Source organism: Salinisphaera sp. S4-8 (assembly GCF_040361235.1).
Taxonomy (GTDB): Bacteria; Pseudomonadota; Gammaproteobacteria; order Nevskiales; family Salinisphaeraceae; genus Salinisphaera.
This window is the reverse complement of record NZ_APNF01000002.1, coordinates 345675-402909: the sequence shown is the minus strand read 5'-3', so window position 1 is coordinate 402909 and position 57235 is coordinate 345675. Positions and strand designations below refer to the sequence as shown.

Genomic DNA, 57235 nt, shown 5'->3' with positions numbered 1-57235 from the left:
GGAAAGTACGCCCAACGGCATTACCCGGGCCCAGTTTCAGGCCGGCATGCAAGCCGCGGCTTCGGGCTCGGGTAGCGTAGGCCCGGCGGCCTCCGGCGGCGAAACCTACACCATCATGCGCGACGGCAGCCGTCAGCTGAAGCAGGGCGCGTCGAACGCGGCGTCCAAGGCCGCTGGCGGGGTGCAGGGCGCAGCCTCTGCGGTCACCGGTCAGGTCGGCCAGACGGCCAATCAGGCCGGCGCCGAAGTGCGCAGTCAGCAGCAGCGTGCGCAACGTCAGTCGCAGTCACTGCAAAACCGCGCCCAGAAGGGGGTCGGTCGGGCCCAGCAGGGTGCAGCACAAATGGGCCAGCGTGCGCGCACTGGGGCCAGTCAGGCTGCTCAGGGCGCGAGCGTTCAGGGTTCGGTGAATTCCAATACGTCGGTCGAGAGCAGGCAAGGCGCGGGCGTCAACGCGCAGAGCGAAACCCGTATCGAAGCCGACTGAGCCGTTCGACCGGTTGCGAAAATACCCGCCATGTCGGGTGATTGTTGACCCGCTCAAGGGGTCGCCCTCGTACCTTCGGGTACGGGGGCTTTTTATGGGCGTCGCGATGACGGACGTTGTGCACGGGCCAACATGCGCGACTCGGGCCGGCAAGCGCCCGTGCAACACGCCGCGTGTGTATCGTGAACAAGCGCTTGTGGCGCCCGCGCGCCGCACGCGTGTTCACCGTCATAGCCGCGGGTTCGCATTGGGCGCTCATTGACGTTGATGCGCGGCCCGTGTCGTTATAAATAGATCTGCGCGGTCTGCTACGCCGCGCGAGCGTGCGATCAGGGCGATCAGCGCGACAGGGCTGCCAGCAGACATAAAAAAGCCCGGCGCGTGGCCGGGCTCTACGGTTACCGGATAACGGCGTGGTTTTAGCCGTTGCCGCCTGCGGCTGCTGCCGGCATCTGCTGACGCAGTTTGCCACGCAGCTGATCCATGTCGTCGAGCAGCTGCTCGGTCTGGCTATCCTGTTTTTTCATGGCGGCCAGAGTATCTTCCTGAAGCTTTTCGCCGGCCGAGCGGATTTCCGGCTTCTGCAGCGCGGCATCGCGCGCCTGCACCATCTGCTGGCGTTCAGCCTGGAAATCCTTCATCACGGCCTTGCGCTCTTCGTCGCTCAGGTCGCCGGACTGGAGCTTCTGCGCCATTTCCTGGACGCGCTCCTGGCCCTTGTCGACGTCGTAGCCCTGATCTTCGACCGCGTCGCGCACCTTTTCTTCGAAGTTTTCCTGCTGCTTGGCCAGATCCGGGTTGGCCTGAATGGTTTCCTGGTGGATCTGTTGAAGCTTGGACGCTTTCTGGCGGTACTGCTGCATGAGCTGTTGAGCCTGCTGCTGATCCGCGGTGGCGCCATTGCTTTGCGCGGTCGCCAGACCGGGCACGGTGCCGAAGGTCAATGCGGCCAGGGCCAGTGCCGTGATGGTGGTTGCGCGTTTGATCATAGGGTTAATCCGTTGTGCGAATGTCGTTGAACTGTCTGTGACCGCGGCCAAGCCTATCAGTGCCGTAGAAAGGCCTCAAAATCTGCAATCGGGTATCGAAACGGACCCGAATCACCGATTCGAGGCGAGCTTGTCGGCAACACGCGTGGTCTCGGGCAGTCGATAGCGTGTGAGTGCGCTCATCGTGTACGACAGCGCGCTCGTCAGGCCGATACGATGCCCGGACGAGATGAAGATCGGCTTAACGCCCGCCCGTGAACGCAATACCGCGCCGATGGTTTCGCCACGATCGGTAAGTTCGACCCAGGCGCCGCGCTCATCGGGTACGTCGATATGGCGACCGGTCAGGCGCTTTTTGGCCACGCCGATGGTGGGAAGGCCGGTCACCAGTCCCAGGTGGGTGGCGACGCCCAGCCGGCGCGGGTGCGCAATACCGTGGCCATCGACCAGAACGAGATCGGGCAGGGTGGTGAGTTGTTCGAGCGCGGCCAGCGCGCCTGGGATTTCGCGAAACGACAATAGTCCGGGGATATACGGCATGCGGGTCGGCACGCGCGCCAAGGCCGTGTCAATGACTTCCAGTGTCTGTGCATCGAGCACGACGGCTGCCGCGCGGGTGGTGTTGCCGCCGTCCTCGAAGCCGATATCGACACCGCCGAGCCGTGTAACGGCAGGCAGGTCGTCGACGGTATTCACATGTGTGGTGAGCGTTTGCTGTAGGGCGCGACAGCGGCGCGCATCCTGAGGCCAGTCGTGTTCGATGACACGATGACCGTAAGGGCCGGCTTCGATTACACGGACGTCGGCGTCGTTTTCAGGCATCGGTGGCGCTATCGTTTCGATCGACAAAAGCCCGCATGATATCGATGGTTTCGGCGCTCACGTGATGCTCCACACCTTCGGCATCCTTGCGTGCGGTGTCTTCGGAGACACCGAGGGCGCGCAGAAAACGCAGCACCACGATATGCCGGTCGCGCGATTCGGCGGCGACCTGCTTGCCGTAGTCGGTCAGAAAGATCGATCGATACGGTTCGCTGGTCACCAGCCCCGCGTCGGTCATGCGCCGGATCATCTTTCCGACCGTAGCCTGGGTCACGCCCATGCGCTGGGCGAGTTCGACCGCGCGCGCTTCGCCCTTGGCGTCGATCAGGTCGGCGATGAGCTCGACATAGTCTTCGACCAGCTCGGTTTCATGTGCCTTGCGCACATGACTGTACTGGCGTGCGTGTTCCTCGGGGTGGAGCAGTTCGCCCGAGGTATCGCCGCGCAGGACGTGGTCGAGATGTTGAAGCGGTTCGTGTGCGCTCATAACGGCGTGATTATAACGGTTATGGGGTCCGCGGGTCGCCGGACTGACGCAGGGCGGCAATGACCTCGACCGTGCTCGGACGCACGCCGCGCCAGAGCGCGAACGATTCCGCGGCCTGTTCGACGAGCATGCCGAGCCCGTCGCAGCGTCGTGCCACGCCCTGCGCGGCCACCCAGCGCAAAAATGGCGTGGGCACGTTGGCATAGAGCATGTCGTAGGCACCGCGTGCCCGGGCGACAATCGCCGGCGACAGATCCGGCATTTCGCCGCCGAGCCCGGCAGAGATCGCGTTGATGACGAGGTCCCAGCCGTCTTCCTCAGTGTTTAGCGGGCAGGCGCGTACCGTGCCCATATCGGCGAAATCGTGCGCGATCGTCTCGGCCTTGGCGACGGTTCGATTGGCGACACAGATCTCGGCTGCGCCCTGTTCGAGCAGCACCGGTACGACGCCGCGTACCGCACCGCCTGCGCCCAGGATGAGAATCCGCGCCCCGGCGATGGCCGTATCCAGGCCGCGCTCCAGATCGCGCGCCAGGCCGATACCGTCAGTGTTGTCGCCCAGCAGCGTGCCGTCGTCGCGACGAGCCAGCGTATTCACTGCACCGGCGCGTTGGGCTCGATCGGTCAAGCGATCGGCATAGGCAGCGGCTTCGGTCTTGAATGGCAGGGTCACATTCAGCCCCGCGCCGCCATCGGCGAAGAAGGTGGCGACGGTCGCAGCGAAGGCGTCGGGTTCGGCGGGCAGGCGCTCGTAGGTCAGATGTTGGCCGGTCTGGCGCGCGAAGGCCGTATGAATCGCCGGCGATTTGCTGTGTTCGATCGGATGGCCGATGACGGCGTAGCGATCTGGCGGTGCATTCATATCGATGGTTCGGATTCGCAAGAAACAATGGGCTCCACAGCCGGCGCAGCGGCGCTGCCACCGGCATGATGTAGCGAGGCGATATCGCGTGCATCCGGGTCCAGACAGGCGCGCAGGACGTCGTGAACCGGAATATCGCGCATGCAGGCATTGTGGCCGAGCGGACAATGGCGCTCACGACAGGGCGCACAGGCCAGATCGAGCCAGAAACGGGCTTCGGCCGGCGCCAGCGGCGGCGCATAGTCGGGGTGCGTCGAGCCGTAAATAGCGAGCACGCGCGGTGCGGCAGCCGCAGCCAGATGCGTTACGCCGGTATCGTTGCCGACGAATGCGTTGGTCAACGAGGCGATATCGGCGATATCGACCAGCGAGGTGCGTTCGCACAGGTTCACGCCATGACGGGGCGCTGCTGCGGCCAGCTCCGCAGCCAGCGTTCGGTCGGCGGCGCTGCCGAAAATCCAGGTGGCGATGCCGCGTCGGTCGAGCTCTGCCGCCAGCCGCGCGAAATGCGTGGCCGGCCACTGCTTGGCGCCGCCATAGGCCGCGCCCGGAGCGAAGCCGATCGCCGGGCGCGTCCGGTCCAGACCAAGTTGTGTGATCAGGTCCGTGCGCCGATCGGAATCGATTTGCAGCTTTGGCCGATCGAGTTCGCCCAATTCATCGCCTTCGGCGGCCAGGCCCAGCAGCGCATAGTGTTCGACCTTGCGCGGATAGAGCGAGGTGTCGAGCGTGCGCACATCATTGATCAGGCCGTAGCGCATTTCGCCGAGATAGCCCGTACGCCGGTTAATGCCCGCGAGCCAGGGTACGAGCGCCGCCTTGGCGCTGCGCTGGAGCACAATCGCCTGGTCGTAGCCGCGCGCGCCGAGCTCGCGTGCCGTGCGCCGGCGCGCGCCGAGTGCGATTTCGCGATGGCCGATTTCCATGCGGACCGCGTGATCCACCTCGGGCATGCGCTCAAGCAGATTGGCGGTTACCGAGGGGGCGAGTACGTCGATACGCGCGTCAGGCAAACGCGCGCGCAGCAGCATGAACAGGCTCTGGGCCATGACCATATCGCCGATCCAGCTCGGGCCGACGATCAGGATTCTCGGCTGGTTTTCGACGGTCGCGGTCACGATTGGGCTTGTACGGCGTCTGTGTCGGCGCGCCGATATTGTCGACGACAGCTAACCAGCGTGTAGTAGCCGGCAAACACGGGGAATATCCACAGCCAGGAACTGATGGTCTTGCTGTGTTCGTGCCGATACACGCTGGGTGCGTATACCGCGATCCAGTAGGCGACCACGATAAACAGGATGCAGTAGGCACGCGCGAGCCGATCGCCATGCGCATGTCGTAACAGCACAGCGGCCCCGGCGCAGGCAACGCCCGCAGTTGAACAGAACAGGCCAAACTTACGCAACGCTTCGTATGTGTCGCTGTCCGGCAGATGCAGAAAGGAGTTCCCGGTCGCGATGGCCGCGACCGCAATTGCGGCGAGCGTCATGAATCGAATCCGGCCGGTGGATATCGCACGCGTATCCAGACTGACGGCAGCGGCGGTCGCGAACAAAAGCCAGCCGGACAGTTCCAGCGGCTCTTCGAGCACGCCGAATATGTTGGCCCATGTTGCGAGAATGCTATCGGAGATTGGTAACCCGAATACGTTTTTGAACTGGATATGGGTTGTGTGATCGCCCAGCTGGCCTAGAGCTGGCACGACAACGCCCATCACAAGCAGCGCGATTGCTGCGAACGAACGTGCAAGGACAAGCTCGACGGTCATCCAGATCAGCAGAACCAGAAGAAACTGCGGCCGAATATCGTCCCGCATCAAATTGTTTTCGCTAATAAGCGAGATGGTAAAGAACAGGATGAACAGCGCAGCCAGTCGAACCCGTCGGGGCTCGCCGTCTACGTAGGCGTTATAGGCAATAAGCAGCCCGATCAGGCAGGCGACGAGCGATACGACTTCGGTGAGCATGAATTCGCCCGTATCGTTTATAAACGGCGCGATCGTGGCCCGCCCGCTGGCGCAAAAGCCGGCTTCCCAGCCGATACGACAGCCTGCTGAGAGTATGAAGGTCACGGCCGCGACAGCCGCGATTGCTATAATCCATCCTGTCTTAGTCATTGATTGGTTTGCGTTGGTTCTCGAGGGGCTAATTCGGGTGCATTGCATCGATGCACGCCGTGGGACCGAGCGCAAATGGCAAATCACTTGGGCGATCTGCGTGCGCGGTCGGCCCGAGAGAATCTATCAGAGATCAGTTTATGGGGCGCGATAAGGGCCGTCAGGGGCTGCGCTTGACGCATTATGTGAGTTTGAGCGGCTTCGGTGGGGTGGAGCAGCAGTTCGTGACTTTTGCCGCGCGTGCAGCGCGCCGGCATGGGGTCGAACAGTCCGTGGTGGTCTGCAGTACCAAGATCCATGCCCACCATCGCGCACTGCTGCCCAATTTCGAGGACTGGCGCTACGAAAAGAAGCTGTTCGGCTTCAAGCTCGGTCAGCATCCAGCCGCGCTGCGGCGTACGCGTTACCGCTGGCTCGGGCGTCGTTTCAAGCCGGATGTCGCCTTGCTCTGGAATCGACTGGATCAGCACACACGCGTGATCGATGCGCTGGGTGTGCGCCGCTGTCTGTACTGGGAGCACGGCTCGGCCTGGCTTGCTGGCGACGATCGTGCCCGTGCCGATGTACTCGCACGCCTGCCTGCGGTTCTATGCAATTCCCAGGCGGCCAAACGCATGCTCGAATTGCGGTGGGGCTATGAAGGTGTGGTGCGCGTTTGCCCCAATGGCATGCGTAACCGGCATACGGTGAAAGAGTTCAAACAGCTGCCGCGGGATCAAAGCCTGCATATCGGCGTGGCCAGTCGCCTGGTGCCGGTCAAGGCCACGTGTCTGGCCTTGCATGCATTGGCAGCACTGCGAGCCCGCGGCATCAATGCCAACATGTCGATTGCCGGAGATGGGCCGCTACGCGCCGAACTCGAACAATTGGCACAATCCCTGAATATCGCCACCCATGTGCGTTTTCTCGGCGTGGTCAAGGACATGGCGTTGTTCTTTTCGCAGATTGATGTGTTGCTGCATCCAGCGCTACGCGAACCGTTTGGTGTGGTCGCGGCCGAGGCCGGGGCGATGGGCTGCCCGGTGGTCTGTACCGCCGTCGACGGATTGCCGGAAGTCGTGGCCCACGAACAGACCGGCCTATGTGTTGCGCCGACCGCGGATCTGGTGCGGTATCGCGAACTCGGCGGCGTGACCGATGATCTGCCGCCCGCCGTTTATATACCGGGCCGGGATTCGATCGAGGCGCCGACGATCTGCGAACCAGCGGCGCTTGCCGATGCGGTGATCGAGATCACCCGCGATGCAGAGCGGTTCGCGGCGATGAGCGATGCCGCCATGCGGCGTATCGCAGAGCGCTTCGATTTCGATCGCCATGTCGATGACGTGATGGCCGCTGTGAACGAATACCATGCCACCGGAACGCTCGAGCCGCGCGCATGAGTCTTGAGCGTGTTTTGCACTATGTCAGCCTCGACGGCGCGGGCGGCGTCGAACAGCAGTTCGTGGAATTCGTACAGACTGCTCGCCGGCTGCAAGACGTTGAACATGCCGTGGTCGCGTGTGGGCGTCGTATTCACCCGCTGATCGAAAAACGGCTCGACCAACGCACACCCGTGTTGTTCGAAAAATATGCAAAGGGTTTGAAGCTGCCGAAATGGCCACAGGTCATCCGCCGCCAGCGCCAACGTCATATCATGACGGCGACTCGTCCGGACGCGGTGGTGATCTGGAATCGCCTGCGCGATAGTCTGGATACGCTGGCTGCCGCGGGTGCGAAACGGTGTATCTACTGGGAGCGTGGCGCGAGCTGGTTCGCGGGCGATACCGTGGCCAAGCGGGATTTTCTTGCGGCCGTTCCGGCGGTTATCTGTAATTCCTATGCCGCCCAACGCATGCTCGAGCTGCGTTGGAACTATAGCGGGGAAATCCGCGTCATCCACAACGCGTTACGGCCATCGTTGTTGCCGGCGATCGCCCCCGAACCGCGGACATGTCCAGACAAGGACAGACTCACCCTGGGCGTGGTCGCACGTCTGGAATCGATCAAGGGTGTGGCGGTTGCACTGCACGCGCTCGCGCATTTGCGCAAGCATGGCTACCGCGCAACGCTGCGTATTGCCGGCGATGGGCCAGAGCGCGCGCGTTTGCAGCAGCTGGCCAAAACGCTGAATATCGCCGATTACGTGGTATTTGAAGGGTTGGTGGCCGATATGGCCGCGTTCTATGCGGATATCGATCTGCTCGTGCACGCCGCGCTGCGTGAACCGTTCGGTCAGATCGCGGTCGAAGCGGGCGCGTATGGTGTGCCGGCCGTGGTTAGCGCAGTGGATGGGTTGGTTGAGGTCATCGAGCACGAACGTACGGGTCTGTGCATCGAGCCGACACTGAGCGTGGCCGATTATCGCGCGCTCGGCGCTGGCGACGACGATTTGCCGCCGCAGGTCTACGATCCGGCGCAGGATGCGATCGTCGCCCCGCGCGCACTCGATCCGCAGACGCTATGCCGGGCTATTATGGATATCTGTAGCGATGGCGCGCGCTATGCGCGCATGAGCGAAGCGGGTGTGGACGCGGCGCGGCAGCGCTTTGTATTCGACGATCACGTGCGTGCTGCGCTGGGCGCAATCGCGTCGTTCGTGGACACTGGGCGGCTAGCCCCGGCGGCGCGTTCATGAGCACGACCAGCAAGCGCATTGCCATCGCCTTTCGCGGAATCGGCGATATTGGCGGCACGAACAACACCATCACCGATCATGCCCGCTATTTTTGCAAGCTCGGTCACCAGGTCGATCTGATCGGCGGCAAAGTGCACAAGGGCGGTGTCACACCGGATATGGGGCGCGCCGTACGCATTCAGCGCCTGCCGGTGCTCAGCCGCTACAAGTGGCGCTGGTTTGCCGCGCGCGCCCAGCAGTATATCGATCAGCAGAACTACGATTTCGTGGCCGGGCACGGGCATCATTATCGGCAGGATGTGTTGTCGATGCACAATTGTCTGCATCTGGCGCATGAGCTGTTGCACGGCGATGCCCTCGACGCCCGCGGTACGCTGGCCGAAATCCACGACCGGATTTTCGCGGAGGACGGTTTTAAGCTGTGTATCTGCAATTCCAGGCTCATGCGAGACGACCTGTCGCAACGCTACGGTGTGGACCCTGAGCGACTGCCAGTTATCTATCCCGGTTATCGCCCGGCCCAATTCAACCGCGGCGACCGGCAGCGCTACCGCGACGCGGTGCGCGAAGAGCTGGGCTGCGACGAACACACCACACTGATCGGCCTGATCACCTCGGGCGATTACCAGAAGCGCGGGCTGGATATTCTGTTGCATGCCTATGCGACGCTGGAGGACGGCCTTCGCCAATCGAGTATGCTGCTCGTGCTGGGCAAGCAGGCGAGTTCTTCGTTTTTCATGGCCGAAGCACGCGCGCTCGGCATCGCCGATCGCATGCGCTTCGTGCCGCACACGCTCAGCCCGCAGCGTTACTTCCATGCCCTGGACATCTGTGCGCATCCGGCCCGTATCGAAGAGTTCGGTCAGGTCGTGCAAGAAGCCTTTGCTTGTGGCGTGCCCGTGGTGACCAGCAAGCGCGTGGGCGCGACGGAACTGCTGCCGAAGAATCTGTACGACGCGCTACCGGAGGCGCCGAGCGCCGCCAACATCAGTGCCCAGCTCGAGCGACTCATTCGCAACGAGCCCGAGCGCCGGGCGATCGCCGAACAGATGATCGAGCAGGTGCGCTGCAATACGGCCGAAGCGAATTTCAATGCAACGCTGGCGGTGTATCGCAGGGCGGGGCTGGACATCGAACTGCCGGCAACGGCCGGCTGAAATACCGTAGGGAGTGCCTGAAGACCCTTCAGGGATGTGGGCGATGCGGTGTAACGCCCGCTAATGCAGGCGATCAGGTTTTTTTGACCTGGATCGATGCGCGTAGCAGTACCGCCAGCCCGTTCGCTGTTCTGGTGCAGGATTACCGGAGTGTGGCCCCCAGTGCCCGGGCTTTGGGCCAGCGTTCCAGTTGCATGCGCAGGCGCTGGTCGAAATAGCGCCACTCCTCGGCATGTACGTCATTGCGGGCCGTGCGCTCAAGCATCTGGCGCATGTGGAGAAAGCCCTTCTCCAGTTTCGCTGGCGTATTGGCGAATCGGATGTCGTTATCGATCCAGATCAGCTGATCGCCCGAACCCCAGCCAATATTGCCGAAGTGCCCGTCCTTATGGATCAGGCCGTGGCCGTGTAGCCGGGCCATATCGGCTGCCAGGTCGTCGAAAAAAAGTCGTCGATCCGCTGCGTTCTCCGATTCGCGGATGAAGCGCAGCGACGTCTTGAAACCTTCGATTTCCTCCATGAACAGAATCGATTCATAGGGGGCGAAAGGTGAAATCGACACCGCCCAGCCGTGCACGCGTGGGGCTTCCAGTCCAGCATCTTGCAGCCGAAAAGCGCTTCGCCACTCGCGTCTGGCCTGGGCGTTCACATATTTTCGTAGCGTATCGCGGGGTTGGCTGCGAGGACGAATAACCTTGGCCAGTATCGGCTTCGAGGTCGGTGCACGGAAAAGCTCGGAATGTGGCCCCTTGGTAAACGGTTGCCAGCCGCTGATCCCGGGCAGCGAAAATCGCGCGGGCGCATGCATGCGCCAGATCCCAGGCACAGGGCCGGCAGAACTAACCCAACGTGTGCAATATCTCATGTGCGCGATCTGCGGCCGGCCGCGTCAATCGGCCAGCCAGCGTGCCGCGTCCTTGGCGAAATAGGTCAGAATGCCGTCGCAACCCGCCCGTTTGAAGCTGCCCAGGCACTCGAGTACAGCCGCGCGTTCGTCCAGCCAGCCGTTGTCGATCGCGGCCTTGAGCATGGCGTATTCACCGGACACCTGGTAGGCGAAGGTCGGCACGCCGAAGGTCTGCTTCACCCGATGAATGATGTCGAGATAGGGCAGACCGGGCTTGACCATGACCATGTCCGCGCCTTCCTTGAGATCGAGCGCGACCTCGCGCAGGGCTTCGTCGGTATTGGCCGGGTCGACCTGATAGGTGCGCTTATCGGCCTTGCCGAGATTGGCCGCCGAGCCAACCGCTTCGCGAAAGGGGTTGTACAGGCTGGAGGCGAACTTGGCCGCATAGGACATGACCAGCGTATTTACGTGGCCCTTGTCTTCCAGCGCGTTGCGCATGGCCTGGATACGCCCGTCCATCATGTCCGAGGGCGACACGATATCCGCGCCGGCATCGGCATGGGCCAGGGTCTGGCGCACGAGAATATCGATGGTCGGATCGTTGAGCACATAGCCGTTGTCGTCGATCACGCCGTCCTGGCCATGGCTGGTATAAGGGTCGAGCGCGACATCGGTCATGACACCGAGCTGCGGGAATTCACGTTTGATTGCGCGAATCGCCTGCGGTACCAGCCCATCCGGGTTGGCGGCTTCTTCTGCGTCCGGCGTCTTCTTACTGGCATCGATCACGGGAAACAGCACGACCGCCGGAATGCCGAGCGCGACCACATCGGTCATTTCACGCAACAGCCCCTCGAGGGTATGTCGCTGTACGCCGGGCATGGCGGCGACATCGACCGGCTCGCCTTCGGTCACGAAAACCGGGTAGATCAGATCGTCGACCGACAGCCGGGTTTCGCGCGACAAACGCCGAGCGAAGTCGCTTGCGCGACCGCGGCGCATGCGGGTAGCAGGATAGTGACCGGGAAACGTGTGGGGCATGATAAACCTGCGCTCAATCAATCGGGTGCTTCACGATATGCGTATGCCTTATGCAGCTTTCAACTCCTGCTAACATTGTGCACAACCTAATCAAGCGCGAGGCGGTGCCATGCGCCCGATGACAACAAGCGCGGCCACGACCGATTTCCCGCCGATCCGGCGGGATCGACTGCATACATTGCAGATGAATTTGGGTTATCTGTGCAACCTGGCCTGTACGCATTGTCATGTCGAGGCCGGGCCCAAGCGAACCGAGCTCATGGACGCGGCGACCATGGATACGGCCCTCGAATTCATCGCGGCTCAGAATATTCAGACCCTGGATGTCACCGGTGGCTCGCCGGAAATGCATCTGCGTTTTCGTGAGTTCATGCGTGACGCCAAGGCGCTTGGCGTGCATCTGATGGATCGCTGCAACCCCACGATTATCGAGGAGCCCGATTATGAATGGGTGCCGGCGTTTCTTGCCGAGCACGAAGTCGAAGTGATCGCCTCGCTGCCCTGCTATACCGCCGACAATGTCGATGCCCAGCGCGGCAAGGGCGTATTCGACGACAGTATCGCCGCGCTGCAAAAGCTCAATGCGCTGGGCTACGGCCAGCCCGATAGCGGGCTGACGCTCAACCTTGTCTACAACCCGGGTTCGCCGTCGCTGCCGCCGCCGCAGGATACGCTCGAGCAGGATTACAAGCGGTTTCTGGCCGATCGTTTTGGCATTGTGTTCGATCACCTGTTCACACTCGCCAACATGCCGATCAAGCGCTATGCGCATATGTTGCTGCGCGAACAGCGCATGGGCGAATACATGCAACTGCTGCGCAGCGCGCATCGCCCGGATAACCTTGCCAGCGTCATGTGTCGCGGGCTGATCAGTGTGGACTGGCAGGGCTATGTCTACGACTGCGATTTCAACCAGATGCTGAGCATGCCACTGGCCGGCGGCGGGGCGACCCACCTGCGTGAACTGGTCGATTACGACTTCGCGGGTCGTGCGATCGCCGTGGGCGATCACTGCTACGGCTGTACCGCCGGCCAGGGCAGTAGCTGTGGCGGCGCGCTCAACTAGCGCATGCCGTTATCCGGATTGTGCGGCAATTGAGCCGCGCCCATTTTCCCGCCAGACTAGGCGGATCGACTAATAGTGAGTCCATGCATGACTAGCGCAAGCGTTTTTGCGTGTCGTTTCGACGTAGCGTCTGTCGTCGTTCAGGCGCGCGTCGACGCATTGGCGCCGGTGGCCGAAGATGGGTGCGCCCATGGCTGAACGCGACCAGCTCACCGAATGGCTCGCCGCCACCGCCCGCGGCGACGAACAGGCCTTTCAGCATCTGTATGCGGCGACGTCGTCGCAACTCTATGCATTGCTATTGCGTATTCTGCGTAATCCCGAACGCGCGCAGGATGCGCTCCAGGATGCCTATGTGCGCGTTTGGCAGAAGGCCGATACCTACACGCCCGAACGCGGCGCGCCGTTGACCTGGCTGTTGTCGATCGCGCGTTATCGTGCGCTGGACGTACTCCGGCGCAAACGCCCGGAAGTGGCCATGCCCGAGGAACCCGACATGGTGGCGACGCTGCTCGAAGACGAGCAGTCCCTCTCGCCGCTTGAGGAAAACGAAAACCAGCAGTCGCTGGATGCGATCAACGTCTGTTTGCAAACCCTGCAACCCCAGCAACGCGATAGCGTGCTGCTGGCCTACTACGAAGGCCTGACGCACCAGGAGCTTTCCGAGCGCCTCGATGCGCCGCTGGGCACGGTCAAGAGCTGGATACGCCGCGGCCTTCTACGGCTGCGCGAATGTCTCGCGGAGCGTGCGTAATGGCCGAGTCCGAACACGAGCAACGTATATTGGAGGCGGCGCAGTACGTACTCGGCACGCTCGATAGGCGTGAGCGCAGCCGTTTTGAAACCCGGCTCATGCATGATGCCGGCGCGCGCCGTGAGTTGGCCTACTGGGAGACACGGCTGGGCGCACTGGCGCTTGCCTTACGCCCCGCGGAGCCACCGGCGGCGGTCTGGGATCGGATCACCCAAGAACTCGGCCTGAAAACCGCAACGCCGACGGCGACACGTTCGGCAGTGCCCGTTGCCGCGCGACAGCCCGCGGCCAACGATCGCAGCGTGGGGCTGTGGCGTGGTCTGGCCCTGGTGGCATCGACCGCGGCGCTGGTGATGGCCGGGTTGCTGTTTACCGGTTCCACCGAGCGTGGCGACGAACCCGGGGCCGCCGCGGCGCCCGCGTATGCCAGCATGGTCTACGACGAGTCGACCGGGATGAGCTGGCTGGTCACTGCGCATGCCAATAGTCACAAGATGAGCGTGGTCGCCATGGGCGATTACGATGTGCCCGAAGGCAAGGTGCTGCGCGCCTGGCTCAAGCCGAAGAACGGCGAACCGGTGCTGCTCGGCAAGTGGCCGAATACGCATGGCGACCATGAAATGGTGGTCTCGGATAGCGCGGCCAGGCACATGGACGAGCCGGCCCAGCTCATGGTGTCGATGGAAGATGCGACAACCAAGGCGCAGGCCGCAGCGCCCAGCGGCAAACTCATGTGGACCTCGCCGATTGCCCGGCGTACCGGTTGATCAGGCGATTGCGCGGCCACGCGTTTGCGCTGGTCAGGGGGCGGGGCGGCGTAGGGGTTTATTCGTCGGCTTCGATCGCGGCTTCGTCGTTAAGCGCCCAGTCGTAGGCATAGCCGTCGATGGTTTGGCGCATATCCAGGCGTAGCGAGCGCTGTGGGCCGGCAAAGCGGCGTAGATAGCTGATGATTGCCCGGTCGCTGTCGCCGAAATCCGACCCGTACCAGTCAAAGATTTTCGACACGATCAGCTCGTCGTCATCCGTAAAGCGTACGCCCGCGGGGCTGTTGACATAGTCGCGTGCGTTCTCGCGTAACAGGGTGTAGACGTTTTTGCCGGTATAGGCGCGCGTAGCGAGGTCCGGACAGCTCAAGGAGGCGCAGTTGACGCCGTAGTGGGTCAGACCGTCGTGCCAGATCGGGCGCAGGATGCGGTGTTCGATATCGTTCAGGCTGACTTTTTCGCCGTCGATACGTAGCCGTTTTTTCTTCCAGGGCCCGGAGGACAACACGCTGCCGCCGATATCGCGGATGGAATCGACCGGATAGGCATCGAGCACCAGATCCAGCGTGAGCGCGTTGTAGAGGTTGATCCAGTAGGCGCGCTGGACGTCGCGGTTGTAGCCATCGATATCGATTTGCTGCATGGCCTGGAGATAGCGTTCGAGGCGTTGATGGTCGGCATCGCTGACCTGGCCATAGCGCACGCCATTGGGCGCGTGTTCGTGCGCGACGACGTAAGTACGCAGGAAATCATCGAACGCCCTGTGGTCGATCGTCGCGGTCGAATTCTCGTCGTGCGCCTGCCATCGCGGCCACAGTTTCGCTGCCGGCGCGGCCAGCACTGCGGTACTCCACAGACATAGCACGATCAGTGCCACGACACTACGACGCATCGACGGACTCCTCGAATGGGGTGCGGGTATGCGCTGGCGCATGCGGTATACGCGCATCGAGCCAGCGGCGAATATCGGCGATTACGGTATCGGCGTGTTGGTCGTGGAGCAACTCGTGGCGGCGCGAATCGTAGAGCCGCAGTTCGAGATCGCGTTGGCCATCCGCTGCCCAGGCCCGTGCCATGCGCTGCGGGCCCCGCCCGAAATTGCCCATCGGATCGTCGCGCCCGGCGATGACCAACAGCCCCAGTGCCATGGGCACACGCCGCAGGCCGTAGGCACTGGCACTACGCGCGATGCCGCACAGAACCGTATGCCAGGCGCCGGCACACAGCGCAAACCCGCAGTCCGGGTCGGCCTCGTAGGCATCCACGGCCGAATCGTCGGTGGATAGCCAGGCATTGCTGCGCAGGGTGCCGTAATAGCGCGCCAGACGGCGATCGTAGGCGCCGATGATCAACCGCTGTAATGCCTGGCTTCGCGTGTGGGCACCGATGCGTGCACATTCAATTCGTGCCAGTACCGCCGCCGCGCGACCGGCCAGCGGGTTGGGTCGATCGCTGCCGCTGAGAATCGCGCCGGCATAGGCCTCGCCATACTGGGCAAGTACGGCCAGCGCGATGAACGAACCCAGGCTGTGGCCGAACAGAAAGATCGGTACGCGCGGCGTGCGCGCTGCGGCGCGCTGGCGAATACGCTCGACATCCTCGATCAGCGTTTGCCAGTCGCAACGTTCGCCCAGATCGCCGTGATCCACGGCGGCGGTGGTCGCCCCGTGGCCACGCAGATCGAACGCATGGACTTCGATGCCGGCGGCGGCCAGGTCCTCCGCCAGGTGCGCATAGCGGCGGGCATGTTCGGCCATGCCATGCACGATGATCAGACAGGCGCGTGTGGGTTGCTGTGCGGGCCAACGATAGGCCACCAGCCGGGTGGGGCTGTCGGTGCTGACCTGCTCGGATTCGTACGTCAACGGTTGACCTGTATGGCATGCAGCGCGTAAAGCTGCATCCTTCCATAGAAACAAGCCCGCGATCCAGTGGTGTATAGGCCTTTTGTTTCCGGGCGCGTAGGACCCGGCCGGGTTCGCAGGCCCGTGCGATTGCCTATGCCGTGTGTCGTAAAGGAGAGTCGTCCATGAACGATGTCTGGGGCGTTTGCCCATGAGCCGCGCTGACCATCTGCTTGCCATCGACCAGGGCACGACCAGCAGTCGTGCCATCGTGTTCGACAGTCAGGGCCATATCCGTGGGCGCGCCCAGCGCGAGTTCCAGCAGTATTTTCCACAGGAAGCCTGGGTCGAGCACGATGCGAATACGATTCGCGCCGACGTGATCGCCGTATGCCGCGAGGCTATCGACGATGCCGGGCTTGAAGCCAGCGATATCGCTGCCTGCGGTATTACCAATCAGCGGGAAACGACGGTCATCTGGGATCGCGCCACCGGCGAGCCGATTGCCCGCGCGATCGTCTGGCAGGATCGGCGCACGGCCGATCGCTGTCGCGAGCTGGCCGACGCCCAAACCGAACAGTGGCTGCAGGACAAGACCGGCCTGTTGTTCGATCCGTATTTCTCGGCCACCAAGATCGCCTGGCTGCTCGATAACGTCGACGGTGCCCGCGAGCGCGCCGAGGCCGGCGAGCTGGCCTTTGGCACCATCGACAGTTGGCTACTGTGGCACCTGACCGGCGGCGCGGTCCACGCGACCGATGCGACCAACGCCTCGCGCACGTTGTTGTTCAATATCCGTGATCAGGCCTGGGACGACGAACTGCTGACGTTTTTTGATATCCCGCGTGCGTTATTGCCTGAGGTGCGCGATACCGCGGCCGATTTCGGCACCATCGACCCGGAGTTGTTCGGCTCGCCCATCCCCATCGCGGCCATGGTCGGCGACCAGCAGGCCGCACTCGTCGGCCAGGCCTGTTTCAAGCCCGGCATGGCGAAATCGACCTATGGCACCGGCTGTTTTCTCATGCTCAATGTCGGCGAACAGGCTGTCGCCTCGCGCCATCGGCTGTTGACGACCGTCGCCTATCGCCTCGGCGGGCGTACCACCTATGCCCTGGAAGGCTCTATCTTCGTCGCTGGTGCCGCCATTCAATGGCTGCGCGATGCGCTGCACATGTTCGAAGAGGCCGAGCAAACCCAGGCGCTGGCGTCCTCGGTCGACCATACCGGTGGCGTTTATCTTGTGCCGGCCTTCACCGGCCTGGGCGCACCCTACTGGGACCCGGAAGCCCGCGGTGCGATTCTGGGGCTCACCCGTGATACCGGCATCGAGCAGATCGTACGCGCCGCACTCGAATCCACCTGTTATCAGACCCGCGATCTGGTTCATGCGATCGGTGACGACGCCGAGCCGCCGCGCGAGCTGCGCGTGGATGGCGGCATGGTCGCCAACGATCTGGTCTGCAGCTGTCTGGCCGATATCCTGCAAACGCCGGTCGAACGCCCCGAAGTGATCGAAACCACGGCACTGGGCGCGGCTTATATGGCGGGCTTGCAGGTCGGGCTCTACGATTCGCTCGACGCGATCGCCGAGCTTTGGCGTGCCGAACAGCATTTTGACGTCGAAAAAAGCGCGGCGGAAGTCGATGCGCTGTATGAGGGCTGGTGCGAAGCCGTGGCCCGGGTGCGCGGATAATCACCGGATCACCGGGACATCAGCGCGCGGCCTGGCAGCGCGGGCCCGACGCACCGATAATAGGCGTATCCGATACGCTGCTCGCAATCACGTGCGCACGCTGCGGCCCGGCTGATCGAATGGTCGGTTGGATGTCTTACTGACGATAGAACGAGCCAGAAAGCCAGCCATGGATGTATCCATTCTTTTCGCCACGCGCAATCGCGCTGCCCAGCTCGAGCGCACGCTCGAATGCTACCGGGCGCTTGATACGCAAGGACTGGACTGGGAACTGCTGATCGTGGACAACGGCAGTACGGATGCAACCGCCGAGGTCATCGAGCAGGCGCGTCGGGACTTGCCGATCACTTATCTGCATGCCGACGGTGTCGGCCAGAATCGTGCGCGCAACGTGGCCATGGATCGGCTGTCGGGCGAGCTCGTCATCTTTACCGACGACGACGTACTGCCCGAGCCCGACTGTATGCGCGCCTATATCGAGGCGGCACAGCGCTGGCCGGACGATGTCATCTTCGGTGCGCGGATCGAGCCCAGCTTTCCCGCCGATACGCCGGCCTGGATGACCTCGCCCGATTTCGAGTTTGCCACCACGGCCTTTGCACGTTACCAACCAGCCGACCAGGAAGGGCCCGTAGGTCGGCATCCCTATGGCCCGAGCTTCGCGGTGCGCCGGGCGGCGTTTCAGGGCATGCGCTTCAATGAACAGCTCGGCCCGCAAACCGGCAGCTATGCCATGGGTGGCGAGGGCGACTTTCTGCGTCGCTTGGCGGCGCGTGGTCATCGCTATATCTACGTGCCCCAGGCGCGGGTAGCCCACGTGGTGCGTACCGACCAGACGAACGCCGACTGGTTGCTTTCGCGGGCCTACAAGAAGGGCCGTGGCCAGGTTTATCTGCCCAGTGCCAAGAAAACGCCGAAGCTGTACTGGCGCGGGGCGCCGCTCAAACTGTGGTTGGCCACGCTGCGTTCCGGGCTACGCTATGAGCTATGCCGACGTTTGCAGTCCGCACAGAAGCGCGCGTGCATCGAGCGGGGCATTACCTACCAGTTTCGGTTGGGCCAGGTTCATGAACTGCGCGCCCGCCAGATCCGCTTAACTCACGACAATCACGATTGAGATACCGATTCCATGCCATCCAAAGCCGTCTATTCCGATACCTTCTATCAGGACCGCCACGCGCGTACCGTGACCGCGTCCAGTCGCATTCTCGAACTGGCGCTCGCGGTGCTGCCGCCTGTGGAGTCCGCCGTCGACGTGGGTTGCGGCGTGGGCACCTGGCTGTCTGAAATCAAGCGACGCGGCATTTCGGATATCCATGGCTTCGAAGGCGAATGGGTCGACACCCAGCACCTCGAGATACCGACGGACTGTTTTTCGCATCACGATCTGACCACGCCGATCACGCCGCCGGCGAAACGATATGACCTGGCGCTATCGCTGGAGGTCGCCGAACACCTGCCCGATTCCGCCGCGAATACGTTCGTCGCATCGCTCACCGGGCTATCCGATTGCATTCTCTTCTCGGCCGCCATCCCGGGCCAGGGTGGGCGTCACCACATCAACGAGCAGTGGATCGAGTACTGGCTGGAACGTTTCGCGGCGCACGATTATGTGGGGCTGGACGTGATACGGCCCCATATTTGGCATGATGAGGAGATCGCGGAATGGTATCGCCAGAACGCGATACTTTTGGTCGCAAGATCACGCCTGGACGAACTGAGTCTGGAAGCACCGCCGCACGTACTGAAACCGTTCTCGATTGTTCACCCGATCGCGTTTTCGTCGATCACCCAGCGCCTTAGGGCCCAGATCCAGAAGGATCAGACCCTGGGCGGATCATGGAAACTGTTTCGGCGTGCGATCAGATCACGTATTCACGGCTAGTCGGACGACGAGGGCTTGAACAGGTCGGGCCGAGCATCGAGCAGCAGTTCGAGGTTGAACAGCACATTCAGTGCCTTGAAATGATCCGTCTTTTCCTCTCGATGTCGACGTAATATGCCCTGCGCGTCGATCCAGGGTACGAGTTCGCTGTCGTCGAGCCGAGCCATGCTTTCATCGAATAACGCGGCCACGGTACTGTCTCGGCGAAGTTCGTTCCGGAAATCCAGATATTGCCAGCGGCGATCGGCCGGCGGCACATGGATGTTCGGAATGATATGACTCAGGCGTGACCGGAGCCGACGTTGCCGCCGCAGCTTCTTTCGATAGCGGCGAATCTCAGCGTCGCTCGCGCCCAACGGCAGACCGCCGCTTGCGGTAGTCGGTAGTGCGAAAAGTTCGGGATAGCTGTACTGGAACAGGGCGATGAAAAAACGCTGATCGCGGCGTAGTGCGTCCGGTAGACCGAGTATGAAGGCACACCATTCGGGGTCCAGAAACGGGCTGAGCACTTCGTAGCCGGCCGGGCAGACGACCGGGCGGACCAGGCGTTGTTGGCGGATCGCGTGATCCAGCTGCTCGAGCGGGCTCATGAGGTCCATATCGACGAATGGCGCGCTCGGAAGCGCATCGATTGGCACCATATCCTCATCGGTGAGCTTGATGGTACGGCTTGCCTGATGCCACGCCACGAACGATTCCCGGGCTTGCTGCCAGTTGCCGCTGGCACCCTTGTCGAGGTGCTTGCCCGATAAGGCGTCGCCACAGAAGCCATTGATGTAGGTGAACTCCTGGCCGTAACGCCATGCGATCTGCGCATTGAAAAACATGTCGATCACCAACGATGGCGATGGCTCACTCTTGGCAACATCAAGCAGTGCGGCTCGCGATAGCTGTGTTCGTGTCAGGTCGATTCGTTCGTTGGCAACGCCTGCTTGAGCTGCGATGCGGGGCGCAATTTCGTAATCGAAGGCGCCCGGTACACCGTAGGTTGCGGTCTTGACAGACGCGCCGCAGGCTCGCAGCCCGCCGAGCACGGCGCGCGAGTCCAGACCGGCGCTCAGTGGTAGTAACAATGGGCGTGTGGCGTGATTCGCGGCCTTTCGGCAGATATGGTTCCAGAGGTCGGCACCCTGCGCGAGCAGCTTGTCCTGGGAGGGTTCGGGCTGACGCCGACGCTGTCTGGCCGCCTTCAGGGTATCGACCTCGAAGGGTAGGCCCTGGATGGGCACGGGTCGATTTATCGGTACCCCGTAGTGCAGTGTTTCAGCCAGGGCTTGTCGGTCGATCGGTGTATCGCGGTTCATGCTGGAACAGGCAAGGAGTTTTCTGTGATTATACGCAGGCCGTATAAGGCCCAGAGCGTATTCCAGGTTTGTCCGGGCTTGCGTCCAGCCCTGTGCTGCCACGAATGATATTCGAGAACGAATCTATGACCTTGACCCGAGACGGCATTACATTTGTCCTCACCAGCTGCGGTCGGCCCGAGTTGCTGGCGCGAACGATCGACAGTTTCGTGGCCCACAATACGTATCCAATCGCCCGCTATATCCTGATCGAGGACTCCGGTGATCGCGACATGCTCGATTTCATCGAGCAACGCTTTGGCGATCTGTTCGATACGGTGTTGTTCAACGAGCCGCGGCTGGGCCAGATACGCAGCGTGGACCGCGCTTATGCCGAGGTCGATACGCCTTATATCTTTCACTGCGAAGACGATTACGAGTTTTTCCGGTCCGGTTTCATGGAGGATTCGTTATCGGTACTCAAACACGATCCGGGTGCGATCACCGTCTGGCTACGCAACCTCTGGGAAGGTAACCGGCATAAGTTCGAAGAGCGGATACGGTATACCGACGACAACGTGATGTATCGGCGCGTATTGCCCAAAACCTCGCGCAACCACACTTGGTACGGCTTCACGTTTAACCCAAGCTTGCGCCGTCTGGCCGATTATGAGCGCATCAAACCATTCAACGATGTCGGACACGAGCTCGAAATCAATTATGCGTACCACGAACTGGGTTTTTATGGTGTGACCCTGGAAGAGGGCGCGGCACGAGACGTCGGCCGTGGCCACCATGTTCCCGACGTGGGGGAATCTTTCATCCAGCGGCTCAGAGCCGAGTTGCGCCGCCGGCGTCGCGCCCGGCGCGAACGTCGCGCGCATCGTTAGAATGCGTCGAGTCGCTGTCATGGCTGTGAAAGAAGTCGCCATCAGTGTCGTGATCACGACGCGTAACCGGGCCGAGAAGCTCGCTGTGACCCTGTCGGCGCTCGCCGATCAGCGCGATATCGCGTTCGACTGGGAATTGATCGTGGTCGACAACGCCAGTACCGACGCAACTACGCAGGTTCTCGAAAGTGCCGTCGCCGAGTTGCCACTCGTGGTGTTGCGCTACGACAAACCGGGCAAGTGCAAGGCACAGAATCATGCACTCGATCACGTTCGCGGGGCCTTGCTGACATTTACCGACGACGATGTGGGCATCGATGCGCGCTGGCTAGCCAGCTTGTGGCGAGCTGCCCGGGACTGGCCCGATGCGGATTTGTTCTGTGGTCCCGTGGTGGCCCATCTTGTGGGCGATGTGCCGGGCTGGCTCGAGGGCGCGGCTGGACAAGCGATCATCGAACGGCATTGTGGCCATTATCGACCGCGCGAGCAGGAAGGCCCGACCGACGTGCCTGCGCTCGGCGCGAACATGACGATACGCCGCAGCGCGCTAGGGGAGCGGCGTTTCGACGAAAACGTGGGGCCGGACGGCACGCCGGACTATATCAAGGGCGGGGATACCGATCTGAACAAGGCGTTGATGGCGCAAGGCCACCGTTGTGTCTATGTCCCTGACGCCGTCATTACGCATTATGTGCATACCGGTCAACTGACCCTGCCGGTGCTTTTCCAGGGGGCCTACCGGCGCGGACGCAAGAATGCCTATCTGTACCCGCGAACAGGCGGCGTACAGCTGGCCGGGGCGTCGCTGGCGCTGTGGACTCGGCTGGCCAAGCAATGGCTACGCTATCGTCTGAGTGCGAATGCGCCGCCGCTCAAGCGCTACGAGATCGGCATGAAGTATCACTATCGGCGCGGCTATCTCGATCAGATGCGGCGACAGGCGCAGACATAAAAAAAGCCGCGTCCTGAACGGACGCGGCTTTCCAGTTGGCGTGGCGCGTGTTCACGCGCCTGCGATGGTTGCGATTTACAGCAGCTCGGAAACCGCTTCGCGCTCGCTGCGCAGCTCGTCTTCGGTCTGCTTCATGCGGTCACGGCTGAATTCGTCGATCTCAAGATCCTGAACGATTTCGTACTGGCCGTTTTTGCAGGTCACGGGGTAGGAATACATGATGCCTTCTTCCACGCCGTAGCTGCCGTCGGCCGGGATACCCATCGACACAATGCCTTTCGAGCCATTCACCCAGTCGTGGATATGGTCGATGGCCGCCGAGGCCGCCGAGGCGGCGCTGGAGGCGCCACGGGCCTCGATGATGGCCGCGCCGCGCTTCTGTACGGTGGGGATGAAGTCGTTTTCGTACCAGTGGCGGTCGACCAGATCGAGCGCGGCCTTGCCGTTGACGGTGGCATGGCTGATATCCGGGTACTGGGTCGCGCTGTGGTTGCCCCAGACGATCATCTTGTCGATATCGGTGACCTGGGTGCCGGTCTTCTGGGCCAGCTGGGACAGGGCGCGGTTGTGGTCCAGGCGCATCATGGCCGTGAACTGGCCCTTGTCGAGATCCGGCGCATTGCTGGCCGCGATCAGCGCGTTGGTATTGGCCGGGTTGCCGACCACCAGCACCTTGACGTCACGCGAGGCGTGATCGTTGATGGCCTTGCCCTGCACCGAAAAGATGTCGGCGTTGGCCTTGAGCAGGTCGGAGCGTTCCATGCCCTTGCCGCGCGGCTTGGCGCCGACCAGCAGGCAGATATCGGCGTCCTTGAAGGCTTCTTCGGGCTTGTCGGTGCCGATGATGTCCTTGACCAGCGGGAAGGCACAGTCGTTGACTTCCATCATCACGCCGTTGAGCGCATCCATGGCCGGCGGGATTTCCAGCAACTGCAGGATTACGGGCTGATCCGGGCCGAGCATGTCGCCGGCGGCGATACGAAAAATCAGCGAATAGCTGATCTGGCCGGCGCCGCCGGTAATGGCTACGCGTACGGGTTCTTTCATGGTGCGCTCCTTGTAAATGAAGGGTTGAAGACAAACGTGGACATTCGTGCGAATCGCACCGCGGCCTGACTGGCTGCGGCCCCGGTGCCCGATTTCGATACACTATCGGGCGATCGTGCGACAGCGAGCGTATTTGCATCCACGCCGTTTCCAAAGTCGGTCGCAAAGCATAGCCGAAACACCAAAACGGGTAAAAACCGATCGCATCCGTAGCCGATCGTGGGCCGTATCCAAGGGTTCGACTTGCCCCAGTGCTTGATAAAAAGGACGACATGCAGCGAATCGCGATCGTGGGCAGCGGGATTGCCGGGCTGGGTACCGCCTGGTTGCTCGATGGCAGCGCGGAACTCACCGTATTCGAAGCCGCGAACCGGGCCGGTGGGCATGCCAATACGGTCATGGCGGGCGAGCAGCCGGTGGATACCGGCTTTATCGTACTCAACGATCGTAACTACCCGTTTTTCGAGTCGTTATTGGACGAGCTGGCAGTCGATACGCGGCCCAGCGATATGTCGTTCGCGGTGTCTATTGCCGATGGCGCGATCGAATGGGCGGGCGATAACTGGCGCACCCTGTTCGCGCAGAAGAGCCGGCTGTTCGATGCGCGCCATTGGCGCATGATCGCCGATATCCTGCGCTTCAATCGTCAGGCCCGACAGCTGATCGAAACCGATGCCCTGCCGGCCGTATCGCTGGGCGAATTTCTCGACCGTCATGGCTATAGCGATGCGTTCGCCGCGCGCTATCTGTTGCCCATGGCGGCGGCGATCTGGTCCACGCCGACGGCGGATATGCGCGCGTTCCCGGTCGGGGCGTTTCTGCGTTTTTTCGATAATCATGGCCTGCTGGAGCTATCGAACCGGCCCCAATGGAAGACGATCGTCGGTGGCAGTCAGCGCTATGTGCAGGCGATTGCCAAACGCCTGGGTTCACGGCTGCGGCTGGCCACGCCGGTCGAGCGGGTACGCCGCGACGAAAACGGTGCCCATGTGACGCTGGCCAGCGGCAAAACCGAAACCTTCGATCAGGTGGTCTTTGCCTGCCATGCCGATCAGACCCGCGCGATGCTTGCCGATGCCAGCGCGCGCGAAGCGTCGCTGCTGTCGGCGTTTCGCTTTCAGCCCAACCGTGCGGTTCTGCACAGCGATACCGCGCTGTTGCCGCGTCGACGCCGCGTGTGGGCGGCGTGGAACTATCTGGCTGATCGCGACGGCGTCGAAAATCAGCGTGTGACCGTGAGTTACTGGATGAACCGGCTGCAGTCGATTGCCGGCGAGCGCGAGTACGTGGTCAGCCTGAATCCGCGCATCGAACCCGAACCGCGCCATGTCATTCGCGAGATCGAATACACGCATCCGGTTTTCGATGGCGAAGCCATCGCCGCGCAGGCCCGTCTCGACGAGATTCAGGGCGCCAACCGGGCCTGGTTCTGTGGCGCGTGGTGTGGCTACGGCTTTCATGAGGACGGGCTGGCCTCGGCGGTACGTGTGGCGCGAGGTTTGGGTGTCGATGTGCCCTGGAGCGGGCGCGATGGCTAGCGCGGGCGTTCTGTATCGTTGCCGTGTGATGCACCGGCGCCCGGGCCCGCCGCGCTATCGCTTTGGCTATCGCAGTTTCTATCTGCTGCTGGATATCGATGCCATCGATCAGGCCTGTGCCGCGTCGCCGCTGATTTCGCGCAATCGTTTCAACGTATTGTCGTTCAACGATGCCGACCACGGCCCGCACGAGGCGGGCGCGAACCTACGCCTCTGGCTCGATACATTGCTCGGCGATCAGGGTATCGACCTGGCTGGCGGGTGTGTGCAATTGCTGACCATGCCGCGCGTGCTCGGCTACGGTTTTAATCCCATCAGCGTGTTCTATTGCGAACATGCCGACGACTCGCTGCGCGCCATCGTGGTCGAGGTTCACAACACCTTTGGCGAGCATCATTTCTACGTGCTGCACGAGCAGGGCGCGCCCATGAGCTGGCGCGCGGCCCAGCACAAGGCCAAAGCCTTTCACGTATCGCCTTTTTTCGATCGCAGTGGGGGTTATCGGTTTCATTTCGCCGAGCCCGGCGAGCAGCTGGGCATGGGTATTCGCCTGTTCGAAGCCGACGGCGAGCACATGCGCATCGCCACCACCCTCACCGGCGAACGCCGGGCGTTGACCACGGCCAACATCCTCAAAGCGGTTTGCCGCGTACCGTTGATGACGATCAAGGTCGTCGCGGCGATCCACTGGCAGGCGTTCAAGCTCTGGCTGCGTGGTGCCGTGTTTCACCGAAAACCCGAGCAGAACCACGAGAATGTCTCCTGACACGATGACCATGCGACACCAGGGCGCGACCATTCAAAGCGGCGACCCGAGCAACTGGCGTGAGCGCCAGGTCGTCAAGCGCCTGGACCGGCTGCATACCGGGCGGCTGGAAGTACGTCTGCCCAATGGATCCACCGCGATTTTCGCCGGCGAGCGCGAGGGCCCGTCGGCCCGGCTGATCATGCATTCGCCAGCGATGGTTACGCGCCTGTTCAAGGCCGGTTCCATTGGCTTTGCCGAAGGCTATATGGCCGGCGAGTGGGACGCCGACGATCTGGCCAAGCTCATCTATCTGCTGCATCTCAACGAAGACGCCCTCGAGCCCGATTTTTCCCGGCTGCAGCATATCTACACCCTGATGAGCGCCATCCGGCATCGTCTGCGGCGCAATTCCCGTCGTGGCTCGCGCCGTAACATTGCCTACCATTACGATTTGGGCAACGACTTCTATGCCCAATGGCTGGACGAGACCTGGACCTACTCGAGCGCGATTTTTGCCGACGCAAACGAGCCGCTGGCCGATGCCCAGCAACGCAAGTACGCGCGCCTGCTCGAGCGCCTGAATGTGAAGTCCGGCGATCATATTCTGGAGATCGGCTGTGGCTGGGGCGGCTTTGCCCGCTATGCGGCCGCCCATGCCGATTGCCATGTGACCGGCCTGACGTTGTCCAACGAACAGCTGCGTTTTGCCCGCGAGCGCGCCCAGGCGGCCGGGCTGTCGGATCGTCTGCGCTTCGAGCTGCGCGATTATCGCGATGTCGAGCGTCACTACGATCATGTGGTGTCGATCGAAATGTACGAAGCCGTGGGCGAGGCCTACTGGCCGACCTATTTCGCCGCCATCCAGGCCGCGCTCAAGCCGGGCGGGAAGGCCGCGATTCAGGCGATTACCATCGACGACACGCGTTTCGATTATTACCGCGCCAACGTGGATTTCATCCAGGAATATGTCTTTCCAGGCGGCATGCTGGCCTCGCCCAGCGTTTTCTGCGACCAGGCCGAGCGCCAGGGTCTGCGCGTACGCGAAACCGATTTCTACGGCGGCGACTATGCGCGCACGCTCATGCGCTGGGACGCCTCGGTACGCGCCGCCGCGGATACCATCATCACCGAACGCGGCAGCGCCTTCTACCGCATGTGGCGCTATTATCTGGCCTACTGCGCGGCCGGTTTTACCTCCGGCAATATCGATCTGATGCAGATCGCCTTGCAACGCGATTGAGGCAGGCATGAGCGCCCGTACCGCAATGGATCGTCTGGCGGCCTATGGCCTGCTCGGGCTGCCGCTGGCAGCGCTCGGGTTGCCGCTGACGGTCTATCTGCCGCCGTTCTATGCGCAGATGCCGGGTTTGAATACCGGCCTGGTCGGCGTGCTCATCTTTGCCGCGCGTCTGTTCGATGTGGTCACCGATCCGGTGATCGGCAGCGCCTCGGACCGACTGCAGACCCGTTTCGGCCGCCGCCGACCCTGGATCGCGGCCGGTACGCCGCTACTCATGCTCGCGGCTTGGTTTCTGTTCGTGCCGCCGGATAATGCCGGCGCGGCCTATCTGTTGATCTGGAGCATGCTCGCCTATCTGGGCTGGACGCTGATCTATCTGCCGTATACGACGCTCGGCGCGGAAATGTCGGCCGACTACGACGAGCGTTCGCGTATCACCGCCTGGCGCGAGGGCTTTTTCGTGCTCGGCACACTGGTCGCCATCATGCTGCCGGCCCTTGCGCAGCGCTTTGTGGGCGGTGCGGCGGCGGGTCTGGCCGCGATTGCGATGTTCTTGCTCGTCGCGCTACCGATCGCTACCGGTTTGTTTCTCTGGCGGGTGCGCGAACCGGATGGCGTCAATGCCTCGAAAATCCGCTGGCGTGAAAGCCTGGATCTGCTCAAATCCAATCGCCCGTTTACGCGGCTGTTGATCGCCTATTTGCTCAATGGCGCAGCCAATGGCCTGCCCGCGGCGCTGTTTCTGTTCTTCGTGACCGCGATTCTGGGCGGCAGCGAAATCACAGGCGGCATTTTCCTGGCGATCTATTTCCTGTCGGCCGTGCTCGGCCTGCCGCTGTGGCTGAAAATCGGGCGCAACTGGAGCAAGCATCGGCTGTGGTGTGCCTCCATGCTGTGGGTGAGCTTCGTGTTCATCTTCACGCTCACGCTGGGCGAGGGCGACTATATCGGCTACGGCCTCATCTGCGTGCTCGGCGGCACCTGTCTGGGCGTGGATCAGGCGATTGCGGCCTCGATTCAGGCCGATGTGATCGACGAAGACACGGCCGCCGGTGGCGACGGACGTGCCGGGTTGTATTTCGGGCTCTGGGGCATGGCCACCAAGCTGGCCTTTGCGATCGCGCTCGGGATTGCCTATCCGGTGCTCTGGCTGGCCGGTTTCGATGCCGGCCAGGACAACGACGCCGTCGCGCTCTGGACGCTCGCCGTGCTCTACGGGCTGCTGCCAGTGGCGATCAAGCTCGGCGTGGTCGCCATGATGTGGGACTTTCCGCTGGACCGGCGTCGTCATGCCGAATTGCAGGAGCGTATCGGGCGTAGCGAACGGGCCGCACGCTAACAACCTGATCGGACTTCTACCAAACGCCTGCGGGTGCGTTCTAGAAAGGATATTGTCCGCAAATGAACGCGAATATGCGCAAATAAGACAGGTGGTTTGGGGTAACCTCGGCCCGCGGTGCCTCCTCTTTGCCAAGCGCTTCGTTTCTAGAAGAGGTATCCGCAGATCGACGCAGATTCACGCAGATGTGAAAGGCGACTACGCTGCGCAAATGAGCGCGAAGATACGCGAATAAAGCGCAAGTCAGTCAGGTCGAACAGCGGATGCTGAGCGCTTGTGTTCGATTCTCAACTTTGCTCGTAATCGGAATCGGCGAACGGCCAAGATCAAACACCCGGTCTTGATCTGCGTTGATCTGTGTCGATCTGCGGACGAATAATCGGACAATGCCTTCGCGCAGAGGCGCTAACCGCCATCAAGCGCTGCGTTTCTCATAAAGAAGCACCCGCTGGCCGACGCAGAGCCGCGCAGATCAGCCGGGTGCGTTCTAGAAAGGATATTGTCCGCAAATAAACGCGAATATACGCAAATAAGGCGTAAAACAGGTAGTTTGGGGTAACCTCGACCCGCGGTGCCTCCCCTTTGCCAAGCGCTTCGTTTCTGGAAGACGTATCCGCAGATCGACGCAGATTCACGCAGATGTGAAAGGCGAATACTCTCCGCAAATTAACGCGAAGAGACGCGAATAAAGCGCAAGTCAGTTAGGTTGAACAGCGGATGCTGAGCGCTTGTGCTCGATTCTCAACTTTGTTCGTAATCGGAACCGGCGAACGGCCAAGATCAAACACACGGTCTTGATCTGCGTTGATCTGTGTCGATCTGCGGACGAATGACCGAAGAACGCCTTCGTGCAGAGAGGGTAAAGACCCTCAAGAGCCAGGTTTGTTAGAAAATGAATCTGCGGACTTAAGCCGATTCTTTCAGATCAGCGCGCGCTCGACTATTTGCGCAGATCCGTTCAGTCGAGCTGGCCGAGCAGGGTTTTCAGGTCCGCGGTGATTTCATCCACGCTTTCCTGCTGGTTGATCAGCAAGCGGGAACGATCGTCAGGGCCGAACACGAAGATCGCACTGCTGTGCGATACCAGATAGAAGCCGTTGTCGTTGGGCTCGCCGTAGCCGTAGGTGACCCGGTAACGCTTGGTAAGTGCCTTGAGCTGTTCCTGGGTGCCGGTCAGGCCCACCATATTGGGGCCAAAGCTGGAAGTGAAACGTTGCAGGCGCTCGGGTGTGTCGCGCTTGGGATCGACGCTCAAAAACAGTACGTCGATATCGTCGCGGTCTTGTTCGTCCAGGCCGCCCAGCGCGGCACGAATACGCGCCATCGTGGCCGGGCAGATATCTGGACAGTTCGTGTAGCCGAAGAACAGTAGCTTCAGCCTTCCGTCGTAGTCGTCGGCCGTAACGGCCTCGCCCTGTTCGTTGGACAGCTTGAATTCGAGATCGGGCATTACGCCGGTGATGTCATGCGCGGTGTAGTCGGCGCCGCCCGAGCAGGCTGTTACAGCGATGCCCAGCAGGGTGCTCAGCAAGACACGGGAAAACAACTTGTACACAGTCATGTCACGGGTTCCTTGACCGGCGCGCCGCTGCCTTGCGCGGTTGTCGCACGCCGTTCGTGAATGAAGCCGAAGCGCAACAGGATGAGCGTTGCCACAACACTCATCATGGCTGCCGGTATCCAGGTGATCAGCCCGCCCAGCTGCTGGTCGACGATCGGCGAGATCGGAAACGCGCGCCCGCAGACCGCATACACGTCATAAACGGTATCCGGCGCGAGCGCGATATAGGCGCCGAGCGCAATCTGCGGCGGCATGACCGCCCACAGCACGATGATGCGCAGGCCGGTGGAATAGGTGGTACGCGTGGTGCCCGGCGCGCGCGGGTCCAGCATGAACCACCAGAACAGCAGGCCATCGCCCGCCATGGACAGATTCATCAGCCAGTAGTCGCGTGCCGAGAGCATGGCGGTGAAATGAATCGAAGGCGTAAGCCAGAAATAGATCAGGCCCACGAACAGCAACGCGCTGATGAACGGGTGCTGCACGAACCGGTAGCAGGCCATCACGGGCGGTAGTTCGCCCATCCCGCGCACGCCGCGATTAAGCCAGGCCGGCGCGCCGGCGGCGAGCACGGCGGTAGGCATGGACAGCGCGATCAGAAACGGGCCGAGATGGTGCAGGATCAGATGCTGGGCGCGGTGGATGAAGAACATGTACTGCGCGTAGTAGTCGACATGCGTTTGCATGACGACATACATGCTGATCAGCCCGATACCGAAAGCGATAGCCGGCGCGATATCGCGTATGCGTCGCCGCCGGGCAAGCCCGCGCACATAACACAGCGCGGCGAGGGCAAAGACCGCGATCAACACCGGCTGGGGCTCCCAGGGTGTGAGCCAGCGAATGATCTCGTCGGTCATACGATCGCCTGGGTTGAAACTAAAGCACACAGGCGCCCGTCGCGGGCGCACGCCAGCCGCTATTCTACGCCGGTGGGCGCGGCGGCGGACGAACGCGGGCTTTAGCTTTTCCAGTCGTCCTTTTCGCGTTCCTCTTCGGCCCAGGCGTCGTCGTCGAGATTACGCAGCTTGCTGCGATCGACATGCTTGAGATCTTCTCGACTCGCCGCGATCTGGGCGCGAACCCAATTGACGATGCCCAAGGCGGCAACCAGCAGCGCGATGACGATGACAACCCAGATGACGGTATTCATTAGAGCCTCGCGACACGACGAATGATGGGAAAATACAGCGCATACGGCAGGCGCTGCATGAGCTTGAGTATGTAGGACAAACGGCGTGGAAACGTGATCTCGAAGCGTTTCGCGGCCAGGCCGCGACGGATACGCCGGGCTGCCTCGTCGGCGTCGACCATGAACGGCATGGGAAACCGGTTCTTCTCGGTCATCGGCGTACGCACGAAACCGGGTGTAATCACGCTCACGGCGATACCGTGACTATCCAGATCGAGCTTGAGCCCTTCGGCCAGCGCGATCATCGCTGCTTTTGAGGCCGAGTAGGGTGCGCCCCCGGGCAAACCGCGAAAACCCGCTACGCTGGCGGTCAGCGCGATCTGGCCAGCGCCGCGCGCGAGCATCCCGGGCAACACCGCGCCGATGCCGTTGACCGCGCCGCCGTAGTTCACGGCCATGCGATCCTGGACGTCGGCGGCGTCGAAGCGAGTGACCGAAAACTGGCTACCGATGCCGGCATTGAACACGGCAAGGTCGATCGGGCCCAGCTGTCGTTCGATCGCGGCGACCGTTTCGTTATTCGCCGCGCCGTCGGTGACATCGAGCACGAAGGCATGGATTGCGTCGGGTGCGTCAGCACAAAGTGCATCGAGGCGTTCGCGGTTACGCCCGCTGGCGGCGACCTGCCAGCCGTTGGCGGCCATCTCGCGGGCCAGGGCCGCGCCGATGCCCGAACTCGCGCCGGTAATCCAGACTACATGCGGGCCGCTCACGAGGCTTTATCCACCTGTGAGAAACGCGTCGCGGACCGGCGCGGGTCCTGTAGCGCTGCGACCTCGATATCCTTTTCGGCCCAGAGTTGTTCGAGCCAGCGCTTGAAGCGATTGCGGTAGTCGGCATCGCCCATGTAGTCGCCTTCGAGCAGATCGCTGGGAACATCCAGCCGGCGTACGCGGATCACGACTTCGTCGATACGCCCGCAGAGCATGTCCCAGAACTTCGGCTCGGGCGTGTTCACATAGGCCACGGTCATGTCGAGCACGCCATCGAGCACGTCGTGCATGGCGTTCAGGGTAAAGGCGGTACCGCCGGCCTTGGGCGGCATCAGCGCTTCGTAGGGCGAGTTCACCGCCCGGCGCTTGGCGGCGTTCGAGCGCGTGCCCTCGGCATAATTGACGATGGTGACCGGCCAGTCGCGAAAGGTTTCACAGGAGCGGCGCACGGTTTCCATGTCCCGAGTGCGCAGGGCCGGGTTCTTTTCGATTTCGGCGCGGCTGTGGCGTTTCATGAACGGAAAATCCAGCGCCCAGCAAGCCATGCCGACGACCGGCAGCCAGCGCAGCTGTTCCTTGATGAAGTAGCGCGGGAAGGGCAGCTGCGGTTCGATGACGTGACATAGCAGCATCACGTCGGCCCAGCACTGGTGGTTGGAGATCACCACATAGCGGCCATGCGGATCGTCGGGCACCTGCTGATCGTAGCTCACGCGGGTGCGACCCATGCCCAGAATGCAGGCATTGATGCCACGCGCCCACCAGCGTGCCACCCAGAGCACGGCGTGGGTGGCCGGTTTTTTCACGGCCGGCCACGGCGCGAGCAGTTTGACCAGACTGGTGGGCAATAGCGGAATGAAGCCGATCAGTGTGACCAGCACCATGCCCGCGATGGCGATCGCCCCGCGAATGTTTTGTAGCGCGCGCTTCATACAGGCGTCGTACACAGCTTTGAAGAAACGATGTCGGCAATGTAACGGTTGCCGATGACAAGGCCAAGCCGGCCCGCGTGGGACTGGCCCGATTTATCGCTCAGCGCGCGGAAAACTCGTGTACGGCGTCCACCAGGGCTGCGACATGGTCGGGGTCGACCTGCGGCGTGACCCCGTGGCCAAGGTTGAACACATGGCCCGGATGATCGCCGAAGCGGTTGAGCACATCGGCCACGTTTTCACGGATGACCTCGGGCTTGGCATAGAGCATGGCCGGGTCGAGATTGCCCTGTAGGGCGACCTTGTCCCCCACGCGCGCCCGCGCTTCGTCGATATCGATGGTCCAGTCCAGGCCCAGCGCATCGCAGCCGGTGGCGGCCATGGCTTCCAGCCAGGGGCCGCCGCCCTTGGTGAACAGAATGACCGGCACCTTGCTGCCGTCCGGCGTGTCGTCGAGTTGTTCGACGATGCGCTGCATGTAGGCCAGCGAAAACTCACGATAGGCTGCCGGGGTGAGCACGCCGCCCCAGGTATCGAATATCTGCACGGCCTGGGCGCCCGCTGCGATCTGGGCATTGAGATAGGCCGCGACCGAGCGCGCGAGGATATCCATGAGCTGATGCAGCGACTCGGGCGCGTTGTACATCAACGCCTTGATGTGCTGATAGTTTTTCGACGGCCCGCCTTCAACCATATAGGTGGCCAGCGTCCACGGGCTGCCGGCAAAGCCGATCAGCGGTGTCTTGCCGTCGAGTTCGCGGCGGATCAGGCGCACGGCGGCCGGGACATAGCCGAGGCTTTCCTCGATATCCGGTACGCGCAATTTCGCGATCTCATCGGGCGTGCGCACCGGATGATGGAAATGCGGGCCTTCGCCGGCCACGAAATGCAGGCCCAGACCCATGGCTTCCGGAATCGTGAGGATGTCGGAAAACAGGATCGCGCCGTCGAGGGCAAAGCGTCGCAACGGTTGCAGCGTGACTTCGCAGGCCAGCTCCGGGTTCTGGCACAGGTCGAGAAAGCTGCCGGCCTGTTCGCGCAGCTTGCGGTATTCGGGCAGGTAACGACCGGCCTGGCGCATGAGCCAGACAGGGGTGACATCGACGGGTTCGCGCTTGAGCGCACGCAGCAGACGATCGTGGGACATAAGGCACTCGCAACGCACGCGACGCTCGGCCGCGCGAAGAATGGGACGGCGCGCAGTTTAACGGCTTGGCCGGGCGGGGCATACCGCCGGCCTGTTCAGGCGTTGGCGCGCGGCTAGCGGGCGGCGATCGCCTGGCTGATTTCGCGCTGAATTGCGACTGCGGCCGCGCGCGGATCGTCGGCATTACGGATCGGCCGGCCCACCACCAGATAGTCCGCGCCGGCGGCAATCGCTGCCGTGGGCGTCATGACCCGTTTCTGATCGTCGGGCTCGCCTTCGTCGTTGGCGACAGGGCGAATGCCGGGGGTAACCGCGATCAGCTTCTCGGGCGCGTGGGCGCGCAGGTTGGCGACTTCCATGCCCGACGAAATCACGCCGTCGCAGCCGGCCTCCAGAGCCCGCTTGGCACGGGAAAGCACCAGCGATTCGATATCGCAGGCAAAGCCCATGTCGTCCAGGTCGCCCTGGTCGAGGCTGGTGAGGGCGGTGACCGCAAGAATACGCGAGCTGCCGCTGCGCGCCTCGGCGGCGGCTTCCATGACCTGCTGGTTGCCGTGCACGGTGATGAAGTCGATATCGCGCGCGCATAGCCGGCGTACGGCGGCGGCAACCGTCGCCGGCACGTCGAACAGCTTCACGTCGACGAAAACCTTCTTGCCGCGTGCCTTGAGCCAGTCGACCAGTTCGAAATAGCCCGGCGCCATGGCCAGTTCGAGGCCGACCTTGTAGAAATTCACTGCATCGCCCAGCTGGTCGACCAGTGCACGCGCGGCCTCGGCGTCAGGTACGTCGAGCGCGAAGATGAGGCGGTCGATATCGGCAATGGGGCGCAAGGCGTGCTCCAGTCAGCGGTCTAGTTCGCGGCGCGTGGCAGAGCCGACGCGCCGCGTGAAAAGGCGATCGATCAGGCCGCGTTGCCGGATTCGCCGACGCCGACCTGCAGATAGTCGAGAATGCCCTTGGCGGCTTCCCGGCCTTCGAACACCGCGGTGACGACCAGGTCGGAGCCGCGCACCATATCGCCGCCGGCAAAGATCTTGGGATTGGTGGTCTGGTGCTTGAAGCGACCCTTGCCGGGGGCAATCACGCGACCGCCGTCGTCGATATCCACGCTGTGCGTGTCGAACCATTCCTGCGGGTTGGGGCGGAAACCAAAAGCGATAATCACGCGATCGGCTTCGATGACTTCCTCGGTGCCCGGGACCGGCTCGGGTCGGCGCCGCCCCCGTTCATCCGGCGCGCCCAGCTTGGTGGTGACGACCTTGATACCTTCGACTTTGGTGTCGCCAACGATCTCCACCGGCTGGCGGTTGAACATGAACTCCACGCCTTCCTCGCGCGCGTTCTGAAATTCGCGCGCCGAGCCGGGCATGTTCTCTTCGTCGCGACGATAGGCGCAGATAACCTTCTTGGCGCCCTGGCGGATCGAGGTGCGGTTGCAGTCCATGGCGGTATCGCCGCCACCGAGTACCACCACGCGCTCACCGCGCATGTCGATGAAGTCGCGCGGATTCTTTTCCAGGCCCAGTTCGCGGTTGATGTTGGCCACCAGGAAAGGCAGCGCTTCGTGCACACCGTCGAGATCCTCGCCCGGGAAACCGCCTTTCATGTAGGTATAGGTGCCCATGCCCATGAATACGGCATCGTATTCTTCCATGAGGTCTTCGATCTGGACGTCCTTGCCCACTTCGCAGCCCAGGCGGAATTCCACGCCCATGCCTTCCATGACCTCGCGGCGGGTTTCGACCACGCTCTTTTCGAGCTTGAATGGGGGAATGCCGAAGGTGAGCAGGCCGCCGATACGCGGGTACTTGTCGAACACCACGGCCTTGACGCCGCTGCGCACGAGGATATCCGCCGCGCCCAGGCCCGCCGGGCCGGCGCCGATCACGGCGACCTTCTTGTCCGTCCACACCACGTTCGAGACATCCGGACGCCAGCCCTGCTTGAAGGCCTCGTCGGTGATGTATTTCTCGACCGAGCCGATGGTGATGGCGCCGAAGCCGTCGTTCATCGTACAGGCGCCTTCACACAGGCGATCCTGCGGACAGATACGGCCACAGATCTCGGGCAGGGTGTTGGTGGCGTGCGACAGTTCGGCCGCCTCGAACAGATTGCCCTCGTTGACGAGCTTCAACCAGTTCGGGATGTAGTTGTGGACCGGGCATTTCCATTCGCAGTAGGGATTGCCACAGGAAATACAGCGCCCGGCCTGCTGGGAGGCGGTTTCCTTGTCGAACTGGCCGTAGATTTCGGCGAATTCGTGGATGCGTACCGGCACCTCGACCTTTTTCGGGTCCTGGCGCGGCATGTCGAGAAACTGCAAATGATTCTTTGCCATTGCTAACCTTTAGTCGTTACGCAGCCCGCGCCACGCCTGTTGAAGAGCAGGCGCGGCGCGGCCCCTTTCTGCGGCGTGATCAGGCCGCGCGATTGAGCGTATCCAGGATCGTTTCCACGCTCTCGGCCTTGGGCTTGACCAGCCAGAACTGGCCGATGTAATCGCGGAAATCCTCCAGGATTTCGGCGCCCCAGGCGCTGCCGGTTTCGGCCACGTGGGCTTCGATCATCTCGCGCAGATAGTGGCGGTGGGCTTCCATGTTCTCGGAAACCAGCCGATGGATGTCGATCAGCTCGTGATTGTAGCGGTCGACGAACTCACGTTTTTCATCCAGCACATAGGCCAGACCGCCGGTCATGCCGGCGCCGAAGTTCACGCCGGTATGGCCGAGCACGACCACGCAGCCGCCAGTCATGTATTCACAGCCGTGATCGCCAATGCCTTCCACGACCGCGGTCGCCCCCGAGTTACGCACGCCAAAGCGTTCGCCGCCCATGCCGGCGGCATACAGCGCGCCGCCGGTGGCGCCGTACAGACAGGTGTTGCCGATAATGGCTGCATCGCGGGCGACGAAGCCGGCATCCCGCGAGGGGCGGATCACCAGCCGACCGCCGGCCATGCCCTTGCCAACATAGTCGTTGGCATCGCCTTCGAGATACATATGCAGGCCGCCGGCGTTGAACACGCCGAAGCTCTGGCCGGCCGTGCCGGTGAGCTTGAGCGTTATCGGCGCGTCTTCCATATCCAGATTGCCGTGGCGACGTGCGATTTCGCCGGACAAGCGCGCGCCGAGCGAGCGGTTGTTGTTGTGCACGTCGTATTCGAAGGTGCCGCCGGTCTTGTTTTCGATCGCATCCAGCGCGTCGGCCACCATCTGTTCGGCCAGCTCGCCCTTGTCGAAGGGCTCGTTGTGCGGATCCAGACACTGGGTGGGGATATCGTCGGCCAGCCCGCCCTTGGACAGGATCGGTTCCAGATCGAGACCCTGCTGCTTCGGCGTTTCGCCCGGCAGAATTTCAAGCAGATCGGTGCGCCCGATCAGCTCGCCGAGCGAGCGCACGCCAATCTTCGCCATCAGTTCGCGCGTGTCCTGGGCGATGAAGCCAAAGAAGTTCTGCACCATCTCGGGAATGCCGATGAAATGGCGTTCGCGCAGCACCTCGTTCTGGGTGGCGACACCCGTCGCACAGTTGTTGAGGTGGCATACGCGCAGATACTTGCAGCCGAGTGCGACCATCGGGCCGGTGCCAAAGCCGAAGGATTCGGCGCCCAGAATCGCGGCCTTGATGACGTCGAGGCCGGTCTTGAGGCCGCCATCGGTCTGTACGCGCACCTTTTCACGCAGGTCGTTGGCGCGCAGCGTCTGCTGGGTCTCGGAGAGGCCGAGCTCCCAAGGCGTGCCGGCATAGCGTACCGAGGTGAGCGGGGAGGCGCCCGTGCCGCCGTCGTAGCCGGAAATGGTGATCAGATCGGCGTAGGCCTTGGCCACGCCGGCCGCGATCGTGCCCACGCCGGGGCCCGAGACGAGCTTGACCGACACCAGCGCCTGCGGATTGACCTGCTTGAGGTCGAAGATCAGCTGGGCCAGATCCTCGATCGAGTAGATATCGTGATGCGGCGGCGGCGAAATCAGCGCCACGCCCGGCTTGGAATAGCGCAGGCGGGCGATCATTTCGTTGACCTTGTGGCCGGGCAGCTGACCGCCTTCGCCGGGTTTCGCACCCTGGGCGATCTTGATCTGCAGCACTTCGGCGTTGACCAGATAGTGCGGGGTCACGCCAAAGCGGCCCGATGCTACCTGCTTGATCTTCGACATCTTGTCGGTGCCGTAGCGGGCCGCGTCTTCGCCGCCTTCGCCCGAGTTCGAGCGCCCGCCCATGCGGTTCATGCCCTGGGCCAGCGATTCGTGGGCCTCGGGCGACAGCGCGCCCAGCGACATGCCGGCCGAGTCGAAACGCGGCGTGATGTCTTCGATGGGTTCGACATCGTCGATCGAGATCGGCTCGATATCGTCGCGCAGCTTGAACAGGTCGCGCAGCACCGACACGGGCCGGCCCTGCACGATATCGGCGTACTCGCGGTACTTGGCGTAGTCGCCGGTCGACACGGCGTCGTGCAGCGTGGCGATCACGTCCGGGTTGTAGCAGTGATATTCCTGGCCATGCACGAACTTGAGCAGCCCGCCCTGGTTGATGGCCACGCGCGGGTTCCAGGCGTTCTGGGCCAAACGGGCGATATCGGCCTGCAGATGGGCAAAGCCAGCACCGGCGACACGGCTGACCGTACCCTTGAAGCAGGTGTCGGTCACCGCGTGGTCCAGGCCCACGATCTCGAACAGCTGCGCGCCGCGGTAGCTTGTGACCGTGGAAATGCCCATCTTGGACATGATCTTGTACAGACCCTTGTTAATGCCCTTGCGATAGGTCGCACAGAGCTCATCCGGGTCGCGGCTGTCGATCTGGCCGCAGCGCACCAGATCGTTGAGGCTTTCATAGGCCAGATACGGATGGATCGCGCTCGCCCCGTAGCCGATCAGGCAGGCGAAGTGGTGCGCATCGCGGGCACTGGCGGTATCCACCACCAGATTGGCGTCGCAGCGCAGATTCTCGCGGGTCAGGCGATGATGAATCGCGCCGGTGGCCAGCAGGGCCTGGATCGGCAGCTTGCCCTGTTCGATCTCGCGATCGGAGAGCACGATGACGGTCTTGCCGGCGTTGACCGCATCCACCGCCTGATCGCAGATCGTGGCGATCGCATCGGACAGCGCGGTGTTCGCGTCGTAGTTCAGGTCGATGATCGTATGCGCATAGTCGTCATCGTCGATCGACAGCAGGCGCCGGAATTTGCCGGTCGAGAGCACCGGCGAATCCACGACCAGACGCTTGGCGCGTGCTTCGTTTTCCTCGAAGACATTGCGTTCGCGCCCGAAGCAGGTCTCCAGTGACATGACGATACGCTCACGCAGCGAGTCGATCGGCGGGTTGGTGACCTGGGCGAACTTCTGGCGGAAATAGTCGTAGATCACCCGATCCACGCGCGAGAGCACCGGAAACGGCGTGTCATCGCCCATGGAGCCGGTGGCTTCCTGACCGGCTTCGGCCAGCGGACGCAGCACCTGGTCGCGCTCTTCGAACGACACATGGAAGAGCTTTTCGTAGACCTTGACCTGCTCGCGCTCCATCCAGGCTTCGTCGCGGGTGTCCGCCAGCCGCGATTCCAGCATGCGCGCGTTCTTTTTCAGCCACTGCTTGTAGGGGGCACGGCTGGCCAGGCGCTTGTCGATTTCCTGCGGCTTGATCAGTTCGCCGTTTTCGGTATCCACGGCGATCATGTCGCCGGGCTTGAGGCGGCCCTTGGCGACGACGTCCGCCGGGTTGTAGTCCCAGACGCCGATTTCGGAGGCCAGGGTGATATGGCGATCCTTGGTGATCACATAGCGCGCCGGGCGCAGGCCGTTGCGATCCAGGCAGCAGGCCGCATAGCGCCCGTCGGTGAGCACGATGCCCGCCGGGCCGTCCCAGGGCTCCATATGCATGGAGTTGTACTCGTAAAACGCACGCAGATCGGCCGACATGTAGTCGACGTTCTGCCAGGCCGGCGGCATCAGCAGGCGCATGGCATAGAAGATGTCCATGCCGCCCGCGAGCAGCACTTCGAGCATGTTGTCGAGGCTTTGCGAGTCCGAGCCGGTGGTGGAGACCAGCGGCAGGATCGATTCGAGATCGGGCAGCTTGTCGGAGGCGAACTTGTTCGCCCGCGCGGTCGACCAGTTGCGGTTACCCGTGACCGTGTTGATCTCGCCGTTGTGCGCCAGATAACGAAACGGTTGGGCCAGGCGCCACTGCGGCAGCGTGTTGGTGGAAAAGCGCTGATGGAATACACACAGCGAGGTTTCCAGGCGCTCGTCGGCCAGGTCCTTGTAGAACACCGGCAGATAGCTGGGCATGACCATGCCCTTGTACGACAGCACATGCGCCGACAGCGACGGCACATAGAAGACATCGTCGTCGGGCAGCGCATTTTCCGTGCGCCGGCGTGCGAACACCAGCTTGGATTCGAACAGCGCGTGGTCCATCTCCGCCGGGGCGTTCACGAACAACTGTTCGAGATGGGGCAGGGTTTCAAGCGCCTGATTGCCACAGGCGGACTGCGCATCGATGGGCACTTCGCGCCAGCCGGCGACGGCAAGCCCTTCGTCCTCGAGCTGGCGGCCCAGCTCGGCCTTGGCTGCGTCGCGCTGGTTGGCGTCGGGATTCAAGAAGACGATGCCGCTGGCGTAATGATCGGCCAGTTCGATGCCGGCTTCCTGGGCGATCGTGCGCAGGAAGGCATCCGGCTTTTTCATCAGAATGCCGCAGCCGTCGCCGGTCTTGCCGTCGGCTGCCACCGCGCCGCGGTGGGTCAGGCGCTCGAGCGCGCCGATCGTCGTCTTGACCAGCCAATGGCTCGGCTGGTTGTCCATATTGGCGATCAGGCCGAAGCCGCAGGCATCTCGCTCGAACTCTGGCGAATAGAGTCCGCCTTTCAACTGGTGCATTTTTAGTCCTCGGGTCAGATTCGGCTCGCTCGCGGAGCAATTCCGGATGCCGAATGCCGTATCGGAAAAATCGTGTGTCGCGGTCAGGCCGCCTGGATGATCACACTATACGGCGCAACGGGCCGTCATGATGCCGCGGCCTCATGCAAGGCGCCGACAACAAGCCCACGTTGGACAAAAGTATAAAAGGCGGTCGGGAAGCAATCAATCGGCGCGGGGCCGATTGGCGCGCGATCGCCCGGCGCTGCGTTATTTTGCGAAATAGCGTTTCAGCGTCGCATCGAGTGCGTTGCCATAGTCGCGCGTGACCACCGCATCGCCGATATCGCGCATCAGCACGAGCCGAAGCGTGCCGGCCGCTACTTTCTTGTCGCGGGCCATGAGCGAGCGGATACGCGCGCTATCCAGTTCGCGCGGCGGGGCGATCGGCAGATTGGCCGCCGCGATAATACGTTCGATATGTGCGCACTGATCGGTGTCGAGCCAGCCCAGGCGCTGGGCGGTATCCGCGGCCATGCACATGCCTGCGGCTACGGCTTCGCCGTGTAGCCACTGGCCGTAGCCGAGCTCGGCCTCGAGCGCGTGGCCATAGGTGTGGCCCAGGTTGAGCAGGGCGCGCTGGCCGGCTTCGCGCTCGTCGGCGGCCACCACCTCGGCCTTGTTCGCACAGGATCGACGGATGACTTCGATCAGCGCATCGGCATCGCGCGCGTTGATCGCGGCCATGTTCGTATCCAGCCAGTCCAGAAACGGTCGGTCGCGAATCAAGCCGTACTTGATCACTTCGGCCATGCCCGCGGCAAATTCGCGTGCCGGCAGGCTATCGAGCACCGCCACATCGGCCAGAACCCGGGTCGGCTGATGAAAGGCGCCGATCATGTTCTTGCCGAGCCGATGATTGACACCGGTCTTGCCGCCCACCGACGAGTCCACCTGGGCGAGCAGGGTAGTGGGCAGTTGCACGAAGTCGATCCCGCGCTGGTAGCTTGCCGCAGCGAAGCCGGCGATATCCCCGACCACGCCGCCGCCGAGGGCGACAATGGTCGCGTCGCGCCCATAGCCGTTCTCCAGCAGTCGGTCGTAGATCGTATCCAGGGTGGCCAGCGTCTTGTACTGCTCGCCGTCGGGCAGTACGAGCGTATCGACTTCGTGCTCGGCCGACAGCGCGTGTTCGACAGCGCGGGCATAGAGCGGGGCGACCGTGTCGTTGCTCACGATGAGCACGCGTTGACCGCGAATCGCGCCTGCATAGGCGCTCGGGTCTTCGATAAGGCCGCGCGCGATCACAATATCGTAGCCACGCTCACCGAGTTCGACGCGCAGGTCAGTGCGCGCGGTGTGGGTGTCCGCCTTGCTCATGCCTGCCACCGCTCAGGCTGCTTTGCCTGCGTGTCCTGGGTGTCATGATCGAAGCGAGCGGCGCCGTCCGGGCGTGGGCGCACCACAACAGTATGCGCCAGTTTGTCGTGCCAGCCCTGCTTGCGCGAATCGAAAGCGACCCAGAGCAGGCCAAGGCCCAGCGGGAAAGAGGACAGGAAATACCCCAGATACCGAATGACGAACTGGCCGGTCGTCGGGTGGCCGCCGGTACGTGCATCTGCCACCCGCGCACCCACCATCATCTTGCCGGGGGTGGCCTCGCGATATATCCAGAACGCGATAATGGCGACGGCGGGCAGCACATAGCCCAACAACACATGCGCCGGGCCCATGATCAAAGGGGCATCCACGGCAAAGAAAGCCGGGCCGTAGATGAGCCGCATCAAGGGCAGCAGAATAATCGCGGTCAGTATGGTGTCGACCAGTGAGGCGAGCACTCGAATCCAGAAGCCCGCATACACCAGCCCATGATCGGCCGGGGCGCTCACGCCGTGCCGATCGCCTCGAGCTGCTCAACGATCTCGCGAGCGAGCCGGCGTGCCTGTTGATCCCCGGTGGCCACCACGACATCGGCAATCGAGCGATAAAGCGGGTCGCGCTCTTCCATAAGACGGGCGAGCGTGGCTTCCACGTCGTCACTGCCTTCCAGGATTGGGCGGTTATTCGCCTTGCGCGTACGCGCGAGCTGTTGCTCCAGCGATGTCTCGAGATAGACCACAACGCCGCGGGCCGACAGCAGGTCGCGGGTCGATTCGTCCAGCACGGCACCGCCACCGGTTGCCATCACGGTATTGGGTTGCTCCGAGAGCTCCGCAATCATATCGCGTTCACGCTTTCGGAAACCCTCTTCGCCTTCCATATCGAAGATGAAGGAAATATCGACGCCGGTGCGCTTTTCGACCTCGTGGTCCGAATCCACGAAGGTCATGCCCTTGATCTCGGCAATGCGTCGACCGATCGTCGTTTTGCCGGCGCCCATCGGGCCGACGAGATAGATGTTTGGGTTAGCTGCCATTTACTCTCAATTCGCTCTCGGATAACGAAGGTCGGTTAGCGCGCTCGCTTTGCTGGCGCAGGACTCGACCGGGATCATCTCACTAGCAGTTTAACGCAGTTAGCCCGCCATGCGGCGGGCTAACCTGGAGTTGTCGACACAACGGCTGTACGAATGCACTTCCGAACAACTTACGGGTTTTGCGATACCGGTGCGGAATCGCGACTGATAATGTTGCGCGGCGTCGTAACCGTAATATTTAGGCGGCCCGTTTGCGGCTCGGTCGGATTATCCTCCGGTTCGAGCTCGAAGGTCACGACGTACGGTCCTCGCGCCGAGGTGCTGCGTACAGTATAACTCGATGGGCCGACGATTGAGCCGAGGGTTGTCGATGCAGTGATTGTGGTATCGGCGGGCGGCACCTGGCCGTTTCGGCCGCCAACGGCGACGTTCACGATGACGTTGCCGTTATCGAGATTGATCGTGGACGGGCTGAAATCAATGATTTGGGTGCTGTCGCTGAAGACGATAACCACCTGATCCCGAACGTTAATCGACTGCGTGTCGCAATCGAGCTCGTCCGACTGGTTGGCGCTCGGCTCGCATCGAATGCCGGTGAACTGACCGTCACCCAGATCATAATTCTTGTTGTTATTGAAATCGATATAGCGCTCGTCGCTGTCGCGGACGCCGTTTTCATTGGAGTCAACGAACGCTTCTGGGAGATCGTCGTCGATATCGAACTCGCCTTCGTCGAAGCGGCCGTTCGACGGCGACGTGTCTGCAAACGACTCTTCGCCGATCGCGGTTGCGAGAACCGTGGCGCGACCGTCTTCGGGACGTTCTTTTTGCGAGGTGAAGGTCACGCTGCAGGCCCCGCCCTGGGTCGTGCAACTGGCGCCCACAGCGCCTCCTTCGGTTGTAAACGTCACCGTCGTGTTGTCTGGCACTGGATTGTTAAAGCGGTCGGCCGCCCGAATGGTGATCTGGCTGGTTATACCGTCGAACTCTTGGCCCTCGATATTTAGCGTAGTCGCGCTCAGCGAGAAGCTGTTGTTGTCGGGCAGGCCGGTCGTGACCGCGAGGTCGCTCGATTGAGCGCTCTGCCGCTGGCCGGACGAGCCGACCGTCGTTGCTGTGACGCGCACCGAGGTAGCGACCGTGCCCGATGTGACCGTTGTGGTGGCAATGCCTTCATTGTTAGTTGTCGTGGACTCGTTGCTCAGGCTAAGACCGCCGACCTGTGTATTGAGCGAGAAATTCACGGTCTGGTTCGGCAGCGGAGAGCCGGTGCTGTTGGTGACCTTGAAGGTAACAGTGGCCTGCTCGGGGAGCGCGCCCGTGCCGCGAAGACCGATCAGCGACTGACTTACCGAATCGAATTCGATCGCGCCAAATTCGGCGGCCTCGGTTTGGATATCACCGGTCGCGGTAAGGGTTGTGTCATCGATACTGGTACGGGCAGTCACTGTATCGGTGCCCGAACAGCCCAGTGCCGTGTAGGTCGTGCTGGCGATACCGCCCTGGCTAGTCGCCACGGCCGGCGAGATACCGGCCTGTCCGGTTGACGAACAGGACGATGTGAAGAAGACCTCCACACTTTCCGTCAGGCTGTTACCGTCGCCGTCGCGAAGTCGCACGGAAAGGCTGGAGCTTTGTCCGGCCTGAAGCGTGTTATCGGCTATTTCGATTCGGCCGTTCTGAAATTCGCCGTTGTTATCCAAGGAGCCAATCTGGGGGTTAGAGTCGGCCGGGTCGGGGTTGGTCGTGCCACCGCCGCTGCCGCCGCCAGAGGAGCCGCCGCCGTTGTCGTCATCGCCGCCGGAGGTGGAGCCGCCGCAGGCGCTCAGCGCCGCGGCGAGGGCCGCGATGGTCAGCAGTTGAGAGATTGATTTGCCCGACATGTCTTGTCTTCCCCTGAAAATTCTCAAAAACGCGGTCGCGTTTGTCGCGGCTTTGGCCAAGCCCGTTAGTTATCGAGTGTGAGCTGATCCCGGAGGATCTTGGGTGTGACGAACAGCAGCAGTTCGCGCTTGTCACGCTGACGTTGGGTGCCTCGGAAAAGGCCCCCGACCAGTGGTATTTCGCTCAGGATCGGAATGCGATCCGTTTCATCCCGGTTTTCTTGTTCGTAGATGCCCCCGAGTACGACCGTTTCGCCGTCGTCAACCAGCACCTGGGTGCTCAGGCTGCGGGTATTGATCGACGGTACGCTGCCACCACCCTGTACAGCGATCGTATCACCCTGGGTGTCCTGGGTGACGTAGAGATCCATGATCACGTGTTCGTCGGGGGTGATCTGCGGCGTGACGGTCAGCCCCAGCACCGCTTCCTTGAACTCCACCGTGGCGGCACCGCTGGAAGCGGCTTCCAGATAGGGGATTTCGACACCCTGTTCGATCTTGGCTTCCTTGGCGTTGGCGGTAATCACGCGCGGCGCGGAAATGATTTCGCCACGATTTTCCGATTCCAGCGCCGACAGGGTGAGGTCGAGGTTGAATGTATCGCCGACGATACTGGTGCTAATGGTGCCCGCCGGATTGGTGACCGGTAGGTTGATGGTATAGCCGTTGTCGACCAGATAGTTACCGTCGGTGGGCGATTCGAAGGCGGCATTATCGGTCGCCGACGAGGATACGCCCAGATTGCGCGAGAACTCGCGGTTGGCGACAACGATACGCGACTCGATCAGCACCTGGCGCACCGGGATATCGAGCCGGTTGATGACATTGCGGATCTCGTCGAGCTTGTCGCGGGTTTCGTTGATCAGCAGGCTGTTGGTGCGTTCGTCGACGGTCACCTGGCCGCGCTCGGACAGCAGTGATAGTTCGCCGGTGGTGCTGCGTAGCAGCGCGGCGAGTTCGTCGGCACGGGCATAGTTGATCTGAATGATTTCCGAGCGCAGCGGCGCAAGATTCGTGGTGGCCTGCTGGGCGGCGAGTTCGGCCTGTTCGCGCGCGGCGATCTCGGCCAGCGGGGCGACGGTAATCACGTTGTTTTCGCGCCGCATGCCAAGGCCCTTGGCCTGCAGAATGATATCCAGCGCCTGATCCCACGGCACGTCTTCCAGGCGCAGGGCGATATTGCCGCTCACGCTGTCGGAGACGACCATGTTGACGTCGGCCACATCAGCGACGATCTGCAGGACCGCGCGCACGTCGATGTTCTGGAACGACAGGGAAATACGCTGGCCAGTGTACTGCGGTTCCTGGGCTTCACGCTTTTCCTGCTCGCTGGCAGTCAATGGCTGTAGTTCGATATAGAAGCGATCGCCGGTCTGGTAGGCGATCTGTTCGAAATCGGCCCCGGAAACCGGGGTAATCACGATACGGGTGCCGCCATCGCGCGACATGGCATCGATGGTTTTTACCGGTGTGGCGAAGTCGAGTACGTCCAGGCGCCGTTCGAGCGCCGTGGGAAGGGTGACCCCCGGCATATTGGCGATCACCTTGCCGCCGCGTTCGCTCACATCGACCGCGCCGTTGACGCCGTCGAGGGCAATTTCGATGCGTCCGGCCCCATCTTCGCCGCGACGAAAATCGATATCGCGAACCTGCGGGCCGCGAATCGAGGCAGCCTGGGTCTGGTAATCGCGCTCGGTGACCGGTTGCAGCGGCGTCTGCGGACGCACCGACGCACGCGTGACCTGCGGCGCGGCGTCGCCACCGATACCGATGCGAATGGTATTGCCGTTGCGGTTGACCGTGTATTCGGTCATACGGCTGAGTTCGACGACCACGCGTGTACGGTTTTCGCCGGCCGCCAACGCAATCGCCTGGACCGGGCCTTGTTCGATGCGCTGATAGCGCTCGGCGACGTCGAGTTCGGTATCCGGCAGATCAATGGACAGCCGCGCTGGCTCGTTGACCGTGAATACCGAGGGAATCGGCGCACTTTTGGCCATGGTCAGCTGGATCGTAACCTGGCTGCTGCTGCTCTGCGTCGCATCGACCGCGGTCAGCGTATTGGCGGCGGCCTGGACTGGCGCGGTGCCGGCCAGAAGCAGGGTGAGGACCAGCCACGGCCGGCCGAGCCGGCGCGTGAGCGAGGAAATACGTGCAATCGGTCTGCTCATAGTCTGCTTCTCTTTCACCGCGAGGGGGCGATCGTGGCCGGGCGTTGGATATAGCCGCCGAGGCCGTCCGGTACGATTTCGGTCAGAAGAATGCCGTTTTCGGAAATGCCGTCGATCTCGCCGTAGTTCTGGCCCAGATGCGCGCCGGTGGTCACGCGATGGACGACGCCATCGGGAGCCTGAATGAGCGCGTAGGTGACGCCGCGGCTGGTGATCGTGCCGACCATGCGCAATGCATCGAGCGGGAAGGCCTCCAGCGCCTCGCGCGGGCGGTCCGTGTCGGGCGCCAGATCGTTGTTGCGATTGACCTCGCGCGGTCGTTCGGTGGGCGTGAACGGCGTACGGCGGCCGTCCGGCTCGTAGGTATAAGGTGTATACGGCGCGATTTCGGGGATTGGCTCGATCGGCGCGGCGGGGCGTTGCTTGACCTCGGCGACGAAGGCCTTGAGATCGCGGTCATCACCGCCGCAGCCGGCCAACGCCAGGCACAGCCCGGCGATCACGCTCGCTTGCTTGTACCCCCTCATTTGGCCTGACTCCCGGCGGGCTGGGTGGTGTCGCCGGCATCTTCGAGATAGCGATACGTATTCACGGTCATGCTCATACGCAGCTCGCCGCTGTCATCACCTTCTTCGACCGGCTCTATATTGATGTTTTCGATGGTCACGATGCGCGACAGTGCAGCGACCCCCGACACGAAGCGTCCGAGCTCGTGATAGGTGCCCGTCACGATCAGGTCGTTCGGCAGAATGGCGTAGAAATCCTGCGGATTTTCCGGACGCGGCTTGAACAGTTCCTCTTCCAGACCGCTGGCGATACGCGTTTGCGAGATGTCGTTGAGCAGGCTGGGCACTTCGGTCTTGCTCGGCAGCTGCTGGAGCAGGGCACCGAACTGCAGTTGCATCGCTTCCAGCTGGGTGCGATAGGCATCGAGATTGGCCACAAGCCGCTGCTTGGATTCGAAGGTCTGCTTCAGCTCGGGCTCGCGCGCCGATACGCGTTCCAGGGTTTCCTGCTTGGGTAGCACGAAGTACCAGGTGCCAATGGCGATAATCACCGCGCACACCAGCACGATCGCAAAGCCGTAGGCCCAGGTTGGCCAGCTGCCGATATTGTTCTGATCGAGGCTACGCAGTTCCTCGACGTATTCTCCTAGACTCTTCATGAGCGCGGCGCCACTGAGGTGTTTGTCTCGGCCGCGTCGTCGTCAGCCGCCTTCTTCTGCGGGCTGTCGCCGCGCACGGTCAGGGTGAAGTCGGCGTAGCGCTGCGGACCGTTCTCGCTGGACTTGATTACGATCAGCCGTGGATCGGCGAACCAGGCGGAGTCGTCGAGGTTGACCATGTAATCGGATACGCGCGCATTCGATTCGGCCACGCCGTCGAGATTGGTGTTGTTGCCTTTCTGGCTGAGCGAGGTCAGATAAACGCCATTGGGGATGGTGTCGACCAGCTGATCGAAGTAGTGGACGATGCCCGAACGCGATTGCTGTAGCTGTTCGATGATGCGCATGCGCGTAATCAGGCTTTCGCGTGTCTTTTGAAGCGCGCGGATCTCCACGAGTTGGCGGTCGGCGATCGCGATCTGGCTTTCCAGGTAGCGATTGCGTGCCTCCTGGATCTCGGTGAGATGGTTGTAGTAGAGCATCGGTACAACGATCACCAGCACCAGACTCGCCAGTGCGGCAAACACCAGCGCGCCGAGGAACTGCTTGCGGCGGCGTTCGCGTGCGGCGGCACGCCAGTCCAGCAGGTTGATTCGAATCAGGTTACTCATCGGATCGACCTCAACGCCAGGCCGGTGGCCACCATCAACGCGGCCGCTTCGTGATCGACGTGATTGCGCCGGGCACGACTGCTGGCGAGCATCCCCGCCAGCGGATTGCCGAGCGTGACCGGGCGTGACAGATGCTGTGCGATCGCGCTTTCCAGCCCCGGATAGAGTGTTGCGCCGCCGACAAGCACGACATGTTCGACCGCTTCGTCATGAGAGCTGGCCGACAGATAAAACTGCAGTGCGCGCTCGATCTGGCCGGCCAGGCGCCCGGCGAAATCCGCGACATCGCTCGCGATTGCCGCGCCGTCGAGTTCGCCGGTGCGCAGGCGGGCACGCAACTGATCGGTGTCTTTGAGATCGTGGCGGTCGATCAGCCGGGTGGCCAGGCTATGACCGCCGAAGGACAGCTCGCGCGAATAGACGTGGCGTCCGTTGGCTTGAACGCTCAAGCGCGTCTGATGGGCGCCGACATCGAACACCCCCACGCTGGCGTTGCCCGCCAGCGCCGGGGTTTGTTCGATAAGCAGGGTCGAGGCGTTCTGTAACGCATATTCCTCGACATCCACGATCTTGACCTTGACCCCGGCCATATCGAGCGCGCCGATGCGCGCTTCGATGTTCTCGCGCCGACAGGCCACCAGCAGCACCCGGTTGACCTCCGGATTGGTCGGGTCGCGTTCGAGGACCTGGAAGTCCAGGTTGACCTCGTCGATGGCATGCGGGATGTATTGCTCGGCATCGAAACCGATCTGCTGTTCCATGTCCTCGTCGGACAGGTCGGCCGGCATGTCGATGACCTTGCTGATCACGGTGGGCCCGGATACGGCGATGGCGGCATCGCGGGTTCGCGTGCCGGCGCGCTCGAGGGCACGCGTCATGGTCGCGGCCAGCGCTTCGGGATTGACCACCTGGTCGTCGGCCACCGCATCCGATGGCAGGGCTTCGCTGGCATAGCTAAGCACGCGATACGCGCCCGGCTTGCCATCGAGTTCGAGCACCTTGACGCGCGTGGAGCTGATGTCCACACCCAGAAAAGGCCGTGTCCTCGGCTTGAAGATTTGCTCGAATCGCCCCATCCGATCCCCCTGATTGGCCTCGCGTTGCAGCTAAGGCCCGCGGAACACCCCCGTGTCCGCTACCCCTGACCCTTCTATATGGGCCGCGGCGCGAAATGCCGGGTATAACTATACTCGTAGCGCGCCGCTTGGCAATCCATGCCCTGCTTTTAAGCGTTTGAATCCGCGCGTCTAATGTTTATCGGCAGCGCGGGGCGATTTTGCAACGTCGTCGGCAAAAAAAAATCGGCCCCGGTATCATGGCCGCAGTTTTTTACGATCTGCGGCCCGCGAGCCGTACCTGCCCGATGAAAGCGATGCCGCGTGCCGCCCGTATTCTCGTATTCCTGCTTGCCGGTCTGTTATCGGCCGCGACCCTCGCGGTGCTGGTAGTTGCCGGCGTCTATCTGTACTTCGGCCCGCAGTTGCCAAGCGCTGGCGATATCGGCGATCCGGAACTCAACGAGCCGTTGCGGGTATATACCGCCGACCAAAAGCTCATCGGTGAATTCGGGCTGGAGCGCCGCTTGCCGCGTACCTACGACGAAATTCCGCCCAAGCTGGTCCAGGCGTTTGTTGCCGCCGAAGACGATCGCTTCTTCGAGCATCCGGGCGTCGATTATCAGGGCATTGCGCGTGCGGCCTATGTGTTGGCGACCACCGGTCGCAAGACCCAGGGCGGCAGTACGATCACCATGCAGCTCGCGCGTAACCTGTATTTGACCAACGACCGCACCTATGTGCGCAAGATCAAGGAAATCATCCTGGCGCTGCGGCTGGAGTCGAAGCTGACCAAGGAGCAGATCCTCGAGATCTATCTCAACAAGATCTATCTGGGCAATCGTGCCTATGGCGTGGGCGCGGCTTCCGAGGTCTATTATCACAAGCCGCTCAACGAACTCACCATCGCGCAGATGGCCATGATCGCGGGCCTGCCGAAGGCGCCGTCGCGCTACAACCCGATGGCCAACCCGGAGCGTGCGGTCGAACGCCGCAACTATGTGCTCTCGCGTATGCATGCGTTGGGCGATATCGACGACCAGACCTATGAAAGCGCGCGCGAGGCGCCGGTAACCGCGACCGCACGCGTGGCCGACGATCGCTACGAGGCCGACTATGTTGCCGAGATGGTGCGTCAGGACATGGTCGCGCGCTACGGCGACGACGCCTATACATCCGGTTTCGAAGTCACGACCACGATCGATGCCGAGCGCCAGCGCGCCGCCAACCAGGCGTTGCGCAAGGCCTTGCTCGCCTACGACAGTCGTCATGAATGGCACGGCCCGGAAGACACGCTCGATAGCGCCACGCTCGACGACGCCAAGGCGTTGAAGAGCGCGCTTGAGGAGCGGCGCGTGGCCGGCGGTCTGGTGCCGGCGGTGGTGACCGATGTGGCACGGCGTAGCGCCACGCTGATGACCGAGCGCTACGGCGAGGTCACGCTTGATGCCAAACAGATGCCCTGGCTAGGCGGCAACGATCCGGCCAGCAAACTGGTTTCGCGCGGTGACGTCGTACGGCTGGCCTATACCGGCAGCAAGGACGAAACCAAGGCCTGGACGCTGGCCGAAATCCCCAAGGTCCAGGGGGCGATGGTCGCGCTCGATCCGCATACCGGCGGTATCGAGGCGTTGGCCGGTGGGTTCGATTTTTCGTTGTCGAAATACAACCGTGCGGTCCAGGCGCAGCGCCAGCCGGGCTCGTCGTTCAAGCCGTTTCTGTATTCGGCCGCGCTTGCGCACGGGTTTACCACGGCCTCGTTGATCAACGATGCGCCGGTGGTCTACGACAGCCCGGATCTGAGCGACGCCTGGCGGCCGCAGAACTACAGCGGCCGAATCTATGGTCCCACGCGCATGCGCGAAGGCCTGGTGCATTCGCGCAACCTGGTATCGATTCGTCTGCTGCGCAGTATCGGTATCGATGCGGCAGTCGAACATATCGCCAAATTCGGTCTGCCCAAGGACCAGATTCCGCGCAATCTGTCGATGGCGCTGGGTAGCGCGTCGTTTTCGCCCTTGCAGATGGCCCAGGCCTATGCGGTATTCGCCAACGACGGCTTTGCCGTCAAACCGTATTACATCGCCCGTATCGAAGGCGGGCGGGGCAAGGTGGAATTCGAGGCCGAGCCCAAGGTGGCCTGCGCGAGTACCAGCAATTGCCCGGCTTTGCAGAACACCGGCAGTACCCACGATGCATCACGGCTGGCCGAGCGCGTGGTCGATGCCGATAACGCCTGGCTTGTCGGCGACATGATGCGCGACGTGGTCAAACGGGGCACCGGCCGGCGCGCGATGACGCTCGGGCGCAACGATCTGTCCGGCAAGACCGGCACCACCAACGACCAGATCGATGCCTGGTTCGTGGGTTTCAATGCCGATCTGGTGGGCATTAGCTGGGTCGGTTTCGACAAGCTCACGCCGATGGGGCATAGCGAAACGGGCGGCCATGCAGCATTGCCGATGTGGATCGATTTCATGCGGGTCGCCCTCGACGGCACGCCGGAAGCGATCCCGCCGCGACCGGGTAATCTGGTGGCTGTGAGTATCGACCCCGAGTCCGGCCAGCGTGCGCTCGATGGCGGCGGCATGACCGAGTATTTTCGGCCCGACAACGTACCGTCGGTCGAAGAGGCCCGCCGTTCGGGCAAGAATGCGCCCTCCAAGGAGGTGGAGCAGCTGTTCTAGGCATTCGTTCCAGGCATTTGAGCTGCCACCGCGTCTCATGCACGGTGGTGGCCAGTTGGCACGTGGATCGGGTCGGGGTTTCTCGAAACCGATACGCACTCGGCGCGGCATATTCAGGAGACGATTCGAGTCATGGCAAGCGCGCGCAAACAGGCAGCCCAGCGCCAGCATATGGCGCAGCTGGCCGCCCGTCTCATGGCCGAGCAGGGCATCCGCGATTTTCGTATCGCAAAGCAGAAAGCCGCTCAGCATCTGGGTATCGATGTGCGCAACAGCATCCTGCCCAAGAACAGCGAGATCGAAACGGCACTGGCCGAACATCAACGCCTGTTCGCCGGCGCCGAACAGCCGGCCCAGCTGCAGGCCATGCGCGAAGCCGCGCTCAAGGCGATGACGCTGTTCGCCGACTTCAAGCCGCGTCTAGTCGGCGATGTGCTGTCCGGTCTTGCCGATTCGCATTCCGATATTCAGCTGCACGTATTTGCCGAGCATTCGGAAAGCTTCGATTTTTTCCTGCAGAGCCAGGGCATTCCGTTCGAAATCGTAGAGCGGCGTTACAAGCTCGCCCGTGATCGCTATCGCTTCTATCCGGCGTTTCGGTTCGTGGCCGGAGAGCACCGTTTCGAGGCCACGCTGTTCGCCGCAACCGAGATCCGTGAGGCACCGCGCAGTCTTGTCGATGGCCAGCCCATGGCGCGTGCGAGTGCGAGCCAGCTCGAGCGCCTGCTCGCGGATGAATCGTTGCGCGCCCGACTGGCCGGGCTGTAGTCGAATGGCCGCGCCGCCGACGAGCGTGCAGCCTTGACATCAGCTTTCGTGGGGACCTTTATTGTAGTCGGCGCGATAGAGATCGCGGCCACCGAATTTGCTGCCTGGATGAGGGGATCGTATGGAAAACTTCGAGAAGATTCTGCTGGCCTACGACGGTAGCGAGCACGGCCGTACCGCGTTGCGGCGCACCTTGCCGTTGCTCGGCGCTGGCGAGGTGGAGGTGCATCTGCTGGCGGTTGTGCCGCTGACCGGGGCGGTGGCCGCCGCGGAAGGCTTTTATACCGAGAGCATGTACGAGGCCGAACGCGAGCGTATCGAGAATATCCTCGAAGAGGGGGTGACGCTGCTCAAGAATCGCGGCGTGGATGCCGAGGGCCATCTACGCGCGGGCGAGCCGGCCCACCAGATCGCGAAACTCGCCGAGGATCTGGCGGTGAATCTGGTGGTGGTCGGCCACCAGCGCCGCGGGGTGCTGGCGCGTTGGTGGCAGGGCTCGGTCGGCGCCTCCTTGCTCGACCGGCTCAATTGCAGTTTGCTCGTGGTCCAGGCCCCCGGCGAGGAAGAAGACGTCGCCGGGCCTTGATAGCCCGAGCGCCGGGCTACGAGCGGGCGCGCGGCAGATAGCTGCGCCAGTCGTGCTCGCTGTCGCCGAATGCCAGAAAATGCGGGTTCAATATGCTTTCGGTAGCGTTATAGCGTAGCGGCTGGCCGTCGAGATCGGTGACCTGCCCCCCCGCGACAGCGAGCACGGCATGACCGGCGGCCGTATCCCATTCGCTGGTGGGCCCCAGGCGCGGATAGAAGTCCGCGCTGCCGTCGGCAATTACACAGAATTTCAGCGATGAGCCCATTGTGACCGGTTCGTAATCCGGCAGATTGGCCAGTACGGCGTCGATGTCCGCCGAGCGATGCGAGCGGGATACCAGCACGCGCGGCTTGTTCGCGTTCACTGTGCTGGTGGCAATCGCCTCTGGCGCGCTTTGTCCCTGCTTTCGAAATACGCCGATGTCACGCGCGGCGAACCACAGGGTCCCCAGTACCGGCGCATAGACCACACCCAGCACGGGCTCATGGTCGACGACGAGCGCGATATTGATCGTGAACTGGTCGTTCTTGTTCACGAATTCCTTGGTGCCGTCGAGCGGATCGATCAGCCAGTAGGTCGACCAGGCACGCCGGGTTTCGAAGTCGATATCCGCACCTTCCTCGGACAGCTGCGGCGTATCCGGTGTCAGTGTTTCCAGACCCTGCTTGATGCTGCGATGCGCGGCCAGGTCGGCCTGGGTCAGCGGGCTGTCATCGTCCTTGGTTTCGACTTCGAAGTTGCTGTTGTAGATCGGCAGCGTTTTCTGGCCGGCGGCGACGGCAATGTCGCAGACCGAATCCAGCAGCTCTCGCGTGATGTGCATGTTGGTTTTCCCACGGGGCGGACACGCGCGCATCATAACTGCTGCGGGCCAGCCACCCAATGACGTCACCGCCGGCCCCGCTATGCCCGTTCGCCGGCTGTGTAGAGAGGGTGCACGCCCATGGCGAGCCCGCGAGCCACCGTGTTTTCGCAACCCATGTGGGCCCGGATGCCGGCGAGTCCGAACACGTCGGGCAGGGCTTTGCAGTCGCAGTCCGTGTCTCGCGCTCACGAGGCGCGGTCGTGCTTAGCGGCGGCGCGGACCACCGCGCCCGCGCGAGCCGCCCTTGCCCGGCCCGCCGCGCCGCTTGCGCGGCCGGCGCGCGGGGATCACTACATCGTCGGCAAAGTCGTCGCCGTGCGGCATTTCGGCATCGATCTTGTGCTCGATATAGGCTTCGATATCGGGCAGGGAATAGACGTATTCCTCGCAGGCGAAGGAAATCGCATCGCCGGTGTTGCCGGCGCGCGCGGTGCGCCCGATACGATGTACGTAATCCTGGGCGTCCTGGGGCAGATCGTAGTTGATCACGTGGGTGACATCGGGAATATGCAGCCCGCGCGCGGCCACGTCGGTCGCGACCATGATCGGCAGCTTGCCGGTCTTGAAGTCCTCGAGCAGGCGCAGGCGCTTGTTCTGGGCGACGTCGCCCGAGAGCGTGGCGGCAGTGAAGCCGTTGGCATTGAGCCCGTCTTCGATGAATTCGGCGGTGCGCTTGGTGTTGATGAAGATCAGCGTGCGCCCGTTGTCGATCCGCCGCAGGGTGCCCACGAGCAGGGCGAGCTTGTCGTCCTTGGACACGTGATAGAGCTTTTGTGTGATCGCGCCGATATTCACCGTTTCGGTATCGGTGCGTATCAGCGTCGGACTGTTCATGTGCTCGTAAGCCAGTTCCAGCACGCGATGGCTCAGCGTGGCCGAAAACAGCAGATTCTGGCGGTTCTCTGCCGGTGGCATCTTGCGGAACATGTAGCGAATATCGTCGATGAAGCCCAGATCGAACATGCGATCGGCCTCGTCGAGTACGGCCACCTCGATCGCCTTGAGCGTGTAGACCTTCTGCTTGTAGTAGTCGATCAACCGACCCGGCGTGCCGATGAGGATATCCACGCCATCGGTAATCGCCTGGCGTTGTTCCTCGTAGCCGGTGCCGCCGTAGCAGACCACGCATTTCAGCCCCGTGCCCGAGGCCAGGGGCAGGGCATCCTTGTAAATCTGGTCGGCGAGTTCGCGCGTTGGGGCGAGAATCAGCGCGCGCGGCTGACTGGCCCCGGCCGGTGCGTGATCGCTGGGCTCGGGATTGTCCTTGAGCAGCCGGTGCATCGTGGCCAGCAAAAAGGCCGCGGTCTTGCCCGTGCCGGTATGTGCCTGACCGGCGATATCCGCGCCCTTGAGCGCGAGCGGCAGGGTTTCGGCCTGAATGGGCGTGGCGTGGCTAAAGCCCCGCTTGATCAGCCCGGAGAGAATGGTTTCGTGCAGGCCCAGCGCATCGAGGCGGGTATCGGTGAGCAGTTTTTGCTGGGCGCCATCACTGGCGGATGCGGTTTCGGTCATATTGGCCCTTGGAATAGCTGAGCGGCACACCGACGGTGGCCGGTTCACGCAGGGGTTGAAAAACGCGCCGAGATAGGCTCCAATAGCCCGAACGTTGCGAATACGGGTATTCGCTGCACTGCCCGAGTCGGGTCGACTCGCATTCCGGCACTGTTTTTTGCAGCCCGCACTATAACAGCTTGTGGTCTTCACGGTTGTCGGGCCGCGACCTTTTCGCGCAGCTTGCAAACATCTTTTCGCGCCCTTAACTACCGGCTCAGCGGCGCCGCGTCTTATGGCGACGCGCGCGAACCTTCATTTGTCCCGCTTGCATTCCTTCGAGGACGCCCATGAGTGAAAATATCGTCAAAGTCAGCGATGACAGTTTCGAACAGGACGTACTGTCCGCCTCCGGTCCCGTACTGGTGGATTACTGGGCCGAATGGTGTGGCCCCTGCAAAATGATCGCCCCGGTTCTCGACGAGATCGCCGACGAATACGATGGCCGTTTGACGGTCGCCAAACTCAATATCGACGACAACCCGAATACGCCGCCCAAGTACGGCATTCGCGGTATCCCGACGCTGATGCTGTTCAAGGACGGCGAAGTGGCGGCAACCAAGGTCGGTTCGGTCTCCAAGACCCAGCTGACCGA

At 62.4% G+C, this 57235-nt stretch carries 52 protein-coding genes (2 of these 52 only partly in view); 20 read left to right on the top strand and 32 right to left on the bottom strand.

What is annotated here, in order from left to right; all coding sequences use genetic code 11:
• Positions 1–487, top strand: partial view of an EF-hand domain-containing protein gene (locus tag S4A8_RS04425; RefSeq protein ID WP_353179469.1) — the 3' portion only. It extends 275 nt beyond the left edge of the window; the window shows 487 of its 762 coding nt (coding positions 276–762); its start codon lies beyond the left edge, outside the window; its stop codon occupies positions 485–487.
• 419 nt (positions 488–906) lie between these two features.
• On the opposite strand, the gene S4A8_RS04420 is transcribed toward S4A8_RS04425, so the two are convergent.
• The 6 genes from S4A8_RS04420 to S4A8_RS04395 all read right to left on the bottom strand — a co-directional run bounded on the left by S4A8_RS04420 (position 907) and on the right by S4A8_RS04395 (position 5613).
• Complete coding sequence (locus tag S4A8_RS04420) at positions 907–1476, bottom strand: hypothetical protein (protein WP_353179468.1); 570 nt, start codon at positions 1474–1476, stop codon at positions 907–909.
• A gap of 111 nt (positions 1477–1587) precedes the next feature.
• Positions 1588–2298, bottom strand: a complete 711-nt coding sequence (gene nfi, locus S4A8_RS04415) for a deoxyribonuclease V (RefSeq protein ID WP_353179466.1) — start codon at positions 2296–2298, stop codon at positions 1588–1590.
• Complete coding sequence (mntR, locus tag S4A8_RS04410) at positions 2291–2785, bottom strand: manganese-binding transcriptional regulator MntR (RefSeq protein ID WP_353179464.1); 495 nt, start codon at positions 2783–2785, stop codon at positions 2291–2293. The genes nfi and mntR overlap by 8 nt, the downstream gene beginning before the upstream one ends.
• A gap of 19 nt (positions 2786–2804) precedes the next feature.
• Positions 2805–3647, bottom strand: coding sequence for a shikimate dehydrogenase (gene aroE / locus S4A8_RS04405; RefSeq protein ID WP_353219191.1), 843 nt, complete (start codon positions 3645–3647; stop codon positions 2805–2807).
• Positions 3644–4765: a lipopolysaccharide heptosyltransferase II gene (gene waaF, locus S4A8_RS04400; protein WP_353219190.1), complete on the bottom strand. Its 1122-nt coding sequence runs from the start codon at positions 4763–4765 to the stop codon at positions 3644–3646. The genes aroE and waaF overlap by 4 nt, the downstream gene beginning before the upstream one ends.
• Positions 4762–5613 carry a hypothetical protein gene (locus S4A8_RS04395; protein ID WP_353219189.1) on the bottom strand — a complete coding sequence of 284 codons (852 nt, stop codon included), beginning with the start codon at positions 5611–5613 and terminating at the stop codon, positions 4762–4764. The genes waaF and S4A8_RS04395 overlap by 4 nt, the downstream gene beginning before the upstream one ends.
• 290 nt (positions 5614–5903) lie before the next feature.
• Between S4A8_RS04395 and S4A8_RS04390 the strand changes: the two genes are divergently transcribed.
• The 3 genes from S4A8_RS04390 to S4A8_RS04380 are packed head-to-tail and all read left to right on the top strand — an operon-like array spanning position 5904 to position 9537.
• Positions 5904–7145: a glycosyltransferase gene (locus S4A8_RS04390; RefSeq protein ID WP_353219188.1), complete on the top strand. Its 1242-nt coding sequence runs from the start codon at positions 5904–5906 to the stop codon at positions 7143–7145.
• On the top strand, positions 7142–8380 hold the full coding sequence (locus S4A8_RS04385; protein ID WP_353219187.1) for a glycosyltransferase: 1239 nt from the start codon (positions 7142–7144) through the stop codon (positions 8378–8380). The genes S4A8_RS04390 and S4A8_RS04385 overlap by 4 nt, the downstream gene beginning before the upstream one ends.
• On the top strand, positions 8377–9537 hold the full coding sequence (locus S4A8_RS04380) for a glycosyltransferase family 4 protein (RefSeq protein ID WP_353219186.1): 1161 nt from the start codon (positions 8377–8379) through the stop codon (positions 9535–9537). Before S4A8_RS04385 ends, S4A8_RS04380 begins: the two co-directional genes overlap by 4 nt.
• Before the next feature lie 142 nt (positions 9538–9679).
• Here the strand turns inward: S4A8_RS04380 and S4A8_RS04375 are convergent, their stop codons facing one another.
• Complete coding sequence (locus tag S4A8_RS04375) at positions 9680–10345, bottom strand: lipopolysaccharide kinase InaA family protein (RefSeq protein ID WP_353219185.1); 666 nt, start codon at positions 10343–10345, stop codon at positions 9680–9682.
• Positions 10346–10426: 81 nt separating this feature from the next.
• A complete protein-coding gene (gene hemB, locus S4A8_RS04370; protein ID WP_353219184.1) occupies positions 10427–11428 on the bottom strand; it encodes a porphobilinogen synthase in 1002 nt (333 codons plus the stop codon).
• A gap of 109 nt (positions 11429–11537) precedes the next feature.
• Between hemB and arsS the strand changes: the two genes are divergently transcribed.
• From arsS to S4A8_RS04355, 3 genes are all read left to right on the top strand, one after another.
• Positions 11538–12494: an arsenosugar biosynthesis radical SAM (seleno)protein ArsS gene (gene arsS / locus S4A8_RS04365; protein ID WP_353219183.1), complete on the top strand. Its 957-nt coding sequence runs from the start codon at positions 11538–11540 to the stop codon at positions 12492–12494.
• A gap of 190 nt (positions 12495–12684) precedes the next feature.
• Positions 12685–13248, top strand: a complete 564-nt coding sequence (locus tag S4A8_RS04360; RefSeq protein ID WP_353219182.1) for a sigma-70 family RNA polymerase sigma factor — start codon at positions 12685–12687, stop codon at positions 13246–13248.
• On the top strand, positions 13248–14015 hold the full coding sequence (locus S4A8_RS04355) for an anti-sigma factor (protein WP_353219181.1): 768 nt from the start codon (positions 13248–13250) through the stop codon (positions 14013–14015). The genes S4A8_RS04360 and S4A8_RS04355 overlap by 1 nt, the downstream gene beginning before the upstream one ends.
• Before the next feature lie 58 nt (positions 14016–14073).
• Here S4A8_RS04355 and S4A8_RS04350 read toward each other — a convergent pair whose 3' ends face one another.
• Complete coding sequence (locus tag S4A8_RS04350; protein WP_353219180.1) at positions 14074–14907, bottom strand: DUF547 domain-containing protein; 834 nt, start codon at positions 14905–14907, stop codon at positions 14074–14076.
• A complete protein-coding gene (locus S4A8_RS04345; protein ID WP_353219179.1) occupies positions 14897–15880 on the bottom strand; it encodes an alpha/beta fold hydrolase in 984 nt (327 codons plus the stop codon). The genes S4A8_RS04350 and S4A8_RS04345 overlap by 11 nt, the downstream gene beginning before the upstream one ends.
• Positions 15881–16070: 190 nt before the next feature.
• On the opposite strand from S4A8_RS04345, the gene glpK reads away from it, so the two are divergent.
• From glpK to S4A8_RS04330, 3 genes are all read left to right on the top strand, one after another.
• Positions 16071–17555: a glycerol kinase GlpK gene (gene glpK / locus S4A8_RS04340; RefSeq protein ID WP_353219178.1), complete on the top strand. Its 1485-nt coding sequence runs from the start codon at positions 16071–16073 to the stop codon at positions 17553–17555.
• A 169-nt stretch (positions 17556–17724) separates the two neighbouring features.
• The gene (locus tag S4A8_RS04335) at positions 17725–18672 is read left to right on the top strand and encodes a glycosyltransferase family 2 protein (protein WP_353219177.1); all 948 of its coding nucleotides are present in this window, start codon (positions 17725–17727) and stop codon (positions 18670–18672) included.
• 12 nt (positions 18673–18684) lie between these two features.
• Positions 18685–19440 carry a methyltransferase domain-containing protein gene (locus S4A8_RS04330; RefSeq protein WP_353219176.1) on the top strand — a complete coding sequence of 252 codons (756 nt, stop codon included), beginning with the start codon at positions 18685–18687 and terminating at the stop codon, positions 19438–19440.
• On the opposite strand, the gene S4A8_RS04325 is transcribed toward S4A8_RS04330, so the two are convergent.
• The gene (locus tag S4A8_RS04325) at positions 19437–20846 is read right to left on the bottom strand and encodes a hypothetical protein (protein WP_353219175.1); all 1410 of its coding nucleotides are present in this window, start codon (positions 20844–20846) and stop codon (positions 19437–19439) included. The two genes, S4A8_RS04330 and S4A8_RS04325, sit on opposite strands and share 4 nt — an antisense overlap.
• Before the next feature lie 23 nt (positions 20847–20869).
• Here S4A8_RS04325 and S4A8_RS04320 point away from each other — a divergent pair, with 23 nt between their 5' ends.
• Together S4A8_RS04320 and S4A8_RS04315 are read left to right on the top strand one after the other, a co-directional pair.
• Positions 20870–21613 carry a glycosyltransferase gene (locus tag S4A8_RS04320; protein WP_353219174.1) on the top strand — a complete coding sequence of 248 codons (744 nt, stop codon included), beginning with the start codon at positions 20870–20872 and terminating at the stop codon, positions 21611–21613.
• 19 nt (positions 21614–21632) lie between these two features.
• Positions 21633–22565 (top strand): glycosyltransferase family 2 protein, encoded by a 933-nt coding sequence (locus S4A8_RS04315; RefSeq protein WP_353219173.1) that lies wholly within the window; start codon positions 21633–21635, stop codon positions 22563–22565.
• A gap of 75 nt (positions 22566–22640) precedes the next feature.
• On the opposite strand, the gene S4A8_RS04310 is transcribed toward S4A8_RS04315, so the two are convergent.
• Positions 22641–23612, bottom strand: coding sequence for a malate dehydrogenase (locus S4A8_RS04310; protein WP_353219172.1), 972 nt, complete (start codon positions 23610–23612; stop codon positions 22641–22643).
• A gap of 272 nt (positions 23613–23884) precedes the next feature.
• Between S4A8_RS04310 and S4A8_RS04305 the strand changes: the two genes are divergently transcribed.
• The 4 genes from S4A8_RS04305 to S4A8_RS04290 are packed head-to-tail and all read left to right on the top strand — an operon-like array spanning position 23885 to position 28477.
• Complete coding sequence (locus S4A8_RS04305; RefSeq protein WP_353219171.1) at positions 23885–25150, top strand: NAD(P)/FAD-dependent oxidoreductase; 1266 nt, start codon at positions 23885–23887, stop codon at positions 25148–25150.
• Positions 25143–25916 carry a DUF1365 domain-containing protein gene (locus S4A8_RS04300; RefSeq protein WP_353219170.1) on the top strand — a complete coding sequence of 258 codons (774 nt, stop codon included), beginning with the start codon at positions 25143–25145 and terminating at the stop codon, positions 25914–25916. The genes S4A8_RS04305 and S4A8_RS04300 overlap by 8 nt, the downstream gene beginning before the upstream one ends.
• Positions 25917–25920: 4 nt before the next feature.
• Positions 25921–27138, top strand: a complete 1218-nt coding sequence (locus S4A8_RS04295; RefSeq protein ID WP_353219169.1) for a class I SAM-dependent methyltransferase — start codon at positions 25921–25923, stop codon at positions 27136–27138.
• A 7-nt stretch (positions 27139–27145) separates the two neighbouring features.
• Positions 27146–28477 carry an MFS transporter gene (locus S4A8_RS04290; RefSeq protein WP_353219168.1) on the top strand — a complete coding sequence of 444 codons (1332 nt, stop codon included), beginning with the start codon at positions 27146–27148 and terminating at the stop codon, positions 28475–28477.
• 958 nt (positions 28478–29435) lie between these two features.
• Here S4A8_RS04290 and S4A8_RS04285 read toward each other — a convergent pair.
• From S4A8_RS04285 to pilM, 18 genes are all read right to left on the bottom strand, one after another.
• Positions 29436–30038 carry an SCO family protein gene (locus S4A8_RS04285; RefSeq protein ID WP_353219167.1) on the bottom strand — a complete coding sequence of 201 codons (603 nt, stop codon included), beginning with the start codon at positions 30036–30038 and terminating at the stop codon, positions 29436–29438.
• The gene (locus S4A8_RS04280) at positions 30035–30898 is read right to left on the bottom strand and encodes a cytochrome c oxidase assembly protein (RefSeq protein ID WP_353219166.1); all 864 of its coding nucleotides are present in this window, start codon (positions 30896–30898) and stop codon (positions 30035–30037) included. The genes S4A8_RS04285 and S4A8_RS04280 overlap by 4 nt, the downstream gene beginning before the upstream one ends.
• A 101-nt stretch (positions 30899–30999) precedes the next feature.
• The gene (locus tag S4A8_RS04275) at positions 31000–31191 is read right to left on the bottom strand and encodes a hypothetical protein (protein ID WP_353179415.1); all 192 of its coding nucleotides are present in this window, start codon (positions 31189–31191) and stop codon (positions 31000–31002) included.
• Positions 31191–31943 carry an SDR family NAD(P)-dependent oxidoreductase gene (locus tag S4A8_RS04270; protein WP_353219165.1) on the bottom strand — a complete coding sequence of 251 codons (753 nt, stop codon included), beginning with the start codon at positions 31941–31943 and terminating at the stop codon, positions 31191–31193. Before S4A8_RS04270 ends, S4A8_RS04275 begins: the two co-directional genes overlap by 1 nt.
• The gene (gene yihG / locus S4A8_RS04265) at positions 31940–32875 is read right to left on the bottom strand and encodes a 1-acylglycerol-3-phosphate O-acyltransferase, YihG family (RefSeq protein WP_353179411.1); all 936 of its coding nucleotides are present in this window, start codon (positions 32873–32875) and stop codon (positions 31940–31942) included. Before yihG ends, S4A8_RS04270 begins: the two co-directional genes overlap by 4 nt.
• Before the next feature lie 100 nt (positions 32876–32975).
• Complete coding sequence (gene hemE / locus S4A8_RS04260; RefSeq protein ID WP_353219164.1) at positions 32976–34022, bottom strand: uroporphyrinogen decarboxylase; 1047 nt, start codon at positions 34020–34022, stop codon at positions 32976–32978.
• A 113-nt stretch (positions 34023–34135) separates the two neighbouring features.
• The gene (gene pyrF / locus S4A8_RS04255; RefSeq protein WP_353219163.1) at positions 34136–34855 is read right to left on the bottom strand and encodes an orotidine-5'-phosphate decarboxylase; all 720 of its coding nucleotides are present in this window, start codon (positions 34853–34855) and stop codon (positions 34136–34138) included.
• 71 nt (positions 34856–34926) lie between these two features.
• The gene (locus tag S4A8_RS04250; RefSeq protein WP_293627509.1) at positions 34927–36363 is read right to left on the bottom strand and encodes a glutamate synthase small subunit GltD family protein; all 1437 of its coding nucleotides are present in this window, start codon (positions 36361–36363) and stop codon (positions 34927–34929) included.
• Positions 36364–36442: 79 nt separating this feature from the next.
• On the bottom strand, positions 36443–40900 hold the full coding sequence (gene gltB, locus S4A8_RS04245) for a glutamate synthase large subunit (RefSeq protein WP_353219162.1): 4458 nt from the start codon (positions 40898–40900) through the stop codon (positions 36443–36445).
• Between the two features lie 249 nt (positions 40901–41149).
• Complete coding sequence (aroB, locus tag S4A8_RS04240; RefSeq protein WP_353219161.1) at positions 41150–42259, bottom strand: 3-dehydroquinate synthase; 1110 nt, start codon at positions 42257–42259, stop codon at positions 41150–41152.
• Complete coding sequence (locus tag S4A8_RS04235; protein WP_353219160.1) at positions 42256–42768, bottom strand: RDD family protein; 513 nt, start codon at positions 42766–42768, stop codon at positions 42256–42258. Before S4A8_RS04235 ends, aroB begins: the two co-directional genes overlap by 4 nt.
• Positions 42765–43295, bottom strand: coding sequence for a shikimate kinase AroK (gene aroK / locus S4A8_RS04230; protein ID WP_353179399.1), 531 nt, complete (start codon positions 43293–43295; stop codon positions 42765–42767). Before aroK ends, S4A8_RS04235 begins: the two co-directional genes overlap by 4 nt.
• A gap of 170 nt (positions 43296–43465) precedes the next feature.
• Complete coding sequence (locus S4A8_RS04225; RefSeq protein ID WP_353179397.1) at positions 43466–45178, bottom strand: Ig-like domain-containing protein; 1713 nt, start codon at positions 45176–45178, stop codon at positions 43466–43468.
• 65 nt (positions 45179–45243) lie between these two features.
• Positions 45244–47349 (bottom strand): type IV pilus secretin PilQ, encoded by a 2106-nt coding sequence (locus tag S4A8_RS04220; protein WP_353179395.1) that lies wholly within the window; start codon positions 47347–47349, stop codon positions 45244–45246.
• A gap of 14 nt (positions 47350–47363) precedes the next feature.
• Positions 47364–47876, bottom strand: a complete 513-nt coding sequence (locus S4A8_RS04215; RefSeq protein WP_353179393.1) for a pilus assembly protein PilP — start codon at positions 47874–47876, stop codon at positions 47364–47366.
• Positions 47873–48514, bottom strand: a complete 642-nt coding sequence (locus S4A8_RS04210; RefSeq protein WP_353179391.1) for a type IV pilus inner membrane component PilO — start codon at positions 48512–48514, stop codon at positions 47873–47875. The genes S4A8_RS04215 and S4A8_RS04210 overlap by 4 nt, the downstream gene beginning before the upstream one ends.
• Entirely contained in the window at positions 48511–49125 is a 615-nt protein-coding gene (locus tag S4A8_RS04205; RefSeq protein WP_353179389.1) for a PilN domain-containing protein, read from the bottom strand. Before S4A8_RS04205 ends, S4A8_RS04210 begins: the two co-directional genes overlap by 4 nt.
• Positions 49122–50201 (bottom strand): type IV pilus assembly protein PilM, encoded by a 1080-nt coding sequence (gene pilM, locus S4A8_RS04200; protein ID WP_353219159.1) that lies wholly within the window; start codon positions 50199–50201, stop codon positions 49122–49124. Before pilM ends, S4A8_RS04205 begins: the two co-directional genes overlap by 4 nt.
• Before the next feature lie 287 nt (positions 50202–50488).
• Between pilM and S4A8_RS04195 the strand changes: the two genes are divergently transcribed.
• The 3 genes from S4A8_RS04195 (at position 50489) to S4A8_RS04185 (ending at position 54221) form a co-directional block, all read left to right on the top strand.
• A complete protein-coding gene (locus S4A8_RS04195; RefSeq protein ID WP_353219158.1) occupies positions 50489–52867 on the top strand; it encodes a penicillin-binding protein 1A in 2379 nt (792 codons plus the stop codon).
• Between the two features lie 132 nt (positions 52868–52999).
• Complete coding sequence (locus S4A8_RS04190; RefSeq protein ID WP_353219157.1) at positions 53000–53635, top strand: hypothetical protein; 636 nt, start codon at positions 53000–53002, stop codon at positions 53633–53635.
• A 121-nt stretch (positions 53636–53756) separates the two neighbouring features.
• Positions 53757–54221, top strand: coding sequence for a universal stress protein (locus tag S4A8_RS04185; RefSeq protein ID WP_353179383.1), 465 nt, complete (start codon positions 53757–53759; stop codon positions 54219–54221).
• Positions 54222–54237: 16 nt separating this feature from the next.
• On the opposite strand, the gene cysQ is transcribed toward S4A8_RS04185, so the two are convergent.
• On the bottom strand, positions 54238–55047 hold the full coding sequence (gene cysQ, locus S4A8_RS04180) for a 3'(2'),5'-bisphosphate nucleotidase CysQ (protein ID WP_353219156.1): 810 nt from the start codon (positions 55045–55047) through the stop codon (positions 54238–54240).
• A 246-nt stretch (positions 55048–55293) separates the two neighbouring features.
• The gene (locus S4A8_RS04175; RefSeq protein ID WP_353219155.1) at positions 55294–56601 is read right to left on the bottom strand and encodes a DEAD/DEAH box helicase; all 1308 of its coding nucleotides are present in this window, start codon (positions 56599–56601) and stop codon (positions 55294–55296) included.
• Between the two features lie 329 nt (positions 56602–56930).
• On the opposite strand from S4A8_RS04175, the gene trxA reads away from it, so the two are divergent.
• Positions 56931–57235, top strand: the 5' portion of a protein-coding gene (trxA, locus tag S4A8_RS04170; protein ID WP_348766524.1) for a thioredoxin TrxA. Its footprint extends 22 nt past the window's final position; 305 of the gene's 327 nt are visible here — the first part of the coding sequence; the start codon lies at positions 56931–56933; its stop codon lies off the right edge, out of view.

Coding starts and splice junctions, on each gene's coding strand:
- S4A8_RS04420 (WP_353179468.1), bottom strand. CDS start 1,476: ATGATCAAACGCGCAACCACCATCACGGCACTGGCCCTGGCCGCATTG.
- nfi (WP_353179466.1), bottom strand. CDS start 2,298: ATGCCTGAAAACGACGCCGACGTCCGTGTAATCGAAGCCGGCCCTTAC.
- mntR (WP_353179464.1), bottom strand. CDS start 2,785: ATGAGCGCACACGAACCGCTTCAACATCTCGACCACGTCCTGCGCGGC.
- aroE (WP_353219191.1), bottom strand. CDS start 3,647: ATGAATGCACCGCCAGATCGCTACGCCGTCATCGGCCATCCGATCGAA.
- S4A8_RS04395 (WP_353219189.1), bottom strand. CDS start 5,613: ATGCTCACCGAAGTCGTATCGCTCGTCGCCTGCCTGATCGGGCTGCTT.
- S4A8_RS04390 (WP_353219188.1), top strand. CDS start 5,904: ATGGGGCGCGATAAGGGCCGTCAGGGGCTGCGCTTGACGCATTATGTG.
- S4A8_RS04385 (WP_353219187.1), top strand. CDS start 7,142: ATGAGTCTTGAGCGTGTTTTGCACTATGTCAGCCTCGACGGCGCGGGC.
- S4A8_RS04380 (WP_353219186.1), top strand. CDS start 8,377: ATGAGCACGACCAGCAAGCGCATTGCCATCGCCTTTCGCGGAATCGGC.
- S4A8_RS04375 (WP_353219185.1), bottom strand. CDS start 10,345: ATGCATGCGCCCGCGCGATTTTCGCTGCCCGGGATCAGCGGCTGGCAA.
- hemB (WP_353219184.1), bottom strand. CDS start 11,428: ATGCCCCACACGTTTCCCGGTCACTATCCTGCTACCCGCATGCGCCGC.
- arsS (WP_353219183.1), top strand. CDS start 11,538: ATGCGCCCGATGACAACAAGCGCGGCCACGACCGATTTCCCGCCGATC.
- S4A8_RS04360 (WP_353219182.1), top strand. CDS start 12,685: ATGGCTGAACGCGACCAGCTCACCGAATGGCTCGCCGCCACCGCCCGC.
- S4A8_RS04355 (WP_353219181.1), top strand. CDS start 13,248: ATGGCCGAGTCCGAACACGAGCAACGTATATTGGAGGCGGCGCAGTAC.
- S4A8_RS04350 (WP_353219180.1), bottom strand. CDS start 14,907: ATGCGTCGTAGTGTCGTGGCACTGATCGTGCTATGTCTGTGGAGTACC.
- glpK (WP_353219178.1), top strand. CDS start 16,071: ATGAGCCGCGCTGACCATCTGCTTGCCATCGACCAGGGCACGACCAGC.
- S4A8_RS04335 (WP_353219177.1), top strand. CDS start 17,725: ATGGATGTATCCATTCTTTTCGCCACGCGCAATCGCGCTGCCCAGCTC.
- S4A8_RS04330 (WP_353219176.1), top strand. CDS start 18,685: ATGCCATCCAAAGCCGTCTATTCCGATACCTTCTATCAGGACCGCCAC.
- S4A8_RS04320 (WP_353219174.1), top strand. CDS start 20,870: ATGACCTTGACCCGAGACGGCATTACATTTGTCCTCACCAGCTGCGGT.
- S4A8_RS04315 (WP_353219173.1), top strand. CDS start 21,633: ATGGCTGTGAAAGAAGTCGCCATCAGTGTCGTGATCACGACGCGTAAC.
- S4A8_RS04310 (WP_353219172.1), bottom strand. CDS start 23,612: ATGAAAGAACCCGTACGCGTAGCCATTACCGGCGGCGCCGGCCAGATC.
- S4A8_RS04305 (WP_353219171.1), top strand. CDS start 23,885: ATGCAGCGAATCGCGATCGTGGGCAGCGGGATTGCCGGGCTGGGTACC.
- S4A8_RS04300 (WP_353219170.1), top strand. CDS start 25,143: ATGGCTAGCGCGGGCGTTCTGTATCGTTGCCGTGTGATGCACCGGCGC.
- S4A8_RS04295 (WP_353219169.1), top strand. CDS start 25,921: ATGACCATGCGACACCAGGGCGCGACCATTCAAAGCGGCGACCCGAGC.
- S4A8_RS04290 (WP_353219168.1), top strand. CDS start 27,146: ATGAGCGCCCGTACCGCAATGGATCGTCTGGCGGCCTATGGCCTGCTC.
- S4A8_RS04285 (WP_353219167.1), bottom strand. CDS start 30,038: ATGACTGTGTACAAGTTGTTTTCCCGTGTCTTGCTGAGCACCCTGCTG.
- S4A8_RS04280 (WP_353219166.1), bottom strand. CDS start 30,898: ATGACCGACGAGATCATTCGCTGGCTCACACCCTGGGAGCCCCAGCCG.
- S4A8_RS04275 (WP_353179415.1), bottom strand. CDS start 31,191: ATGAATACCGTCATCTGGGTTGTCATCGTCATCGCGCTGCTGGTTGCC.
- yihG (WP_353179411.1), bottom strand. CDS start 32,875: ATGAAGCGCGCGCTACAAAACATTCGCGGGGCGATCGCCATCGCGGGC.
- hemE (WP_353219164.1), bottom strand. CDS start 34,022: ATGTCCCACGATCGTCTGCTGCGTGCGCTCAAGCGCGAACCCGTCGAT.
- S4A8_RS04250 (WP_293627509.1), bottom strand. CDS start 36,363: ATGGCAAAGAATCATTTGCAGTTTCTCGACATGCCGCGCCAGGACCCG.
- gltB (WP_353219162.1), bottom strand. CDS start 40,900: ATGCACCAGTTGAAAGGCGGACTCTATTCGCCAGAGTTCGAGCGAGAT.
- aroB (WP_353219161.1), bottom strand. CDS start 42,259: ATGAGCAAGGCGGACACCCACACCGCGCGCACTGACCTGCGCGTCGAA.
- aroK (WP_353179399.1), bottom strand. CDS start 43,295: ATGGCAGCTAACCCAAACATCTATCTCGTCGGCCCGATGGGCGCCGGC.
- S4A8_RS04225 (WP_353179397.1), bottom strand. CDS start 45,178: ATGTCGGGCAAATCAATCTCTCAACTGCTGACCATCGCGGCCCTCGCC.
- S4A8_RS04220 (WP_353179395.1), bottom strand. CDS start 47,349: ATGAGCAGACCGATTGCACGTATTTCCTCGCTCACGCGCCGGCTCGGC.
- S4A8_RS04215 (WP_353179393.1), bottom strand. CDS start 47,876: ATGAGGGGGTACAAGCAAGCGAGCGTGATCGCCGGGCTGTGCCTGGCG.
- S4A8_RS04210 (WP_353179391.1), bottom strand. CDS start 48,514: ATGAAGAGTCTAGGAGAATACGTCGAGGAACTGCGTAGCCTCGATCAG.
- S4A8_RS04205 (WP_353179389.1), bottom strand. CDS start 49,125: ATGAGTAACCTGATTCGAATCAACCTGCTGGACTGGCGTGCCGCCGCA.
- pilM (WP_353219159.1), bottom strand. CDS start 50,201: ATGGGGCGATTCGAGCAAATCTTCAAGCCGAGGACACGGCCTTTTCTG.
- S4A8_RS04195 (WP_353219158.1), top strand. CDS start 50,489: ATGAAAGCGATGCCGCGTGCCGCCCGTATTCTCGTATTCCTGCTTGCC.
- S4A8_RS04190 (WP_353219157.1), top strand. CDS start 53,000: ATGGCAAGCGCGCGCAAACAGGCAGCCCAGCGCCAGCATATGGCGCAG.
- S4A8_RS04185 (WP_353179383.1), top strand. CDS start 53,757: ATGGAAAACTTCGAGAAGATTCTGCTGGCCTACGACGGTAGCGAGCAC.
- cysQ (WP_353219156.1), bottom strand. CDS start 55,047: ATGCACATCACGCGAGAGCTGCTGGATTCGGTCTGCGACATTGCCGTC.
- S4A8_RS04175 (WP_353219155.1), bottom strand. CDS start 56,601: ATGACCGAAACCGCATCCGCCAGTGATGGCGCCCAGCAAAAACTGCTC.